This window comes from Streptomyces sp. NPDC033270, from assembly GCF_055576575.1.
Genome location: NZ_JBVIRA010000006.1, coordinates 204,593 through 262,263 on the forward strand (window position 1 = coordinate 204,593; position 57,671 = coordinate 262,263).

Annotated in this window: 31 protein-coding genes and 1 pseudogene (1 of these 32 cut by a window edge); 7 read left to right on the top strand and 25 right to left on the bottom strand. The window is 71.8% G+C overall.

Annotation, left to right across the window (positions count from 1 at the left end; genetic code table 11):
* Positions 1-212 precede the first annotated feature (212 nt).
* Positions 213-2,345, top strand: a complete 2,133-nt coding sequence (locus ACZ5XZ_RS12480; RefSeq protein ID WP_468976969.1) for a hypothetical protein — start codon at positions 213-215, stop codon at positions 2,343-2,345.
* A gap of 6 nt (positions 2,346-2,351) precedes the next feature.
* Here the strand turns inward: ACZ5XZ_RS12480 and ACZ5XZ_RS12485 are convergent, their stop codons facing one another.
* The 22 genes from ACZ5XZ_RS12485 to ACZ5XZ_RS12590 all read right to left on the bottom strand — a co-directional run bounded on the left by ACZ5XZ_RS12485 (position 2,352) and on the right by ACZ5XZ_RS12590 (position 44,680).
* Positions 2,352-4,568, bottom strand: a complete 2,217-nt coding sequence (locus ACZ5XZ_RS12485; RefSeq protein WP_468976970.1) for an SUKH-4 family immunity protein — start codon at positions 4,566-4,568, stop codon at positions 2,352-2,354.
* A 58-nt stretch (positions 4,569-4,626) separates the two neighbouring features.
* Positions 4,627-4,899, bottom strand: a complete 273-nt coding sequence (locus ACZ5XZ_RS12490; protein ID WP_468976971.1) for a DUF6406 domain-containing protein — start codon at positions 4,897-4,899, stop codon at positions 4,627-4,629.
* Positions 4,896-12,311, bottom strand: coding sequence for a toxin glutamine deamidase domain-containing protein (locus ACZ5XZ_RS12495; protein WP_468977053.1), 7,416 nt, complete (start codon positions 12,309-12,311; stop codon positions 4,896-4,898). Before ACZ5XZ_RS12495 ends, ACZ5XZ_RS12490 begins: the two co-directional genes overlap by 4 nt.
* 288 nt (positions 12,312-12,599) lie before the next feature.
* Positions 12,600-12,911, bottom strand: a complete 312-nt coding sequence (locus ACZ5XZ_RS12500) for a hypothetical protein (RefSeq protein ID WP_468976972.1) — start codon at positions 12,909-12,911, stop codon at positions 12,600-12,602.
* Between the two features lie 96 nt (positions 12,912-13,007).
* The gene (locus ACZ5XZ_RS12505) at positions 13,008-13,478 is read right to left on the bottom strand and encodes a hypothetical protein (protein WP_468976974.1); all 471 of its coding nucleotides are present in this window, start codon (positions 13,476-13,478) and stop codon (positions 13,008-13,010) included.
* Between the two features lie 355 nt (positions 13,479-13,833).
* Complete coding sequence (locus ACZ5XZ_RS12510) at positions 13,834-14,265, bottom strand: hypothetical protein (RefSeq protein ID WP_468976975.1); 432 nt, start codon at positions 14,263-14,265, stop codon at positions 13,834-13,836.
* A gap of 235 nt (positions 14,266-14,500) precedes the next feature.
* Complete coding sequence (locus ACZ5XZ_RS12515; RefSeq protein ID WP_468976978.1) at positions 14,501-15,631, bottom strand: acyl-CoA dehydrogenase family protein; 1,131 nt, start codon at positions 15,629-15,631, stop codon at positions 14,501-14,503.
* A 171-nt stretch (positions 15,632-15,802) separates the two neighbouring features.
* On the bottom strand, positions 15,803-22,570 hold the full coding sequence (locus ACZ5XZ_RS12520; RefSeq protein ID WP_468976981.1) for an amino acid adenylation domain-containing protein: 6,768 nt from the start codon (positions 22,568-22,570) through the stop codon (positions 15,803-15,805).
* A gap of 25 nt (positions 22,571-22,595) precedes the next feature.
* Positions 22,596-31,754 carry a type I polyketide synthase gene (locus tag ACZ5XZ_RS12525; RefSeq protein ID WP_468976983.1) on the bottom strand — a complete coding sequence of 3,053 codons (9,159 nt, stop codon included), beginning with the start codon at positions 31,752-31,754 and terminating at the stop codon, positions 22,596-22,598.
* Between the two features lie 120 nt (positions 31,755-31,874).
* Positions 31,875-32,171 carry a putative quinol monooxygenase gene (locus ACZ5XZ_RS12530; RefSeq protein WP_468976985.1) on the bottom strand — a complete coding sequence of 99 codons (297 nt, stop codon included), beginning with the start codon at positions 32,169-32,171 and terminating at the stop codon, positions 31,875-31,877.
* Positions 32,172-32,201: 30 nt separating this feature from the next.
* Positions 32,202-33,140 carry an NAD-dependent epimerase/dehydratase family protein gene (locus ACZ5XZ_RS12535; RefSeq protein ID WP_468976986.1) on the bottom strand — a complete coding sequence of 313 codons (939 nt, stop codon included), beginning with the start codon at positions 33,138-33,140 and terminating at the stop codon, positions 32,202-32,204.
* Positions 33,133-34,380, bottom strand: coding sequence for an MFS transporter (locus ACZ5XZ_RS12540; protein WP_468976989.1), 1,248 nt, complete (start codon positions 34,378-34,380; stop codon positions 33,133-33,135). Before ACZ5XZ_RS12540 ends, ACZ5XZ_RS12535 begins: the two co-directional genes overlap by 8 nt.
* Positions 34,377-35,672 carry an amidohydrolase family protein gene (locus ACZ5XZ_RS12545; protein WP_468976991.1) on the bottom strand — a complete coding sequence of 432 codons (1,296 nt, stop codon included), beginning with the start codon at positions 35,670-35,672 and terminating at the stop codon, positions 34,377-34,379. The genes ACZ5XZ_RS12540 and ACZ5XZ_RS12545 overlap by 4 nt, the downstream gene beginning before the upstream one ends.
* A complete protein-coding gene (locus tag ACZ5XZ_RS12550) occupies positions 35,669-36,931 on the bottom strand; it encodes an ATP-grasp domain-containing protein (RefSeq protein ID WP_468976993.1) in 1,263 nt (420 codons plus the stop codon). The genes ACZ5XZ_RS12545 and ACZ5XZ_RS12550 overlap by 4 nt, the downstream gene beginning before the upstream one ends.
* A gap of 56 nt (positions 36,932-36,987) precedes the next feature.
* Complete coding sequence (locus ACZ5XZ_RS12555) at positions 36,988-37,935, bottom strand: transketolase family protein (protein WP_468976995.1); 948 nt, start codon at positions 37,933-37,935, stop codon at positions 36,988-36,990.
* Complete coding sequence (locus tag ACZ5XZ_RS12560) at positions 37,932-38,750, bottom strand: thiamine pyrophosphate-dependent enzyme (protein ID WP_468976997.1); 819 nt, start codon at positions 38,748-38,750, stop codon at positions 37,932-37,934. Before ACZ5XZ_RS12560 ends, ACZ5XZ_RS12555 begins: the two co-directional genes overlap by 4 nt.
* Positions 38,747-40,603 carry a M20/M25/M40 family metallo-hydrolase gene (locus tag ACZ5XZ_RS12565; protein ID WP_468976999.1) on the bottom strand — a complete coding sequence of 619 codons (1,857 nt, stop codon included), beginning with the start codon at positions 40,601-40,603 and terminating at the stop codon, positions 38,747-38,749. Before ACZ5XZ_RS12565 ends, ACZ5XZ_RS12560 begins: the two co-directional genes overlap by 4 nt.
* Positions 40,600-41,667: an N-acetyl-gamma-glutamyl-phosphate reductase gene (gene argC, locus ACZ5XZ_RS12570; RefSeq protein ID WP_468977001.1), complete on the bottom strand. Its 1,068-nt coding sequence runs from the start codon at positions 41,665-41,667 to the stop codon at positions 40,600-40,602. The genes ACZ5XZ_RS12565 and argC overlap by 4 nt, the downstream gene beginning before the upstream one ends.
* Positions 41,660-42,979 (bottom strand): DegT/DnrJ/EryC1/StrS aminotransferase family protein, encoded by a 1,320-nt coding sequence (locus tag ACZ5XZ_RS12575; protein ID WP_468977003.1) that lies wholly within the window; start codon positions 42,977-42,979, stop codon positions 41,660-41,662. The genes argC and ACZ5XZ_RS12575 overlap by 8 nt, the downstream gene beginning before the upstream one ends.
* Entirely contained in the window at positions 42,976-43,605 is a 630-nt protein-coding gene (locus ACZ5XZ_RS12580) for a DegT/DnrJ/EryC1/StrS family aminotransferase (protein WP_468977005.1), read from the bottom strand. The genes ACZ5XZ_RS12575 and ACZ5XZ_RS12580 overlap by 4 nt, the downstream gene beginning before the upstream one ends.
* A gap of 14 nt (positions 43,606-43,619) precedes the next feature.
* Positions 43,620-44,489, bottom strand: coding sequence for a RimK family alpha-L-glutamate ligase (locus tag ACZ5XZ_RS12585; RefSeq protein WP_468977008.1), 870 nt, complete (start codon positions 44,487-44,489; stop codon positions 43,620-43,622).
* Positions 44,486-44,680 carry a lysine biosynthesis protein LysW gene (locus ACZ5XZ_RS12590; RefSeq protein ID WP_393487600.1) on the bottom strand — a complete coding sequence of 65 codons (195 nt, stop codon included), beginning with the start codon at positions 44,678-44,680 and terminating at the stop codon, positions 44,486-44,488. The genes ACZ5XZ_RS12585 and ACZ5XZ_RS12590 overlap by 4 nt, the downstream gene beginning before the upstream one ends.
* A 273-nt stretch (positions 44,681-44,953) precedes the next feature.
* Between ACZ5XZ_RS12590 and ACZ5XZ_RS12595 the strand changes: the two genes are divergently transcribed.
* Positions 44,954-48,016, top strand: a complete 3,063-nt coding sequence (locus ACZ5XZ_RS12595; protein ID WP_468977011.1) for an AfsR/SARP family transcriptional regulator — start codon at positions 44,954-44,956, stop codon at positions 48,014-48,016.
* Positions 48,017-48,041: 25 nt separating this feature from the next.
* Here ACZ5XZ_RS12595 and ACZ5XZ_RS12600 read toward each other — a convergent pair whose 3' ends face one another.
* Entirely contained in the window at positions 48,042-48,194 is a 153-nt protein-coding gene (locus ACZ5XZ_RS12600) for a hypothetical protein (protein ID WP_468977013.1), read from the bottom strand.
* A 296-nt stretch (positions 48,195-48,490) separates the two neighbouring features.
* Between ACZ5XZ_RS12600 and ACZ5XZ_RS12605 the strand changes: the two are divergent.
* Together ACZ5XZ_RS12605 and ACZ5XZ_RS12610 are read left to right on the top strand one after the other, a co-directional pair.
* Positions 48,491-48,711, top strand: a pseudogene (locus ACZ5XZ_RS12605) (RNA-guided endonuclease TnpB family protein); the annotation flags it as partial.
* A gap of 193 nt (positions 48,712-48,904) precedes the next feature.
* Complete coding sequence (locus ACZ5XZ_RS12610) at positions 48,905-49,378, top strand: carboxymuconolactone decarboxylase family protein (RefSeq protein ID WP_468977016.1); 474 nt, start codon at positions 48,905-48,907, stop codon at positions 49,376-49,378.
* 114 nt (positions 49,379-49,492) lie between these two features.
* Here the strand turns inward: ACZ5XZ_RS12610 and ACZ5XZ_RS12615 are convergent, their stop codons facing one another.
* Together ACZ5XZ_RS12615 and ACZ5XZ_RS12620 are read right to left on the bottom strand one after the other, a co-directional pair.
* A complete protein-coding gene (locus ACZ5XZ_RS12615) occupies positions 49,493-51,016 on the bottom strand; it encodes a hypothetical protein (protein ID WP_468977019.1) in 1,524 nt (507 codons plus the stop codon).
* Between the two features lie 117 nt (positions 51,017-51,133).
* The gene (locus ACZ5XZ_RS12620) at positions 51,134-54,775 is read right to left on the bottom strand and encodes a BTAD domain-containing putative transcriptional regulator (protein WP_468977020.1); all 3,642 of its coding nucleotides are present in this window, start codon (positions 54,773-54,775) and stop codon (positions 51,134-51,136) included.
* Between the two features lie 369 nt (positions 54,776-55,144).
* On the opposite strand from ACZ5XZ_RS12620, the gene fabD reads away from it, so the two are divergent.
* From fabD to asnB, 3 genes are all read left to right on the top strand, one after another.
* Positions 55,145-56,698, top strand: a complete 1,554-nt coding sequence (gene fabD / locus ACZ5XZ_RS12625) for an ACP S-malonyltransferase (RefSeq protein ID WP_468977022.1) — start codon at positions 55,145-55,147, stop codon at positions 56,696-56,698.
* Between the two features lie 83 nt (positions 56,699-56,781).
* On the top strand, positions 56,782-57,033 hold the full coding sequence (locus ACZ5XZ_RS12630) for an acyl carrier protein (protein WP_468977024.1): 252 nt from the start codon (positions 56,782-56,784) through the stop codon (positions 57,031-57,033).
* Positions 57,034-57,037: 4 nt separating this feature from the next.
* A protein-coding gene (gene asnB / locus ACZ5XZ_RS12635) for an asparagine synthase (glutamine-hydrolyzing) (protein WP_468977025.1) crosses the window boundary here: on the top strand, positions 57,038-57,671 show its beginning. It continues 1,337 nt past the right edge of the window; only the first 634 of its 1,971 coding nucleotides appear in the window; the start codon lies at positions 57,038-57,040; its stop codon lies off the right edge, out of view.

Sequence of the window (57,671 nt, forward strand, 5' to 3'; positions counted from 1 at the left end):
CGCAAGCGGGGAAGGGGGGGGGGGTGAGAAGCGAAATGAGACCTTCCCACCCCCCCCCCCCCCCCCCCCCCCCCCCCCCCCCCCCCCCCCCCCCCCCCCCCCCCCCCCCCCCCCCCCCCCCCCCCCCCCCTCTTCGCTCTCGCGTCGAGGTGTCGGCATACCAGCCAAGACGGGGCCGCTAACAGTCAAGACGGGGAAGGGAGTACCGGACCATGGGCCGGCGCTACGACGTGGACGGATACACCGCCGAGTTGGACGACGACTTCCAGGTCGTCTACCGCAATCCACGCGGCAAGAAGCTTCAGCAGGCACCCGACCGACTCGCGGACAGCGAAGGCGTACGCCGGCTGTACCGGCTGCGGCGGGCGCTGACCGGGCACCGCAGGCACGCGCGCGTGCAGGCCGAAGCCTGGGCCACCGCAGGCACGCGCGTGCCCATGGCCCTCGCCGCGTCCGACCCCGTATGGCGCGAGGCACTCGACGAGGCCGGCGTCGAGCCGGTGGCCGACCCGCCCGCACCGGATGTCGACGAGGCGGCGCTGATCGCGCGGGCATACGCCCACCCCGACGGCTACACCATGACGCTCCTCCTGAGGGCCTCCTTCGCACGCCACTGGGACGCGCTCTTGGCGTCGCAGGAGGACTGGGCGCTCACGGACACGTTCGCGACCGGCATCCGGGTTCCGGGAGACGGCGAACTCACTTTTCCCGAGCGGCTGATGGCGGCGCACCCCGGCCGGGAGCAGGAGGCCCTGGAGGCGGCCTACGCCTTCGGCTGGAGCCTTTGGGGCAGCCCGTTTCTCCACAAGTCCATCCTGGACGGCGACTTGGACCACCTGGCCGCGACGGCACCCAGGTTCCTCCCCGCGTTCCTCGACGAACTCGCCGACATGTGCCTGAAAGCGGGCGGAAAGCACAAGGAGCACGCCGCCGGGTACTTCACGCGCGCCAGGAACGCCGAACGCGAGCACCACACCAAGCCCGACGAGCGATGGCTCGACGCCCGATACGCCACCTTCGCGGACCATGGAGCGCTGGCCATCGGGGCACTACGTGCGCGTGCCAAGGAACTGGCTCCCCGGGGCGCGGTGGTCTCGCCGGAGCAACTCCGGCGATTCCGCGACGTACTGGTGCGACTCGTCCACACGCCCCACGACCTGTATCCGGGCATGGCCGCGGATCTGCGCAAGGTGGCCCGGGCGGCGGGCGCGAATCCCGAGTCCGAAGTGGCCGCACTGCTCGCGGACATCGTGCCGAGGGTCGGGCTGTGCGCGGGTGACACGGACACGTTCTGGGTCGACGCCCTGAAGGGGAAGGCCCTGGATCTGCTGGTCGAGCGACGCCCGGAAACGGTGTACGACGTACTGCGGCTGACCCCCGACGACGCGAACAGCACGGAGGGCTGGCTGTCGCTGCTCCGACGAAGCGGTGCCCTGGCCCTGTTGACGGGCGAGCGCCCGGGGCTCCCCGCCGGAGAGGCGGCCCGCCTGCTGCACGACTGCCTGGCGAGCGAACCCACTTGGCGTGCGCGTAATGACGAGCTGTACGACCTGGCGGTGCGCCTCGCCCCACGCCTGGCGGCCGACGCCGTTCCGGTGCGCCTGCCCTATCCCGCGCCCGACCGCAGGCGGGCTCCCATCCCGCTCGACCTGGCGGACGAACTCCTCGAACACGGGGTGCCGTTGGCCGACCCGCCGCCGAAACTGGGCAGCCCGGGCGCCGCCCACATGCTCGTCCACCGGCGCCCGCACCTGACCCGGCTGCTCGCCGACCCCCGCTTCGCCCGCGAACTACGCATCGCGCTCAACGCCGAACTCGAACTGGAAGGGCTGCCGGAGGCGGGGGTGTCATACCACCGTCACTATCGCCCGCACCGGGACGCGGAACTCAACAGCTGGCGCAGCACCCCGGGCATCTGCCGTACGCCCCTGGGCCGTGAGGTGCTGTGCGCATGGCTGAACCGCCAACGCGAACGCCTGCGCGCAGGCCTCGACCTGAACGGGCTGGTGCATGTGCTCGCCCCCTTCGTGCACATCGGCGGGGTCGTCGACGAGCTGCTCAAGGACGAGGCGGCGGCACGGGAGTTCGCGTCCGTGGACGTGGTCGCGCTGGTCCTGGCCGACCTTCCGACCGAGGCCGACCGGCCGGCGATCGAAGAGCTGATGGCCACGATGCGACCTGAGGACCTGATCGGCACCAGGCCCATGCCGGGCTTGCGCTCACGGATCGACGAGACCTTGCCCGACCTGCCCGAGGTGCAGGTCGGCCAGGCATGGAAGGCGCTCCAGACGGGGGTCAACTGCCAGGAGGGACTGAGGCGCCTTGTCGCCCGCCTCTCCGACTGAACGGCGTCACTCGTTGTGGAGTACGTACGACCAGGCGGGCTGCTCACCGCACGTTTCGTCGACTTCGGCCAGCGCTCCCAGGACCCAATAGGGGATCTGCCCTCGCTCGGAATGGGCCGGGGGCAGAAGACTCCGCGTACGCAGCCCGGTGACCCACAGCGCGACCATGGTGAGGAAATCTTCGAGGCTGTGCGCGGCGGGAAGGCCGGCGAGGTGATCCTGGCCCGGCTTCGTGGGAACGCGCAGGACGTGTCCGGTGGGCCCGTCGATGACGAGCTTGCCGCCCATCCACTTGCCGATCTGGAAGAAGGGCCCGCTTTCGGGGACGGGCTCGATTCCCTCGGGCCAGGAGGGCAGTTCGTCGAGAATGCCGATCTCCCAGTTGCCGTACGGAAAGAGCCCCATGGCCCCTTCGTTCATGTAGGGCAGCCCGAATTCCAGGAGAAGTTCGCGGGTCGCCGGGTGGGTGAGCCGATCCGGGAAATCCTCGACCTCGATGGGGTAGATCGCGTCCTCGCCGAACAGGGTGACGACGTCCTCGTGACTCGGGGCCGGCGCGTCGCTCGGACTTCCCGCGCCCGCGTCCGTGTAATCCCAGCTCAGGGGTTGCTGCCGGGCACCGAAGTCGGAGATGTCCACACCGTCCGCAGGCCGGATGGCGATCAGCCCCGAGTCGCCCCCGAAAACGACGACGTCACCCACGGTCAATGGCGCGCAAGGCAGTACAAAATCCTGCTCGCTTCGCCGGGGGGACGACGAGCCGAACAGTTCTCGGGCGAGAGCGGGCGAAGTGGAGGAGCCGTCCGTGGGTGACGCGGGCCAGGTGAGATCCGCACGATGCTCCTGCGGGATCTCGTCGTTTTCCCAAGGGCCTGCGACACGGTCTCCCGTCTCCACGTCCCAGATCGAAACATACGGCTGCTGTGCTCCGTCCACCGTCCGCTGCTGCAAACCGGCAATGGCGGGTCGCCCCTGCCAGCGCACCTCCGCCAGCGCGGCGAATCTCCCGGCCCACAGATAGTGCGCGTGACAGCCACCCGGCGGCCGCCAATGGGCCCACTTGGCCTGCCAGGGCAGTGACACAGAAGAGGAGGCGACCGCTGACGCGAACTCGAGATCGCCGCGCGAAAGCGCCATCAAGTGCAGCCACGAAGCCCACTCCGTCTGATGCCGCGGGGTGACGCCCCAGCCCCACAGATGAATCGCGTCGGCGGCGGCCGTGTTTCCGGGGATGAGGAACGTGATGCTTCGGGCCGCATCCATGAGCGCCGTTTGCGGCAGATTGTCGACGACATGTCCGTCCCGAAGAACTTCGTCGTACGTTCCCGCCTGCACGGCGTGCATGGCGAGCCCAGTGGCCGCGTACAGGCCGACGGCACCGTGCTTGGCCCACCCCTCGGGGTGGCGAAAACCCGAAGCCGAGCGCATCAGCCAGGAAACCACATGCCCATTGACGCGGGAGAGTTCGGGAGATTCGATATCCCGACGCAAGATCTCGGCCAGGCCCTCGTCGACAAAGGAAACTCCGAGAGGTCCGAGCCGAAGAATTCCGGACCCCTCCCTCGCGAATTCAGCGAGTTCGTCTTCGGATGCCGCTTCACCGGTCAGTGCGGTGACAAGTCGGGCCCAGACCGGGACGGGTACGAAGCGGGGCTCGGCCAGTGCCAACGCCCGCACGGCAACGGACTCTGTTATCGCCGGCAGAGACTCGACGGCCGCCGCGGACAGCCGAAACACCGCCCGGGGATCAACGCGGGCCGGCAGCAACTCGGGAACCACATGGACCAGCACGGCCAACTTGCCACGCGCCAGCCACGGAAGGGTCCGGGTCACCAACCGCTCGGGCTCGTACGACCGCCGCGTCGGCCCGGCACGATGGGCGTTGACGACCAGCAGCAACCGCTCCTCGGGCCATGAGCCGAGCGCGAAGCGCCAGTCGTCCCGCTTGTCCGCGGACAGATCGACTCCGAGCGCCGTGAGGGCCTGCTGCATGACCTGCTCGGCGGTGAGCCCGGTGGCGTCGACGACCACACTGCCGGGCACGTGCTCGTGTGTCTCCCGCATGACGGCCGAGGCGTCATGGCCGCCCGAAGCGACAAGAAAGGCCACTTGGCCGCCGAGTCCACCCTCACGCCACCATGCGCCGACGCGACCGGCGACCTCTTCCTCGGGGATTCCGGGGATTCCGGGGATTCCGGGGGTGTCGGTGGTTGGCTCGGGCATGGTCCTCCTCAGTTGCGCGATGACTCCTCGACCCTACGCGCGGTGGGCGGTGGCGGAATCAGGCCGGGGCCGCCGCGACGCGGCGCAGCTCCACGGTCCAGTCGTCCTCGCTCGGCCAACCCGTCAAGTCGGCGAGCTGCCATGTCTCGTCGCCCACGGGGAAGGTCTCACCGATGCGGACGGTGTGATCCTGCTCCTCGGTGGCGACGGTCGCGATCCGAACCCTGACCGAGGCGTCGGACTCCCTGTAGATGTCCATCACTGCGAAGCGAGCGTTCTCGGTACTTCGCTGAATCCCGTGCCAGAGACGAATCGTGTCGGCATTACTCACTTCTCATCCTCCAAAGACGCGTACTGGTTGCTGCAGTATTTCATGAACTCCTTGATGGTCAGCGGCTGGGGATGCTTCGAGTTGTGCGGATTGCGCAACTGAATCAGGCCCTTGTCGTCGACCGAGACGATCTCGTAGGCGTGTGAACTCAGGAGGTCCTTCTCCATCTTGTTCTCCACACCCGTGCCCTTGGGGCGAGTGCCGATAACGACCGGTCTGCCGCTTTCCGTGAGCTCTCGCAGGTGGGCCAGAATTTGCTTTTCCGGGCTGCGGCCGTGCATATCGTACTGCGTCGGGAATTCGTGGTTCTCCGACGTACGTCCGGTGAGCTGGGCGAGCAGCTCGGCACGGTCGCCCGATGTGGAGCCCTGGGTGATGCGGGAGTATCCCGTCAGCAGGTTGCCGTCGAAGTCCTTGTGGGCGGGGAACTGCGACTCGTGCTCGCGCTTCTTGTCGTCCCAGAATTGGTCCAGGCCCGCGATGGCCTTCTCCATGATCGCCGGCCAGGCCACGCCCGTGTCGTTGGCGTTGGCGTAAGCGGTGGTGTTGGGGAATTCGCTGTACACGGGCACGTCCGGGGTGACGCGCACGGTCAGGATGCGGCCGGTCGGAGCCTGGTTGCCGTAGTTGTTGCGCCGCACCTCGTGGAAACGGACCTCGTAATTGCCGTCCTCCGTCTCCCGGATCATGTCCTGGAGGAGATCCGGGTACCTGCTCGCGATGGCGCCCAAGGTGGCGATGATGCCGCAGTCGCCGATGGCACCCTGCTGCGTCTGCTCACGCGACGGAGGCCCGTCGAACAGCGGCACGCGCGTCCCGTCGGGCCGGTCCAGCGGAGTGCCGTAACGGTCGGGCTGGAACTCCGCCGGCTTCTTGTGGTTGCCGAAGCGCGGCTGGTCCACCTCAGTGGTGATCTCGGTGGGCTCGGCCGGACCGGACTGGGTCAGTGACTGCCAGAGCTGCTTGAACCGGCCTCGCTTTTCCGGCTGGTTGTCCGAGGTGGGAGACCCCTCACGAGGCTCGTCGGCGGATGGGTTCGGGGCGCCGGCCTGCTCGGCCGCCCCCGTGGCGGCGGTGGTGGGTCGCGGGGCCCCTCCCGCGCCCGCGAGTGCGCTCTCCGTCGGCGGAACGTCGCGGTTCGAGCGCTGTGAGTCCGCCGGTGCGGGTGTTCGGTTGCCGGCAGTCCCGTTGCCAGCAGCCCCGTTGTCCGCAGTCCCGTTGTCCACAGGGGAGTTGGCGCTCGCGGGGTCTGCCGAAGGTGTGCGCTCGCCATCGGTCGGGTTGGTGGTCGGCGTGCCGGCGGAGTCCACCGGGGGGCGGTGGTCTGTGCCTGCGGGGTCGGTGGGGGGACGGCGGTCTGTGCCTGCGGGGTCGGCCGGGGGCCTGCGGTCTGTGCCTGCCGGGTCCGACGGGGGTGTGCGGTGGGGGTCCGTGGGATGGGACGGGCCCGACTGAGGCGCCTGGGTGGGCGGTGTGTTCTGGTCGTGCGTTGGCCCCGGCGGTGTGTTCTGGCCCGGATTCGCCAGCGTCTGTGCCAATTCGTTGACGAAGTTCAGGTGTTGCTGAATCTCCGCGTCCTGGACCTGCTGACTCGGCGTGCGGTACTTGCCGAGCGCAGTCCTGATTTGAGACTCGGTCCTGCCTTCCGCGCGCAGTCTGTCCCGCTCGGCCGCCTTGAGCTTCTTGAGGTCCGGGTCCGCTCGATAGGTCGTGCTGTAGTAGACGGGAACACCGTCCATCGCCTGGGAATCGTTGATTGTCCTGGAGCAGTTGGCGTGGCCGGTGGGATGACCGGATTTGGTGTTGGGCAGGCCACAAGGCTCACGTTCGGTGTAGAGGCCCTTGACCTCGACTTTGGCCTGCTCCCGAGCTTCGCGATTCTCGTTGAGCTGGTCGATCCAATTGAGGATGTGGGACTCGGAGTGCATCGGGTCGGCGCCGTCCACGGCAGGGGGAACCGACGAATCGACGATGTAGTGACTTTCCTTGGTGTCCGGGTCGAAAACTTCCACGACCGCGTAGTTCTTGCCGGAGAAGTCGGGCGAATTGCCATCCGTCTCCTCAAGCAGCCGCTTGAGGTCCTCCACATCCCGAAGGTTCGTCCCGTCCGGGTGCGAGGCGAGTTCACGTCGCCAGGGAGCCGCTGATTCGTGGAACTTTCCGTTGTTGTACGCGTCGTTGTTCGCGGCCGGGTCAGGGTTCACACCAACGGCGTTGTTGGCATGGAAGGACTGGCTGATGCGGGCCAGCGTGGCGATCGCGGCGTACCGCTGGCCGTCGTTCATCTGCGACCACGCGGGATCAAGATGCTGCCGGAGATCACTGTCGGTGAAGTTTGTCGACGGCATCGGAACATTCCGGTGCGCCGCCATCGCGGCCTTGTGGGCGGCATCAGCCTGGGGGAGAGCCTGCTGGGCATGGGCGAGCCGCTGCTCCGCCGCCGCCCGCTTGGCCTGAGCCGCCTGCTTCGCGTCGTCGGTCTTGGCTTTCCGCTCCGCGGTCGCCGCCCTGGTCCGCTCTGCCTTGGCGTCGGCGACTTCCTTCAGCGCCCTGTCATAGTCCTGCCTGGCTTCACGTACCTGCTGCGCCGACTCCGCGTGCGCCTGGCGGCGATCGATGGATTCCCGCAGAACGTCGGCCAGGGGCACCCGGGGCGGGTCGCCTTGCGGCTGCGCCCACTGCCGCATCTGCGCCTGGACCGGGTCCAGACCGATCCGATGGACGTCGTGCGCGTCTCGAAGGTCGCCCTGTGCGGTGTCCGGAGGAAGGTTCGCATGCGAATCGGTCCGTCCTTCCGGGTCGGGAAGGCTCTGGTTGCGCCGTTCGCGAGTGCCTTCCGCGCTGGGGTCGTTGGACCCGGGGGTCGAACCGGCCGGGCGCTGGGGCGAGGTGTGGTCGGTAGCGACAGGTGTGGTCTGGCTCTGGCTCTGGCTCTGGTTCTGCGTGGTGGGTTGGTTGGTGGTCGCGATGGGGCGACGGTTGGCGTCCAACGGGATCGCGAAGACGCCGTTGTTGCCGCTGTGCAGCGGGGTGGTGCTGTGCTGGCCCGTCTGCGGGTCGGCGTAGACGATCTGGCCGTTGTGGTTGACCACGTTCCAGGCGTGGGCACGGCCGTCGGCGTTCTGGGTGATGATCACGGCCTGTGAGCCGTGGCCCTCGTTGAGGAGGGCGGTCTCCAGGTTGTTGTACGCGTCGCGGCCGTCGCCGAAGTCGTCGAACTCGGCACCCAGGGCGTTCTCGATACGGTCGCGGCCGTTGGGCTCGGGAGTGTCGGCGGGGGTGCCGTCCGCATTCGGGCTGCGGCGGGCGGCGACCGTGGGGTTGCCCGCGTACGACTCGACGAACGCCAGTGATCCGTCGGGGCAGTTGACGTCGCGACCGGACTCGTCGGGGTTCTGGCCGCGCAGATCGTCGACCCAGGTGCCCTCGCGAGGGTCAGGGGCCTGCTGGAACGAGCCGTCCTCGTTGCGCGGGAATCGCTCTTGCTGCGCACGGTTGTCGGCGTCGGTGGGGTCGTCGTAGCCATCCGGCGGACCGGAGGGGCGCGTGGTGGTGGACGGGAAGACCGGTTCCCTCGACTCCGGTTGCTGGTCGGTGTCGTCGGTGTCGTCGGTGTCCTGGGCGTCCTGGGCGTCCTGCGTGTCCTGGGTGTCCTGGGAATCCTGAGGGGCTTGAGAATCCTGCGTGTCCTGCGAGTCCCGCGGGTCCTGTGCGTTGTCGGGCTGCGGGCCGTCCTGGTCCGTCGGGTCCGAGTCCTGGGTCGCTTCCGAGTCCCGGCCCGGGGTGGAGTCTGTGTCCGGGGCGGTCTCGGATACCCGGTCCGGATTGGACTCCTGGGTGGTGTTCGTGTCCGGAGAGGTGTCCTGGTTCTGCGGTGATGGCGTCTCCGGGGTCGGCGTCGTCTCCGGGGTCGGCGTCGTTTCGGGGGCCGGTGTCGCCTCCGGCGTTGTGGAGGACTCCGGGGTCGTCGACGGTGGCGCTGTGTCGGTGCTGCCGTCGTTCGCGTTCTGCTCGGCGGTCGAGTCGTCGTTGTCGGAGGACGCCTCGTCAGTGGACGGCGAGGTGCGGGAAGGTCCGTCCGACTGACCGTCCGACTGGGCGTCGGGGGTCGACTGATCCGTCGACGAGTCGGGTCCCGGGCTGTTGTCGGTGTCCGGAGTGTTCTGGGTGGACGGCTGAGGCGTCGACGGGGTCAGGAAGTATGGAGTGATCGGATTCCGATTGGCGTCCAGCGGGGTGTAGAAGACCTCTTGGGCGCCCAAGTGAATCGGATTTTCGCTGACGACGCCTGTTTGCGCGTCGACGAACAGAACCTGGCCGTTGTGGTTCACCGCGGCGAAGGCATGGCCGCCACCGCCGGGCCAGTTGACGCCGATCACGGCTGCCGAGCCATGCCCGGCCTGCGACAGCTCGTAGGCGATACGTGCGTACGGGTTGGGATGGTCCTTGCCCGCGTACGTGCTGGGGGCGCCGGCCCAACGTGCCTGGTTGTCGACCGAGTCGCGCTCCGCCGAGAAGGTGTTCAGGCTGCCGTCCGCATTGAGGTCCAAGGTGCGCGGGGCGGACACCGTCGGGCGGCCGAACCATGTCTCGAGGAACGAGCGGGTGCAGTCGGCGCAGTTGTTGGACCGGCCGGGCACCCCGACGCCGCCGTCGTTCTGCAGACTGGCCCAGTTTCCTTGCCGCGGGTCCGCGTACACCTGCGGGGTGCCGTCGGGGTTCCTCGGGTGGGCGTTCTCGAGGTCCTGCTGATGGGCGGGGTCGGGTGTGGTCAGGCCCTCGAACGGGATGTTCAGGTCGTTACGGATGTCCGAGAGGTTGTCTGCCTGGGCCGGAGGCGGAGGCGCAGTGGGCTGCTGGGTGGTGCTGTCGTCAGCGGGGGGCTGGTTCTGATCGGGCGTCTGGTCGGTGGCGTCCGGCTGCTGACTGTCCGGCTGTTGGTTGTTCGGTGCCGGCATCCCCTGGTCGTTCGGCGTGGAAGTGGGGGACTCGACCGGTGACTGCTGGTCCGTCGGACGGTTCGTCGGCTGCTCGCCGCGGGGCGGCGTGGTCGGGCGGCTCGGTGTCTCGCTGCGGGGGGTCGAGGTGCGCGGCGGCGATGCGGGACGGTTCTGCTGGGTGTCCCGCGACGGCGTCGTGGGCCTGGTGCTCGGCTGTTCCGTACGCGGTGTCGTGGCGCTGGGCGTGGTGGCCCGCGGCCTCGTCGTCGTGGGGTTGCCGGCCGCCGGCGCCTGCGTCGGCATGGGGCCGGCCGCCGGTGGTGGCATGGCACCCGGGGGCGACGTTGAGGGCGTCGCGGACGACGGGGACGCCTGCTGCGGGATGCCCGCCTCACCGTGCTGCGTACCGGGGGTCGGGGGCGCCGCCGTGGCGACGTTGCCCATGAGGCCCATGTTGTCGTCGTCCGGGTCTTGCTGGGTCGGCGTTGACGGTGTCGGCGCGTGGCCCTGACCAGGGCTGGGGTGTGCGGTGGGTGTGTGGCCGGGCATGGCGCCGCTCGGCATGGAGACGCGGCCGCTGCCCTGGTTCTGGTTGTCGTTGTTGTTGCCGTCGTGGGAGTCGCCCGGCGTGGGGCCCTGGGCCGGTGCGGGCATGGAGGTGACCGAGTCGCGGTCGACCTGGTGCACGGCCGGTTCGGGGCGGGAGTTGTCGGGGGCCGGGGCCGGTGCGGCCTCGGGGCGGTCTGTCTCCGGCGGCGGGGACGGCATGGGCGCGGGCTCGGTGGTGCGCGGGTCCGGGATGGACGCGCCCTGCTCCGGGGTGTGGGCGCCGACGCCTTCCGGGTGGCTCGGGCGAGCGCTGTCCGCAGTGGTGTCCGGCGCCGGGGAGCCATCGACATCCGGCGTGCTGCCCGGGCCCTGGATGGGCGAGGAGTTCGAGGGCATGGACGGCTCGTTGCCCGGTGCCGTGCTCGGCGGGGCGTCCGGTGTGCTGTCCGGACGGGCGGAGTCAGGGGCGGTGTCGGGGGCCGGTCCGCCCTCGACGTCCGGCCTCGTCGTGGTGGGCGGCGTGGACGAGTCCGGAGACGAGTCGGGGGTGGACGGATCGGGGGTGGACGAGTCGGGGGTGGACGAGTCGTCGCCCGGAGAACGACCGACGCTCTCGTTGTAGGCCTGGGTGCCCACGTCGAAAGGGCTGGGCGAGTCGGAGCCACGGCTTGGTGAGGGGGAGGACGACGAGGGGCTCGACGAGTCCGGGCTGCCGGTGCTATCCGTGCTGCTGTGGGACGGCGTACTGGAGGAAGAGGAGGGCGAACTCGAAGCCGACGGGCCATCGGACGACGAGGACGGGCTCGACGACGAGGACGGGCTCGACGAAGAGCTGTCCGAATCGCTCGACGGAGACGAGGGCGACGGACCGCCGATATCCGGTGCCCTGCGCCCGGAGTCGCCGCTGCTCGAACTCGGCGAACTACTGGAACTCGGCGAACTGCTGGAACTCGGCGAACTGCTGGAACTCGGGGAGTTGCTCGACGAACTGCTGTCGTTCGATGGCGAGTTGGACGCGTTGGACGAGCTGGGCGAGTTCGACGAATTGGAGGAGCTGGGGGAGTTGTCGGACGAACTGCTGTCGTTGGACGAACTGCTATCGCTGGACGACGAGTTGTTGTTCGACGACGGATCGTTGGAGTTCGACGAGCTGTCGTTGCCGGAGTCCGACGAGCCGTCGCCGCCGTCGTGTCCGCTGTTGGTCAGTCCGTTGCGGGCACCATGGCCCGCGCGGGAACCGGCGCCGTCGCGCAGGGACTCACCGAAGGTGGAACCGGAATTCTTCAGGGCCTCCTTGCCCTCTTCGTAACCCTTCTTGGCGGTGCGGCCCAGGTCGTAGCCCGACTGCTTGCCGAAGTTCTGCTCGACGGTCTGGGCGACCAGGTCGGAGACCATGGCTTCCAGAGCGGAGACAAAGGGTTCCTTGGCGGTCTCCAACACCGCCTGCAAGATCTGTTGGGCTATCTCCTTGAGGAGTTTGCGCAGGATCATCCGCGTGGCGGCGGCCGCGCCCATCGCGCCGAGTTCGGACAGACCCAGGGTGAATGGAGCGGCGGCCTGGGCCGCGGCGATCTCGATCGCCAGGATGACCAACTGGGCGATCACCGCCACTTTCAGCCCGATGATGAGCATCGCCGCGGCGTCCATGCATATGGCGATCAGCTCGGCGCCCTGGCGGGCGTCGTCGAAGTAGCCCGAGCCGCCGGCGAACTTCTCCCAGGTCTTGTTGAAGCCCTCGATGGAGTCGCCGGCGTTCTCGGCGAGGACGTTGCCGGCGGCGGTCATGCCACGGGCCTGGAGGCTCTCCACATCAGCGGCGAACTGGCGCCAGGTGTTGGCGCACTCCATCATCTTGTCTTCGTTGCCTGTGGGCCATTCGAAGCCACACATCTCGAGAACCCACTCAAGTGCGTTCGGCAGCATCAAAGCCACGACGAAGACCCCCGTTATCGCCCATGTAGTTCGTGTTGTCCCGGCCCTGTGGGCCGACCGACCGCATCCGCCTCACCGCCGGCGGAAGGGCCCCCTGCTTCTCTGCTGCTGCCGAAGGCGCCAATCGGAGCCTCGTGACTGCTCAGCCGGCTTGCGTCGGCACAGAGCCATGCCCATGCCAGAGCCTACCCAACGGCTCTTCTGATCCCTGAACTCTGGTGTGTCACAGTGCTGTAGCAGCCATCCGGCCCAAAGCCGTCCAGCCCTCAGGCGGCCGCCCTAGCCATTGGACCGGCGCAGGCTGCGGTACAGCTCGATCGCGGAGTCCGGCGGAAAGTTGGGGACATAGGTGACGGCTCCGTCGCTTTTGGAGATCACCATGTGACTGCCACCCAACGGCGCCTGAGTGCCGGGCGGCGGCGGGGGCATGACGGCGTGGACGAGGAAGCCGATGTCGAACTCCGTCACGTACAACGGCGCCGGGTTTCCTTCCAGATCCAGTACTTCGAATCGGGCGCGAGCGGCGGCCAGCGCCTCTTCGGCAGTGGTGGGGATGGGCGCTACCGGTTCCGGCGCGTCGGGGTGCGACACGGACTCTCTCCTGTCAGTGAAGGGGCGGCTGTGGGGCAGGCGGGGTCATGCGGTGGGACTCGGGCTTGGTGCGGGGCAGTCGGCGGGCGGGCCGTGTCACTTGCTCACGGACTTCAGAATCCGCACCTCGCCGCCGAACTGGTTCTCCGGCTTCTGCTCCTTGACCAGAGCGTCGTTGAAGTCCTCGTTCTCCTCGTGGTTCTTCGCCATCCGCTCCAACGCCTTGCCGATTTCGTTGAGCTTGGTGGCCAGGTGATCCATCGAGTCCGTCATGCCGTCGCGCAGGCCTTCGTAGACCACGCCGAACTTCTCGCCGAGCTCGTCGTCACCCCACGGTGGGGTGCCTTCCTTGTCGCTGAAGGTGGTCAGCCCCTTCCAGGCGTCCTGGACGACACTCGAGAACGTCGTCTCCTTCGGCGCTGCGCCTCCGCCGCCGCCACCGTCACCCTGCGCGGCCAGGCCGTTCTTCAGCTTGGCGGTCGCCTGGTAGAAATCCCTGCCGATCTCGGAGAAGCTCTTCCCCTCGGCCTTCAGCGTCTGCGGATTGCTCTTGAACCCGTCGCCCATGACTGCGCCCCCGTTCACCAACCGGCGTCATCGCGATGCCGGTTCACGTCCGTTTCATGTCGGTGCCAGCGTACCCAGAGTCACTGACAAGCCCTCAACCCCTGGGTTTCACAGTGCTTTCCCGGGAGCGTCCGGCCGATACACCTTCCGAGACACAGTAATCGCCGTGTTCGGGGTGGCCGACGTCGCACTCGCGCACCCGCAACGGCGTCTGGGTGCCGTCAGGCCCGGTGGTCACCGAAGAAGGGGCGGGCCATTTCGAGGGCCTCCCCGTCGTTAGCCGGTAGGCGGTGCGCCGGCGAGACGGCCCGGGCCTCCGTGGACACGGGCCCTTGGTCCGTATCCGGCTCCGGGCTCAACCCCGGTGTCCACCCCGTCCCCGCTTCTTCGGGCCCGTGACCAGGTTGGTCGAAGGACCGTCGCGCTCGGCGCGCTCCTTCTGCTCGTCCTCGTCCCGCTTGCGCTCCCACTGCTCGCGCTTCTCGCGCTCGGCCTCGCGGTCCGCCATGGTCTGCGACTCGGCGGCGCGGCGGATCTCGGTCATGCGGTCGCCCAGTGCGTCCATGTAGCGTTCGTTCTTGATGGCCTCGGTCATTCCCATCCGTCCCGACAGGATGCCCTGGGCCATCTCCTGGAGCGGGCCGTTCACATTGGGGTTGTCGGACAGAGTGCGCAGCGCCTTGTGGAGGCTGTGAGCCTGCTCCGGGTCCTGCGCGACGTCCATCAACTCGGAGTCGTCGATCTCCCGCTCGCCCGGCCCCGGCCCGCTTCCCCGCCTGTTGGTCATGAGAACCCCCTTCGAGCCCACAGGGCCCTTCGCGCACGCGGAACGCGGCTTTCGCACTCGCGACAGCCTGCTACAACCGTTGACGAGCTTATCCAGCCGACCGTTTGGACCATCGCCCCGGGCGCATCCGCGCACGGCTCGTGCCGTCACCGCCTCAGCGTCGGGTGCTGGGGGAGCTGGGGATCGGCTGAGAGACCTGCGGCGCCGTGTGCGGCCTGTCGGTCGTCGATCGGCATCAGAGGTGGAGTGACGCGGCGGTGCCCCCGAGGCGCAGGGTGCCGACTGCGTCGAGGATCTTCTGCGAGGAGGCGACATGGCGGCTCGCGGTGATGAGGTCGCGCAGGCACCGGTCGAGCGGGGTGCGTTCGGTGTAGACCGCGGTCGAGCCCACGGCGTCGTACAGGAGTTGGACCGCCTCCCGGCAGGCCCGGTGCGCGAACTGGCGGGCCAGTGCGGCCGTGCCGCGTTCGGGTGCCAGGCCCGCGGCCTGTGCGGACCAGACGTCCTCCAGCGTGGAGTACACGTAGGCGTCCGCCGCGCCGATCAGTGACTCGGCGTGCGCGAGGTCGGCCGGGACGCCCGGCCAGGGCAGCGCGGGATGCCGGGCGGTGAGGAGCTCCCTGGCGGCGTTCAGCGCGAGCCTGCCGATGCCCAGCGGCACACCCGCCATCTTGAGGGCCAGGTTGTCGGCGCGCAGGTGGAGCGGTTCCTGGCGGGTGCCGGACGGCACGAGCTCGAACGTGTGGCGTGCGGGGACGAACAGGTCGGCGACCTCGAAGTCGTGGGAGCCGGTGCCGCGCAGCCCGGTGGTGTGCCAGCTGTCGAGGACCCGTGCGTGTGCGGCGTCGAAGACGGCGATTCTCGGGGGGCCTTCCGGGGTCTGGAACCCGGCCATCACGCGATCGGCGTGGGTGATCCCGCTGCCGTAGGTCCAGCGGCCCGACAGCAGGTATCCGCCGCCTTGCCGGACCGCCCGCCCGGTCGGCGGCAGCACTGTCGTGGTGATCAGGTCCGGGTCCGGGAACAGCTCGGCGAACACCTCCGGGGGCAGCGAGACCACGGCCAGTGCGGCGTTCAGCGCGACGGCGGCGCACCAGGCGACCGAGGCGTCCCCCTCGGCCAGCAGATCGACGGCCCGGGTGAGTTCCGGCGCGGTCATCTCGACACCGCCCAGCGCCGGTGGCAGGGCGGCGCGCAGCAGCCCGGTGGCCTTCAGGCCGTCGAGGACGTCACCGGGAATCCGGCCCAGCCGCTCGATCTGCGGCGAGTGGGCCGGGAGGCCCGAGGCGTACGTCCGTACGCGGTCCAGGACCGATGCGGCGGTCAGGGCGCTCTCGGCCCGGGTCGGCAGGTCCATGGTGGTCATCGGGTCCTCCTGGGGCGGCTGCTTCGGCTCTTCGGCGGATGCGGCGGGTGCGGCAGGTTCGGCTGCTTCGGCTCTTCGGCGGATGCGGCGGGTGCGGCAGGTTCGGCTGCTTCGGCTCTTCGGCGGATGCGGCAGGTGCGGTGGGTTCGGCGGGGGTTGCGTTCGTTCCGGTCACAGGTCGTCCAGGGACTTGCCGAGCTCGGCTGCCAGCGTCTGGAGGTTCGGGGGGCGCATGACGCTGTAGTGGTCGCCGGGCACGTCGACGCTCTCGGCCCCGTCGCCGAGGAGGTCCAGCCACTGCCGGGTGGTCGCGGCGGTGGCCCCGTCCATGGCCCGCAGGAGCCGGACCCTGCCCCGGTACGCGGTGGGCTCGTGGTCGGCCAGCGCGCGGCTGAGGTGCAGGAAACGGCCGGCGAGCCGTTCCAGGGTGGCGGCGTCGATCTCGTCCGGCAGGACGGCGGCGTGCCGGGCCCGCGTGAGCAGTTCCTCGATCGGGGACCGGCCGGGCGTGGGCTCGAACTCGGCCGGCCAGGGGCTGTAGTTGCTTCCCGCCAGCCCGGCCAGGTCGCGGGCGAACCGGGCCAGCAGCGCCGCGTCGGAGGCGGGTTCGGCACGGCCGGGCGGTTCGAGCAGGTCCACGGCCGCGACGAGCTCGACCGTCCTCCCTCGTCCGGCGAGCAGGCGGGCGATCTCCAGGGCGATCACGCCGCCCATGGACCAGCCGCCGAGCCGGTACGGCCCGTCCGGGAACCGTTCGGTGATCGCGTCGGCGTAGTGCGCGGCCAGCTCGGCCACGGTCCGCGGCGCAGGTTCGAGGTCGGGGTACTGGAGGGCGTGGAACGGCTGGTCGTCGTCCAGGAGGGCGGCGAGGCCGGCGTAGCAGAGCACGTCGCCGCCGACGGGGTGGACGAAGACCAAGGGTGGCCGGGTCCCGGCGCCTTGGACCGTGACCAGGGCGGCCCGGCCCTCGTCGCCGGGCTGATCGCGCAGCGCCTCGGCGAGCGACTCCACGGTCGGCCGGGCGAGCAGCGTGGCCACCGGCAGCGACCGGCCGGTGCGCTGCCGGATCCGGGCCATCATCCGTACCGCGAGCATCGAGTCGCCACCGAGGTCGAAGAAGTTCGCGGTGACACCGACGGGCCCGACGGCGGGCTCGAAGAACTCGGCCCAGATCTCGGCGAGGAGCCGTTCGGTCGCGTCGCGCGGTGCGATCGCCTCTCCGGAGCGGGGGGCCGCCTCGTCGGGCGACGGCAGGAGGGTGCGGTCCACCTTGCCGTTGGCGGTCAGCGGCAGTTCGTCCAGGAGGACGATGCGGGCGGGCACCATGTAGCCGGGCAGTTCCCGGCCGAGCGCCTCGCGCAGTTCGTCCTCGGAGGTTTCGGAGGTGCCGGACACGGCGTATCCGACGAGCCGTCGGGGGCCGCCCCGCTCGCCCTCGGCCACCGCGACCGCCGCGCGGACGTCCGGCCGGCGCAGCAGCGCCGCCTCGACCTCGCCGAGCTCGATCCGATGCCCCTGGATCTTGACCTGGAAGTCCGCGCGCCCCAGGAACTCGATGTCGCCGTCCGGCAGGTAACGGCCGAGGTCGCCGGTCCGGTAGAGCCGCTCTCCCGTCACCGGGTGGCGCAGGAACGCCGCGCGGGTCTTCGCGTCGTCGCCGAGGTAGCCGCGGGCCAGGCCGGCACCGGCGATGTACAGGTCGCCGGGGACCCAGGTCGGGCGCGGCCGCAACGCCTCGTCCAGCACATGGAAACGTTGGTTCTGCATCGGCCGGCCGTACGGGATGCTCGTCCAGTCCGGGTCCACGCGGGTGATCGGGTACTGGATCGACCAGATGGACGCCTCGGTCGCGCCGCCCAGGCTCCGGATCCGCGCGTTCGGCAGGGTCGCGGCGATGGCTCCGGGGAGGGTGACGGGGATCCAGTCACCGCTCATCATGACCACGCGCAGCGACGGCGGGCCGCCGAGGGCCCGCACATGTGCGACGAACATGTCCATCAGCGCGGGGACGCTGTTCCAGATCGTCACGCGGTGCCGGTTCACCAGTTCCAGCCAGGCGGCCGGTTCGCGCTGCGCCGAGGCGTCGGGCAGGACCAGGGCGCCGCCGGCCGAGAGCAGCCCGAACACGTCGTAGACCGACAGGTCGAAGTGGAGCGCGGACAGGGCCAGGACGCGGTCGCGTGCGGTCACGCCGTACCGGTCGTTGATGTCCTGGATCGTGTTGACCGCGCCGGTGTGCTCGATCATCACGCCCTTCGGGATCCCGGTGGACCCCGAGGTGAAGATGACGTACGCGAGAGCGTCGGGCCTGGCCGGGGAGGGCGGCAGGGGGCCGTTCGCGCCGGTGTCCGCCGGCTCGGTGTCGACGTGCAGTGAGCGGGTCGTCTCCGGCAGGTCGAGCCCGTCCGCGACCGCCGACCGGGTCAGCACCAGCTCGATACCGGCGGTCTCCATGATCATCCGGAGTCGGCGGCCGGGCATGGCGGCGTCGAGTGGCACATAGGCGGCACCGGCCTTGAGGATGCCCAGCGCCGCGACGACCTGCTCCCAGCTCTTGTCCATCACGATGCCGACGACCGCGCCCGGGCCCGCGCCGCGGTCGATCAGCCACCGGGCGATCCGGTCGGAGCGGCGGTCCAACTCGCCGTAGCTGAGGGTCCGTTCGGTGGTGATGACGGCGGGCGCGTCCGGCCGGGACTTGACCTGCCGAAGGAAGGCGTCGTGCAGCAGCTCGGCGGGGACGGGGGCGTCCGTGGCGTTGACCGCCTTGCGCACCTCCAGGTCCGCCACCGGCGCGAGCACGGACGGCGGACGGCGCCACGCCCCCTCGCCGCACAGGTCCCGCACCAGGTCCAGGTAGGCGTCCCACATCCCGTCGACGACACCGGCGGGGAACATCTCCTCCACCACGTCCCAGTTGAGGACCAGTTCGCCGGCCTCCTCCAGGGCCTGGTGGTCCAGCCACACCTGCGGTGTCCGTACCGAGCTGGACGCCAGCCGGCCGGAGGCGCCGAGCGTGGTCAGTGCCGTGAGCGCGCCGCGCTCGCCGTCGCCCTGCCCCGAGAAGCCGATCGTGCTGGTGAAGACCACCGGCATGCTCGCCAGACCGGTCCCGCCCCGGGTGCGGTTGAGTTCGCGCAGCACCTCGACGCCGGTGACGTGCCCATGGTCGAGGTCGGTCAGCAACTGGTCCTGCAGCCGCATGGCGCCCGAGGCGAAGGCTTCGGCGGGGGCGGCGTCGACTTCCAGCAGGGTGGTCGCGCTGAGGTTTCCGACGACCCTGCCGACGTCCTCGTGCAGCGGCCGTCGGTTGAACACCAGCAGGTTGAGCGTGAAGCGCGGCGCGGCGCTCCAGGCGGCGAGGACCTGCGCATACGCGGCGCACAGGGCGGCCGAGGGCGACAGGCCCGCCGCGGCGGCGTGGTCCTTGAAGCCCCGCCATGCCCCGGGCTCGATCCGGGCCGTGCGGTGGGTGAACACCGGCCGCCGCGGCGCGGGTCCCGGCCGCAGCGGCAGCTGGGGCGCGGGCGGGAGGGAGGCGACGCGTGCCTGCCAGTAGGCGAGCGACTTCTCGCGCCGTACGGCGTCCGTCCCGGCGGCGGCGAGCACGTAGTCGCGGTAGGTGACGGCCGGGGCGGGCGCCGCGGGCGTCCCGGAGCGATAGGCCTCGGCCCACTCCCGGAACAGCAGACCGGAGCTGCGGCCGTCGATGATCAGCGCGTCGAAGTTGAGGTGCAGCCGGGTCGTGCGCGCGTCGAGCAGGGTCGCCCGGACGTCGAACAGCGGCCAGACCTCGGTGTCGAAGACCTGGTGCCGCATCTCCTCGTGGATCGCCGCCAGGCGGCGGGCCCGTTCGGCGTCGTCGCACGCCCGCAGGTCGACCGTGGCGATCCGGTAGTCGGGGACCTCGGCGAGCACCCGCTGGTGCCCGTCCCCGGACACCACCGCGCGGAGCATGTCGTGCCGGTCGACGAGGTGCCGGAAGGAGGTGGCGAGCCGGTCGAGGTCGGTCTCCTCGACGTCGACCTCGACGAGGAAGGAGGTGGAGACGTTGCCGAGCTCGAAGGCGTCGGTCCGGCCGACCAGATAGGCCTGCTGGAGGTCGGTGAGCGGGAACGGCTCGTGGCGGGCCGCCGGGTCGGCGACCAGCGCCATCCCGTCCCCGGGCTCCTCGGTGCGGTCCGCGCCGCCGGCGCGGGCCGCCTGGACGGTGCGGGTGATCTCGGTGACGCTCCGGCCGTCCAGCAGGTCGCGCAGCGGCAGGTCCACGCCGAGCCGCCGGGCGAGGGTCTGGCGGATGTCCATCGCGATCAGCGAGTCGATGCCCAGGCTCCGCAGCGGCAGGTCCAGGTCGTCGCCGGTGACGGCCGCGCCGCGCGCCCGGCCGACGATGCCGGCCACCAGCTCGGCGGCGTTCCCACTCTCGGGCGCGGCGGGCCCCGCCGTTTCGGGCCCGGCGGCACCCTGCTTCGTTTCGGATGTGCCGGGTACCGCCTCCAGGCGTACGCCGTCGGCGAGCGCCACCGGCGTACCGTCGGCGTCGACCAGCCGTACCTGCGCCAGCAGTTGACCGCGGTGAGCCGGTGGCTGCGCGCTGCGGGGGCCGCCCGTCCAGAGCCAGTAGCGCTCGCGCTGGAACGGGTATCCGGGCAGCGACGCGGGCGGCCCGGCGGGCTCGCCGTGCACGCGCGTCCAGTCGATCCCGACGCCTCGGGTGTAGAGCGCGCCGAGGCCGTCGAGGAGCGTGCGCCGGGCGTCGCCGCCCTCCTGCCCTTCGCACAGCGACGGCAGGAAGACGGTGTGCTCGGCCGCCCGGACCTGGTCGAGGAGCGGCGAGGCGGATCCGATCTCCACGAAGGTCCGGTGTCCGTCGCGCAGCAGCGCGGCGACCGCGTCGGTGAACCGCTCCGGCTCGGCGGCGTCCACCGGAGTCCGGGCCGCCGCCCGCAGCGCGTCCGCCAGGCTCATCGCGCCCGAGACGCACGCGGCCGCCGGCTCGCCGATGCCGTGGCCGAGGACGGCGGCGGGCTCCACGCCCCACGACCGCCACAGCTCGGCGAGCGCGTACGCGACGGCGAACGGCGCGGGCCCCGCGCCGCCGGACGGCTCGGCGCACTGGCCCAGGGCGCGGCGGAACTCCGGCTCGGCCGCGGCCAGTTCGGCGGCCGCGTCGGCGTACCGTCCCTCCAGGCGGCCGGTGAACAGGAACACCGGGCCCCGGCTCGTCTCCGCGGTCCGCGCGCCGACGCGGACGCCGGGCGGCGGCTCCTCGTCCGGCCGCGTCCGGGTGAGCAGGTCCCGCAGCTCGGCGCGGGAGGACGCGACGGCCGTGAGCCGGTGCGTGAAGTGCGCCCGCCCGAGGCTCGTGGTCCGGCAGATCGACGCGAGCGAATCGCCGTCGGCCTGCTCGGCGTCGTCGGCGGCTCCTTCGGCGAGCAGGTCGGCGTAGCGCGCGGTGAGTTCGGCGAGCGCGGCCGGGGTCTTGGCCGACAGGGTCAGCAGGCGTGGCCCGTCCTGCTCGGCGGGCGGGAACCCCTCGCCGGGCGGCGCCCCTTCGGGGACGACCGGGGCCTCTTCGATGATCACGTGGGCGTTGGTGCCGCTGATGCCCTGCGAGGACACCGCACCGCGTCTCGGCCCTGAGGTCTCGGGCCATGGGGTCTCCTCGACGACGAGCTCGACCGCGCCCGACGACCAGTCGACGTGCGGGGTGGGCTCGTCCACGTACAAGGTGGCGGGGAGCCTGCCGTGCCGCATCGACAGCACCGTCTTGATGACCCCCGCGACACCCGCCGCCGCTTGGGAGTGCCCGATGTTTGACTTCAGCGAGCCGAGCCGCAACGGCCGGTCCCGATCACGCCCGTAGGCGGCCAGCAGGGCGCGCGCCTCGATCGGGTCGCCGAGCGGGGTGCCGGTGCTGCTCGCCTCCACCACCTGGACGTCACCGGGCGACAGCCGCGCGTCCTTCAACGCCTGGCGGACGACCCGCTGTTGCGCGGACCCGCTCGGTGCGGTGAAGCCGTTGCTGGTGCCGTCCTGGTTCACCGCGCTGCCGCGCACCACGGCCAGCACCCGGTGGCCGAGCCGTCTGGCGTCCGACAGCCGTTCCACCAGCAGCACGCCCACGCCCTCGGAGAACCCGCTGCCCGCGGCGGCGGCCGAGAACGGGCGGCACCGGCCGTCCGGGGACAGGCCCTGCATGCGGGTGAACTCGGTGAACAACTGCGGTGTGGCCATGATCGTCGCGCCGCCCGCCAGCGCCATCGTGCACTCGCCGCTGCGCAGCGACTGGATGGCCAGGTGCAGCGCGACCAGCGAGGACGAGCAGGCCGTCTCCACGGTGATGGCCGGGCCGCGCAGGCCGAGCGTGTAGGAGATCCGGCCGGACGCGACGCCGCCCGCCGTCCCGGTCGTCAGGAAACCCTCGGCCTCCTCGGGCACGTCGCCGCACCCCAGCCCGTAGTCGTTGCAGGACAGCCCGGTGAACACGCCGGTCTCGGTGTCGCGCACCGACTCCGGGTCGATCCCGGCGTCCTCGAAGGCCCGCCAGGCGGTCTCCAGCAGCAGCCGTTGCTGCGGGTCCATGGCCAGGGCCTCGCGCGGACTGATACCGAAGAAGCCCGCGTCGAAGTCCGCCGCGTCGTAGAGGAAGCCGCCGGAGCCCGTCGCGCTTCGGCCGCCGTTCCCCGGGTCGTGCAGTGTGTCGTCCCAGCCCCGGTCACGGGGGAACGCGCCGACGGTCTCCCCACCGGAGGCCAGCAGCCGCCACAGGGCGGCGGGCGAGTCGACACCGCCCGGATACCGGCACGCCATACCGACGATCGCGATCGGCTCGCGGTCACCCTCCTCCAGCTCACGCAGGCGCTCGCGTGCCTGGTGCAGGTCGACGGTGAGGCGCTTGAGGTATCCGAGCAGCTTCTCGTGTGATGCTGATCCCATGACGGATCGGTCCTCCGTAGGCGGGTCAGGAGCCGGAGAGCTCTCGGTCGATGAAGTCGAGCAGTTCCTCGGCGGTCGCGGCTTCGACGAGCGCCGCCACGTCCGCCCCGAGGTCCCCGGAGGCCTCCTCCGAAGCAGCCGGGGCGGCCGGTGCCTCCTCGGGCGGCAGGAGTTCGCTGTCCAGGACGGCGACGAGTTCGGGCAGCGTCGGCGCCTCGAACAGCAGGGTGAGGGGGAGCCTGAGGTCCGTCGCCGTGCTGAGGCGGTTGCGGAACTCGACGGAGGTGAGCGAGTCGAACCCGAGCTCGCCGAACGGCCTGTCGTCCAAGATCGCCTCGGGCCGGGAGCCCAGGACGGCGGCCATGTGGGTCCGGATCAGGTCGGCCAGGATCCCGGCGCGTTCACCGGCGGCCAGGCCGGTCAGCTCGTCCCGCAGCGGCCGGTGCCGGTGTTCGGGGACGTTCCCGGGCCGGCCCGGGCCGGCGGCCGCCACGACCTCGCGAAGGACCGGCGGAAGGTGCGTTCCCAGAGCGCGCAGGGCCTCGCGGTCGAGCCGGGCGGGCGCCAGCACGGCGTGCGGTGACGGCAGCGCCGCCTCCAGCAGGGCCAGGCCGTGGGCGGGAGCCATCGCCACCAACCCGGCCCGGGCGAAGCGGGCGCGGTCGGCGGCGGTGAGGGCGCCGAGCATGCCGTCCGGGTCGTCCCACAGGCCCCAGGCCAGCGCGAGGGCGGGCAGGCCCTGCGCGCGGCGGTGCCGGGCGAGCGCGTCGAGGAACGCGTTGGCGGCGGTGTAGCCGCCCTGCCCGGCACCGCCGAGCGTCCCCATGATCGAGGACACCAGGACGAACGCGGTGAGCGGGTGGCCCGCGGTCAGCTCGTGCAGATGCCAGGCCCCGTCGGCCTTGACGCGCATCACCCGGTCGATCTGTTCGGGTGTGAGCGAGGCGATCGGCGCGTCGTCCACCACGCCCGCGGCATGGATCACGGCGGTCAGCGGGTGCCGGTCGGGGACGGCTTCGATCATCGCGGCGACGGCGTCCCGGTCGGCGACGTCCACGGCCGCGAACCCCACCTCGGCGCCGAGCCCGTTCAGATCGGACGCCAGCTCGGCCGCTCCGGGCGCGTCGCCGCCGCGGCGTCCGGCCAACAGGAGCCGTCGTGCGCCGTGTTCGGCCACCAGGTGCCGGGCGAGGGCCCGGCCGATCGCACCGGTCCCGCCGGTGATCAGGACGGTTCCGCCCGGGTCGAGGACCGGTGGGACGGTGAGCACCACCTTGCCGATGTGGGTGCCCTGGCGCAGCAGCCCGAAGGCTTCGGGTGCCCGCCGGACGTCCATGTCGGTGACCGCGGGCCAGGTGAACGCGCCCTCGGCGAACAGCCCGACGGCTCGGTTCAGGAGGCGGGCGAGGTGCTCGGGCGGCAACTGCAGGAGGCTGCACGGCTGGTAGCGCGCACCGGGGTGCGCGGCGGCCACCTCGGCCGGATCGCGCGGGTCGGTCCTGCACAGTTCGACCAGGAGCCCGCCGGGACGCAGCAGCCGCAGCGACTCGTCGAGGAGGTCGCCGGTCAGCGAGTTCAGGACGAGGGCCATGCGCCGGCCACCCGCGCCGAAGCGTTCGCCGAATCCGGGCTCGCGGGACGAGGCGAGATGGTCGTCGTCGACGCCGAGGGCACGCAGTGCGGGCCACTTGAGGGGACTCGCGGTCGCGTAGACCTCCGCGCCCAGGTGCCGGGCCAGTTGGACGGCGGCCATGCCGACGCCGCCCGCCCCGGCATGGATCAGAACGGGGTCGCCCGCGCTCACGCCTCCCAGCTCGATCAGCGCGTGCAGGGCGGTCAGGTGGGCGACCGGCACGGCGGCGGCCCGGGTGAACGACCAGCCGTCGGGAATCCGGACGACGGTGCGGTGGTCGGCGTGGGCCACCGAGCCGAACGCGGCGGAGAACAGGCCCATCACCCGGTCGCCGGTGGCCAGGCCGGTGACGCCGGGCCCGGTCGCGGTGACCACGCCCGCGCCTTCCAGGCCGAGCGGGCCGGGGTCACCGGGGTGCATGTCGAGCGCGCCCAGGACGTCGTGGAAGGTGAGCCCGGCGGCGCGCACCGCGATCCGGACCTGGCCGGGGCCGGGTTCGGCGGCGGCCTCGGGGCAGGGCCGGACCTCCAGGGCGGCGAGGGTGCCGCGTTCGGCGATGTCGAGGCGCCAGGCAGGCGCGTCTTCGGGAAGCCGGAGCGCGGGGTCACCCACCGCGGAGACGAGCCGGGGCACCAGGACGGCGCCGCCACGGACCGCCACCTGGTTCTCGTCCGACGCCAGTGCCGCGGCCACGGCCTCGATGGTCTCGGGCTCGGCGGCGTCAGGGGCGAGGTCGACCAGCGCGAACCGGCCCGGGTGCTCGACCTGCGCGGTCCGCACCAGCCCCCAGACCGCCGCCTGCGCGAGGTCGCGGACACGCTCGCCGGGCCGGGCGGCGACGGCCCCACGGGTGACGAGGACCAGGCGGGTTCCGGCGAGCCGGTCCTCGGCCGGCCATCGGCCGAGCACCTCCCGGGTCCGGTGGACCGCGTTCCTGGCCGCCGTCGCCGGGTCGGTGGTTCCGTACTCGCCGGCCGGGCAGGCGACGACCGCGTGTTCGGGCGGGGCGGCCGCCGCGAGCAGCGCGTCCAGGTCGAGGGTGTCCCACGGGACGGGCACCTGCCCGGTCGGCGATCCGGCCGCCGGCCCGGGCAGCGGTTCCCAGCCCAGCGCGAACAGGGAGTCGCGCGCCACGGCGGCGGGATCGGCCGGGCGGCCCGCCGCGACCGGGCACAGTTCCAGCGACTCGACCAGGCCCGCCGGGTCTCCCGAGGCGTCGAGCAGGGTCAGGGGGAGACCTCCGTCCACGGCGGGCGCCGCGTGCACCCGCAGGGACGTACGGCCGCCCGTACCGAAGAGGGACACTCCGCGCCAGCGCAGCGGCTGCACGCACTGCCCCGCGCGGCCCACGGTGTCGGCGATCAGACCGTGCAGGGACGCGTCGAGCAGGGCGGGGTGCAGGTGGTAGGCCCCGGCGTGCGCGGCCTCCGGCTCGGGCAGGAGCGCTTCGGAGAACTGCTCGCCGTCGCGTCGCCAGGCGGCCCGCAGTCCCTGGAACACCGGCCCGTGCTCGTACCCCCGCAGGCCGAGGTCCTCGTACACGCGGGCCGGCGGTACCGGCGTCGCGTCGGCCGGCGGCCAGTGCAGGGGGACCGGTGCCGTGGCGGTGTCGGGGCCGAGGGTTCCGGTGGCGTGCTCGATCCACTCCCCGCCGGTCGCCCGGCCCGATATCCGGCAGGTCCGCAGCCCGGTGGCGTCCTCGCCCGCCACCCGGACGCGCAGGTCGACGGCGCCGTCGTGCGGGAGTTCCATGAGCGTGGAGACGGTCAGTTCCTCGATACGCGCCGTCCCGGCCTGCGCGCCCGCGTGCAGTGCCAGCTCCACCAACGCGGTGCCCGGCACGACGATCGTCCCTGAGAGGGCGTGGTCGGCCAGCCAAGGGTGGGTGCGGGTCGACAGCCGCCCGGTGAACACCGTCTCTCCGTCGCCGAGTTCGACGGCCGCGCCGAGCAGGGGGTGGTCGGCCGGGGCCTGGCCGAGGTCGGCCGCGCCGGACGTCCCGGCCGTGCCCGTGAGCCAGTGGCGACGACGTTGGAAGGGGTAGGTGGGCAGGTCGACATGGCCGGCGGCCGTCCCGGTGAGCCGTTCCCACGAGATCGGCAGGCCCTGGACGTATGCCTCGGCGGCGGAGGTGAGGAACCGGCGCAGGCCACCGTCGTCGCGGCGCAGCGAGCCGGTCACGATCCCGTCGGCCCCGGCCTCCTCCAGGATCTGGCCGATGCCGCCGACCAGGACCGGGTGCGGGCCGACCTCGACGAACGTGGTGTGGCCGGACGCGATGAGCGCTTCGACGGCCTCCTGGAAGCGCACGGTGTGCCGCAGGTTCCGGTACCAGTAGGACGCGTCGAGCTCCCCGCCCTCCTGCCAGTCGGCGGTGACCGAGGACATCAGCGCGATCTCGCCGGTGCGCGGCGCCAGCGGCGCCAGCTCGGCCAGGAGCTTGTCGCGGATCGGTTCGACCGCCGGACAGTGTGAGGCGTAGGCCGCCGGGATCACGCGGGCGTTGACGCCCTCGGCCTGGTAGGTCTCGACCAGCGCGGCGATCGCGTCCGGGGCTCCGGCCACGGCGGTGGTGGCCGGCCCGTTGACCGCGGCGATGCTCAGCGTGCCGAGTCGTTCCCGGATCCGCTCCGCGGGCAGCGGGATCACGGCCATCGCCCCCTCGCCCATCAGGTCGACGGCCAGGCTGCTGCGCAACGCGATGGCGCGGGCGCCGTCGTCGAGCGAGAGCGCCCCGGCCACGACGGCGGCGGCGATCTCGCCCTGGGAGTGGCCGACCACGGCGTCCGGGACGACCCCGGCCGACCGCCACAGCTCGGCCAGCGACACCATCACGGCCCACAGCGCGGGCTGCACGACATCGATCCGGTCGAGCAGGCCGGGCGCGCCGTCCAGCACGTCGGCCAGCGACCAGTCGACGTACGGCGCGAGCGCCCGCTCGCACGCGGCCAGGCGGGCGGCGAAGACGGGGCTCTCGGCGGCGAGTTCCGATGCCATGCCCCGCCACTGGCCGCCCTGTCCGGGGAAGACCAGAACGGTTCGGCCGGGCTCGGCCGCGCGGCCGGTGACGACGCCGGGAGCCTCCTCGGCGCGGGCCAGCGCGTCCAGGGCCCGGTCGGCCTCCTGCCGGTCCCGGGCGATCACCACGGCGCGCTCGTCGAGGGAGGTCCTGGCGGTCAGGGCCGGTGCCGCGCCGACCGGGTCGAGCGGCGCGGCGGCCAGCGTCCGGGCCTGCTCCCGCAGCGCGTCGGGGGTCCGGGCCGACAGGACGACCGGCACCACGGGCGGCCGCACCGGCTCTTCGGCAGGTTCGGCCCCGGCAGGCGGCTGGGCCAGAATCACATGCGCGTTGGTGCCGCTGATCCCGAACGAGGAGACGCCGCCGCGCCGGGGCCCGCCGGTGTCCGGCCAGGGACGGGCCCGGTCGAGCAGGGCCACCGACCCGGCCGCCCAGTCGACGTGCGGGGACGGCTCGTCGACGTGCAGCGTGGCGGGCAGGGTCGCGTTCCCGATGGCCTGGACCATCTTGATGACGCCGCCGACGCCCGCCGCCGCCTGCGCATGTCCGATGTTGGATTTGAGGGACCCCAGCCACAGCGGCCGCTCCCGGTCACGTCCGTAGGCGGCCAGCAGGGCGCCTGCCTCGATCGGGTCGCCGAGGGCGGTGCCGGTCCCGTGCGCCTCCACGGCGTCGACCTGGTGCGGTGCGAGCCCGGCATCGGCGAGCGCGTCCGCGATGACGCGCTGCTGGGCGACGCCGCTGGGCGCGGACAGCCCGTTGGAGGCGCCGTCGGAGTTGACGGCGCTTCCGGCGACGACCGCGAGGACACGGTGGCCGTGGCGGCGGGCGTCCGAGAGCCGTTCGACCACGAGCATGCCGGCGCCCTCGGCCCACCCGGTGCCGTCCGCCCGGGCGGAGAAGGCCTTGCAGCGGCCGTCGGCGGCCAGCACCCGCTGGCGGGACAGCTCGACGAACATGCCGGGGGTCGCCATGACCGTGACCCCGCCGGCCAGGGCGAGCGAGCACTCACCGGCCCGCACCGCCCGCACCGCCTGGTGCAGCGCGACCAGCGACGCCGAGCACGCGGTGTCCACGGTCAACGCGGGCCCGTTCAGGCCGAGTACATAGGCGATCCGCCCGGAGATCACGCTCGCGCCGGTGCCGGTCAGCAGATGTCCCGCGACGCCGGGCCCGGCCGCTTCCATGCTCGGCCCGTAGCCGGAGTGCATCGCCCCGGCGAACACGCCGGTCCGGCTGCCCTCCAGCGTCGCGGGGTCGATCCCGGCGCGCTCCAGCGCCTCCCATGCGACTTCCAGGAGGAGCCGTTGCTGCGGGTCCATGGCGAGCGCTTCGCGCGGGCTGATCCCGAAGAACTCCGCGTCGAAGTCCGTCACTTCGCGTACGAAGCCACCCTGGCGGACGTACGAGGTCCCGATCCGGTCCGGGTCCGGGTGGTGGAGCGCGGCCAGGTCCCAGCCGCGGTCGTCGGGGAAGTCGCCGATGGCGTCGGTTCCGGTGTCGACCAGGCGCCACAGATCATCGGGCGAGCGCACCCCGCCGGGGAACCGGCAGGCCATGCCGACGATGACCACGGGGTCGTCGGCGTCGTGGTCGTCATCGGCGGCCGCCCGCTCCCGCACGACCACCGGGGAACCACCGGTGGACGCGTCCGCTGTCAGCTCACCGATCGCGGTGGCCAGGGCGGCCGGGCTCGGGTGGTCGTACAGGAGGGTGCTTGCCAGATTCAGCCCCGTCGCGGTCGACAGCCGGTCGCGCAGTTCGAGCGTCAGGGCCGAGTCCAGGCCCAGTTCCCGGAACGTCAGGCCGGGCCGGACGTCGCCGGCCGACCCGGCGCCCAGTACGACGGCCGTGAGGCTCCGGACCAGCTCAAGGGCCGATCGCGGGTCCACGGCCGGTGCCGGGGTCGCGTCGGGCACCTCTTCGGTGGCCCCGGGCATCCCGGACGGCCAGTAGGAGCGGCGTTGGAACGGGTAGGTCGGCAGGTCGACCAGCGGCGCCGAACCGGGCAGCAGCGCGGACCAGTCCACCGCGACGCCCCGCACGAAGGCCTCGGCCGCCGCGGTGAGGAACCGGTGACGGTCCCCGTGGCCGCGCCGGAGCGTGCTCAGCGCGGCGCCGTCCCCGCCGTGCAGGTCGATCGCCTGCCGGATGGCCGTCGCCAGCACCGGATGCGGGCTGACCTCCAGGAACGTCGAGTGGCCCGCGTTCAGCAGTCCCTCGACGGCCGGTCCGAACCGCACCGGCTCGCGCAGGTTGCGGAACCAGTACCCGGGGTCCAGGTCCGCGGTGTCGATCGGTTCGGCGGTGACGGTCGAGTGGAACGGCACCCCGGTGGAGCGCGGGACGATCCCGGCGAAGGCGGTGCGCAGGTCCTCCCGCAACTCCTCGACCTCCGCGCTGTGCGAGGCGTAGTCGACCGGAACCCGCCGGGTCCGCACCTCGCGCCCGTAGTGGGCGGTCAGCGCGTCGAGCGCGGCGACCGGACCCGCGACCACCGTGTGCGTGGGGCCGTTGACCGCCGCGACCGACAGCGAAGCCGCCACCGTCGCGAGGTCCCGCCCCACCCGTTCGGCCGGGAGTTCCACCGACAGCAACCCGCCACGGCCCGCGATCCGCTTCAGCACCCGGCCGCGCAGGGCCACGAGCCGGGCGCCGTCCTGGAGCGACAGGGCGCCCACGGCGGTGGCGGCGGCGATCTCGCCCTGCGAGTGGGCCACCACGGCGGCGGGCTCCACCCCGGCCGAGCGCCACAGCGCGGCCAGCGACACCATCACCGCCCACAGCGCGGGCTGGATCACCTCGTCGCCCTCCAGCGGCGGCGCACCGGGGACACCGCGCAGGACATCGAGCAACGACCAGTCCACGTACGGGCGGAGAGCGTCGGCGCACTCACCGATCCGGCCGGCGAAGACCGGGAAGGATTCGATCAGCTCCGCTGCCATGCCCGCCCACTGCGAGCCCTGGCCGGGGAAGACGAAGACCGGCCGGACCGGCGGCCCCTCGTGGCGGCCCTCCACCACGGCCGCCGACGGCTGCCCGGCCGCTCGTGCCCCCAGTCCGGCGAGGAAGCCGTCCCGGCCGTCGGCGACGACGACGGCGCGCTGGGCGAACGTGGTGCGGGTGACGGCCAGCGACCGGCCCACCGAGGCCACGCCGAGTCCCGGGCGCGCCTCCACATGGGCGCGCAGCCGTTCGGCCTGGTCGCGCAGTGCGGATGCGTCACGCCCGGACAGGACCCAGGGCAGCGTCCCGGCGCGGCCTTCGCCGCCGGCCCGCTTCGCCCCCGGCCAGTCCGAGAGGATCAGGTGGCAGTTGGTGCCGCCGATCCCGAACGAGCTGACTCCCGCCACCAGCGGCCCCTCCGGCGACGGCCAGGGGCGGGTCTGGGTGTTCACCCGCAGATGCAGCTCGTCGAGCGGGATGCGCTCACCGGGCTCGGAGTGGTTCAGGCTGGGAACGAGTTCGCGTGCGCCGACGCACAGGACGGTCTTGATGAACCCGGCGATCCCGGCCGCGCCCTCCAGATGACCGATGTTCGTCTTCACCGATCCGACCAGAAGCGGGGCGTCCTTCGGGCGGGCCGAGCCCAACGCCGCACCGAGCGCCGCGGCCTCGACCGGGTCGCCGACCCGGGTGCCCGTCCCGTGCAGTTCGACGTACCGGACCTCGCCCGGCTCGACGCCCGCGTCGGCGCAGGCCGCGAGGAGCACCCGCTCCTGCGACGCACGGCCCGGCGTCGGCAGCGTCTCGGTCGCGCCGTCGTTGTTCAGGGCACTGCCGCGGATCACGGCATGGATGCGGTCGCCGTCCCGGACGGCGGCTTCGAGGAGCTTGAGGACGACGACCCCGCCGCCCTCGCCCCGGACGTAGCCGTTCGCGCGGGCGTCGAAGGTGAAGCAGCGTCCGTCCGCCGACAGTGCCCCGGCCCGCTCCAGGGCCAGGGTGCTCTGCGGCGCGAGGATCAGGTTCACACCACCGGCCAGGGCCAGGTCGCAGGCACCGTCCCGCAGGCTCGCGCACGCCAGGTGCACGGCGGTCAGCGACGACGACTGCCCGGTGTCCACCACCAGACTCGGACCGTTCAGGCCGAGCGCGTAGGAGATCCGGTTGGCGATCACACCCCGCTGCACCCCGGTCAGCGTGTGCCCGGTCACCGCGTCGGGCCCCAGGCCGTGCAGCAGTGTCGCGAAGTCGTCGGCGATCGCCCCCAGGTACACGCCCGTCCGGCTGCCCGCAAGGTCGCCCGGCAGGGTCCTGGCGTTCTCCAGTGCCTCCCAGGCCAGTTCGAGGGCCAGCCGCTGCTGCGGGTCCATGGCCACGGCCTCTCGCCGTGAGATACCGAAGAACTCGGGATCGAACCCGTCCACCCGATCGAGGAAACCGCCGCGCGCCGGACCCCGGCCGCGCCGATCGGTGATCGCGTCACCGCCGCCGCGCAGCAGCCGCCAGTACGCGTCGGGCCCGTCCGCCTGCGGGAACCGGCAGCCGATCCCGACGACCGCGACGGCGCGTGAAGGGAGACCACGCATGCCATGGCCAGCACAATCCATCGTTGAAGCACCCCAGTGTTCTTGCCGAATCGGCGGGTCACGCGGCGGGGTGTGGAGCCGTTGGCGAAGACGGTCCACACCCCGTTGCCCTGTCGTCTGCTACTGCGCGCTGCTCACCGGACTGCTCGGGTGCACCTCGCGTTCGATGCGCGGCATGATCTCCTGGAGGTAGATCTTCTGGATGGCGTCGCCGGAGCCGTGGGCCTCCCAGTGCGCGCGGCTCGCCCAGCGCTCGACGAGGACGAAGCGCCCCTGGTCGTCCTGCGAGTGGTACGCCTCCCAGTTGACGCAGCCGTCCTCGGCGAGACACAGGGGGCGCATCCGGGCCAGGGCATCGGCCACCGGCGCGATGTCGTCGGACTCGGGGACGTGGACGATGACGATGAGGTCGAACATCACTGCTCCTTGGCGTGGAGGGGAGCCGGCTCAGCCGGCGAGGGCGTTACGGGCGACCGTGGGCAGCCACTGGGCGATCGGGGTGAAGTGGTAGCCGAGGGCCGCCGCCCGGTCGCTGGACATACCGAAGTCCGACGGGCAGGAGAACGGGGACAGGTCGGGGTCGCCGGAGGGGTCCTCCTTCTCGATCACGTCGGCCGTGAGTCCGGTCGCGCTCTCCACCGCGGCGCAGACGTCATAGACGTCGGCGGTGTCCGGAGACGCGACGTTGACCGTTCCGGTGGCGTCGGAGGAGGCCGCCCAGGCGAGGAAGCCGGCGGCCTCGTCGGCCCGTACCAGTGAGGTCCGACCCGGGGCCGTGTGGGCGACGACGGGCTGCCCGGCCCTGATGTGGTCGAGGTGGAACTGCAGACGGCCGGTGAAGTCGCCCTCCGCGGCCAGGACATGCGCGACCCGGGCCAGCAGCACCGGCGCCTTCGCGCGGCGGGTCAGCGCGGCTTCGGCCTGGCGCTTTCCCTCGCCGTAGTGGGCGTCCAGGTAGCCGGGTGTGTACCAGGGCAGGCCGGTGTCGAAGTCGTAGTCCGCCGGGTCGAGTTCCTCTTCGCGGGCCCGGGCACTGAGCTGTGGGGCCGGGAACCGCCAGCGGAAGGTGTCCTTGTTGTACACCTCGATGGTGCTGGTCATGACGAGCTTCCCGGCCCGTTCGCCGAATGCCTCGCACGCCTCCACGGCGGCGTTCGGCGTGTAGCACATCTGATGGACCACCGCGTCGAACCGTTGCCCCGCCACCGCGGTGGTCAGCTCTCCGGGGACGTTGACGTCGGCGCGCAGCCGCCGCACCGCGTCGCCGAAGGAGTCGGGGGTCTGCCCGCGATTGACGAGGGTGACCCGGTGCCCGTCGTCCAGCAGTTGTCGGACCAGTACCTTGCCGAAGTACCGGGTGCCCCCGATGACGCAGATGTCAGACATTCTCCCTCACCTTCTCTTCGTTCCCCGTGCCTTCTGTGTCCTCGGTCCCCGGAGATTCCTCGGCCGCGCCGGAGTTCCGGCCGCTCAGGCAGATGAGTGCACAGCCCGCCGCCAGCAGGGCCGCGACGTACCAGTTGCCACCCGCCACATCGAGGGAGCGCGACAGGTCGAACAGGACCCCCGCGGCCAGGGAGCCGACCATGTTCCCCGCGCTGCGGAAGAAGTGCATCGCGCCCATGGCCTTGGCCAGCCGGTGCTCGGGCACTCTGCGGGCGATCCAGAGGTCGAACGACGGCACGAAGAGGATCTCTCCGAGCACCACCGTCAGACAGCCGACCACCACCCAGGGGGCGGTGCGGCCGGCCCCGAAGGCGACGAACGCGGTGGTCATTCCGGCCAGGCCGACGGCCATCACCGCCCCCGGGCTGAACCGCTTGTCGAACAGCTTGAACAGCGGGTACTGGAGCACCAGGATGCTGAGACCGGTGATCCAGAACGGCGCGGACGGCGCCCACCCCGGGACGTATGCCGCCATGTGCAGGGGGATACCGACCACAAAGCCCAGGGACAGGAACCAGAACGCGGCGGACAGCAGGAAGTAGCGGGTGGCGCCGCGTACCTCGATGCCCTTGAACGCGGTCAGGCTGAACAGCGGAGCGCGCCCGCCCGTGGCGCCCGGCGCACGCTCGAAACCCTCTCGGGGAATCAGTGCCGAGGTGATCAGGCAGAAGCCGATGAAGAACGCGAACACCACCGAGAACAGGGTCCGCAGCTCCACGTGCGCCAGTACCGCGCCCAGCAACGCGCCCCCGAAGAGGCCGACCTGCCCCGCCATCTGGAACGCGGAGAACGCCTTGGGCCGTTCCTCCTCGGGAAAGGAGACCAGGACGTTCTTCAGCCCGGGGAAGGAAACCCCTGAGCCGAAGCCGATGAAGAACGCGAGCACGCTGTACGCGAGCACGCCGTCGGTGAACCCCATGAGCCCGAGGGCCACGGCTTCCAGCGCCGTACCGAGGAACACGCCCCCGCGGACACCGGCGCGTGCCGCGATCCCTTCGTAGCAGAAGGTGGCGAGCAGCCGGCCGACGTACGTCATACACATGACCACGCCCGCCCAGAACCCGCTGTCGGTCCCGCCGAGGGTGGCGACGAGTACGGGGAACCAGATGTAACTCCCCGTATTGGCCAGGAGGATGCCGCCGACCACACCGATGAGTGCGCGCTTGCGTTGCCTGATCACCGCTCCTCCTTCCGGTCCGTGTCCGCGGCCCGCAGCTCGGCGATGGTGCGCACGACGGCCTGCCGGTCGATCGGCACGCCCCGGACGACGGTGCTCAGCGGGAGGGCGGACAGCGGCCGGCCCGGAGCGTGCAGGTTGTAGGTGGCGGCCGCGCCGGCGCTCAGCGGATGGTCGCCGTGGGTGTCGCCGCTCAGCTCGTCGAAGTAGCGGCGGCCCCCGATCGTCGCCTGGTGCCGCAACGGCCCCTCGAGCGAGGCGTCCTCGCCGCGCAGCAGGTCGAGTTCGCTCAGGAGGGAGTAGCCGTGGTACGCGCCGGTGTTGCCCGAGTCGGTACCGATCAGCAACGCGCCCTCGCGGAGGGTGGCCAGGGCGTTGCGGCGCATGTCGGCCAGCGCTGCCGTGCGGGTCTCCTGGCAGCCGTACTCGATGCCGTAGGGCTTCTCGATGCCCTGGGCGAACTCCAGGTTGCGGAGGTCCTGGGTCTCGGCGAAGCCCTCGCGCCCGTACTCGGCCCGGAACTCCTCGCCCGTCAGGATCATGGTGCGCAGGCCGGCCAGGGTGGAGACGAACCGGGCACCCTCGAACTCCTTCCAGTCGGCCGCGTCGAGCGTCCGGTCCCGCACGGTGTGGGCGAAGAGGCGGAAGCCGCACTCGTAGGCCCAGCGGGTCTCCTGGAGGGTGTTGCAGTCGATGACGGCGGTGATGCCGCGCTCCGCGGCGATCCGGGCGGTGAACTCCAGCACCCGCCGGGACAGCCGGGAGAACTTCACCGGGCTGCCCGGCTGTTCGGTGCCGTCCGTGAACATCACCTTGAGGAAGGTGCCGCCGCGTTCGACGTTGGAACGTATCGCGTGTTCGAGATCGGTCTCGGTGGCGATCATGTGCACCGGGGCCGGGAACTCGACGCCGTGGCCGGTGAGGCCGGCGGCGTTCGTCATCGCGGTGACCGCGTAACCGCAGTGCACCAGCTCCGGGTAGGGCAGCGCCGATTCCGCGCGGCCCCACTCCCAGGCCTCCTCGACCAGCGGGAAGCCGAACATGTCGACGACGTGCGTGACTCCGCTGTACAGGTACTGCAGCGCGACGATACGGGGGTCTTCCAGCGAGTCGTCGAAGTTGGCGGGAAGTCCCACATGGGCGTGGGTCTCGACGAGGCCCGGCCACAGCTCGGGCGTGGCGAGGTCGTCGGCCTTCCGCTCGGCGACGGGCCGGATGCGGGAGAAGTGCCCGTCCTCGACGGTGACGTCGAAGACCGCCGTCGGGTCCAGCTCCGGAATCGCGACGCGCATCATCGGGCGACCTGCACGGAAATGGTGAACTCGATGTCGTCCAGGGCCGCCTTGACCCGCCCGGCCGCCTCGTCCCGGTCCTGACCGGTGAAGATGAGGTGGCCGAGCCAGTCGAAGTTGCTCTTCGACAGGCGCGACACGCGACGGCCCGGCTTGGCGTACGCGAGGGCCTCGACGAAGCCCGGGGCGTCCTTGATCCGGTCGAAGCCGATGGAGACCAGCTCGCCCTCGACGGGGGAGCCGAACCAGTGGCCGCTGGCGATGACGTCGCCGGGGATCGGCAGCTCGGGACGCTCGCCGAGGGCCTGGCGGATCACCTCCAGGTAGGCGTTGACGCCGCTGGAGAGCTCCATCAGCTGCGGCACGATGCCGCCCGTGAGCCGGCCGTTGACCTCGCACAGCACCGGGCCGTCCGCGGCGAGGAAGTACTCGGCGTGGATGAATCCGAAGTCGATGCCGAGGCCCTTGAGGACCTTCTCGTTCATCGCGTACAGCTCGTCCTGCAGCGGGTGGCCGCGGAAGTAGGTCAGGCCCATCTCGATGAAGTACGGGAAGCCGCTCAGATTGCGGTCCGTGATGCCGAGGTTGACGATCTCGCCGCCCTGGAGCACACAGGCCTCGACGGAGACCAGCTCGCCCTCGACGAACTCCTCGACCACGATGTCCGGGATGCGGGTGACTCCGCGCCCGTAGTCGGCGACCGACGCCAGCTCCGCGAGGTACGCGGCGAGCTCCTCCTCGTCGCGGAGCAGCAGTACGTGCAGGCTCGCGGTGCCGTCGGAGGGCTTCACCACGCACGGGAAGCCGATCTCCCGGACCGCGGCCTCCATGGCGTCGCCGGACGTGGGCTCGGCGACGTGCACGAACCGCGGCTGACGCACGTCGGTGTCCCGCAGGGCGAGCCGGGTGCGGTGCTTGTGGCGGGCGTTGAGGGCCGCGTCGACGCTCATGCCCGGCAGGCCCAGGGAGCGGGCCACCGACGCCGCGTGCACCGTGTGGTACTCGCTGTAGGTCATGACGCCGTGCACCGGCTTCGCCGCGTGCACCTCCTTGGCGAGCCGCTCCAGCTCGTCGATGGAGAACACCTTCGCGCTCTTGATCACCTCGCACCGGGGGTGCGCGAACGCGGCCTCGGCCAGCGGCGAGGCGCCCAGGTAGAAGTCGGGGTCGGCGGAGACGAAGGTCACGTCGTGCCCGAGCTCCAGGGCGTTGGCGATGCCGGCGATGCCGTTCGGGTTGCATTCGATCATGAGGATATGCATGGGAGATTCCTTGTCTTCAAGGGGTTTCGGGGTGATTGCAGAGAGACGGGAGAGGGTCAGCGGGCGCGGCCGCCCGCGGGTAGCGGACCCGAGGCGCCGGTGCGCAGCCGGGCCACCGCGGAGCGCACGGCGGGCAGATCGAAGCCGAGGCGGGCCATGACCTCGTGGTGGTCGCCGCCCTCGGAGGGCCAGTCGTGGCCCGCGTTCACACCCACCACCTCGCACCGGGGCAGCAGCAGCGCGAGCGCTTCGGCCACGCCGCCCTGACCGCGGTGTTCCTCGACGACGACGAACCGGGTGTGCCGGTCTGCCAGTTCCGCGGCCGCGCCGGCGAGGTGCTCGTGGTCCAGATAGGTCAGGTGTGCGTGGGAGACCCCGGTGGCGGCGCGGGCGGCCAGCGACAGGCGGGTGCCCTCCTCGCCCACCGACACCAGGCAGACGTCATCGGGGTCCGCCTGGAACTCCCAGTTGACCAGGGGCGGTTCGCCGCCGGGCAGGTCGAGCGACTCGTACGCGGCGTTGCGGCCCGTGCGGATGTAGTGCGGCCTGCCGCTGCGCGCCGCGGACCGTACGACCGCACGCATCTCGGCCTCGCCGTAGGGAGCCGCGATGGTCACGCCGGGAACGCTGCGGAGCACCGCGAGGTCCTCCAGGCAGTGGTGGGTGGTGCCGAACCAGGCACCGGACACACCCGCGTACGGTGCCACGACGGTGACCCCGGCGTTCAGGTAGCCCAGCGTCAGCTTCAGGCTCTCCGCGGCCCGCAGCGCCGCGAAGGGGGCGAAGGTACTGACGAACGGCTTGTAGCCGCCGGCGGCCAGTCCCGCTGCCATGTCGACCATGGCGCCCTCGGCGATACCCACGTTGAAGAACCGGTCGGGGTGCGCGGTCTGGAAGGGATGGTTCTTGCCACCCAGGTCCGCCTCCAGGCAGACGAGCAGGGCGTCCTCGGCGGCGAGGGCGGTCAGCTCGTCGCGGTAGGCGTCACGGCCGGAGAGAGTCATCGGATCGCTCGCTTCCACTTCGCGGCCCGCGCGCTGTCGATGGTCACGTAGTGAGAACCCGCCTTGCCTTCCACGGCCGGCACTCCCTTGCCCTTGACGGTGTGGGCGACGACGGCGAGCGGGCGGCGGGCCGCCGACCGGTCCCCGGCGAACAGCTCGGTCAGGGCGGCCGGATCGTGCCCGTCGACCTCCGCGACCTCGAACCCGAAGGCGGCGAACCGCTCGGTGAGACCGGGCAGCGGCGAGATGTCCGCGACCAGCCCGTCGTTCTGCCCGCCGTTGCGGTCCACGACCAGCACGAAGTTGCCCAGTTCCTGCGCCGCGGCCACCTGGCAGGTCTCCCAGACCAGCCCCTCCTGGAGCTCACCGTCACCCGCGACGGCGATGCCCAGGCCGCTCTGTCCGCCGATCCGGCGGGCCAGGGCCCAGCCCGCCGCGTACGGCACGCCGTGACCGAGGCTCCCGGTGGGGAACCGGACGCCGGGCACCTTGGGGCCCGGATGGCCGGTGTAGGGCCGGCCCGCCCGGCCGTACAGCGGCGCGGGGTTCTCCGGCAGCACGCCGCTGACGTGCAGCGCGGCATACAGGCCCGCGGCGGCGTGCCCCTTGCTCAGCACGACCTCCGTGCCGTCCGCGGCCGAAGCCCGGTGCAGGGCGGCGATCAGGATGTCGAGCACCGACAGGCTGCCGCCCAGATGGCAGCCGCGCTCGGACGCCGCCATGTCGACGACCAGCCGCCGGGCCTTGAGGGCTCGTTCGGCCAGGGTCGAGGCGAGGACCTCGGCGTCGGTGGGACCGTCGAGCACGGCAGTCATCGGCCGCTCCCTTCCGCAAGGGCGAACCAGCGGTTCACCGCGTCGGCGAGCAGCGCCCGGGCGGCGCGGTACTCCTCGCCGCCGATCCGCTCCTCGTCGGTGTGGTCGAGGGCGGAGTCGCCCGGCCCGTACGCCACCATCGGCACGTCGTGCCAGGTGGTCGCCAGGGTGTTCATGTCCGACGTCCCCTTCTTCACCACGAAGCGGGGCTTGAGCCCGGCCTCGGCGAAGGCTCGGGTGAACGCCTTGGCCAGGGGGCCCGAGCGGCCACCCTTGTGACCCGGGGTGGCGCGCAGCGCCTCGATGTCGACACCGTCACCGGCGTGCCGGAGCGCGGCGGTGCGCAGCGCCTCCAGATCGGCCCCCGGCGGCACCCGGAAGTTGAGGATTCCGTGCGCCAGGTTGCGCTCCGCTCCGGGCTCGCACCGGATGTCGATGACCGCGCTGAGCGCCTCGGGCGCGTGGTCGAGCACCGACGCGCGGATCTCGGCCAGGGCGCGGGTCAGGCGGTCCGGGGCGGACACCGCGTCCTGGCCGGCCGAGTGACCGGTGGGCACCGAGGCGGTCACCGCCAGTTTGAAGAGCCCGAAGTAACCGAGGGTCAGCTTCCCCGAGCCGCTGGGCTCGCCGATGACGACCGCGTCGGCGGGGTAGTGGTCCCGTACGTGGAACGCCCCCTTCGAGGAGGAGATCTCCTCCTCGACCGCGCCGACCACGACCAGTTGGCCGTCCTCGGGTATCGCCGCGTCCGTCAGCACCTCCAGGAAGGCGGCGAGGCTGCCCTTGGCGTCGACGCTGCCGCGCCCCCACAGCTCACCGTCGCGCCACTCGGCGGGCCAATGGTGCGGGACGGTGTCGAGGTGGCCCAGGAGCAGCAGCCGGCGGGAACCGGTACCCCGGGTCGCGACGAGGTTGCCCGCCGGGTCGATGCGGGCCTCGATGCCCCGCTCGCGGCACCACTCGGCGAGACAGGAGGCGAGTTCCGCCTCGTCGCCGGAGACCGAGGGCACACAGACCGCGCGGGTGAGCAGGGCGAGGTCGTCGGCGGGCTCCCTGGTGCGCCAGAACCGGGTCCAGCCGGAGGCCTCGCCCATGGTGTGCGGGCCGGTGATCGCCACGTCGGCGCCGCTGTCCTGCAGGGCGATTTCGGCCGCGCGCACCTTCTGGCGCATCCGCCCGCCGGCGTACCGCGCCCCGTCGCCCGGGTAGGCGTCGCGCAGCGTCGAGTCCGGGGCGTCCGGGTCGGTCAGCAGTCCCGCGGTGCCGGTGACCAGCCGGAGGTGGTCGGCGTCCAGGGCGACCGCGAGCACCGCGGCCAGTACGTCGGCGTCCACGTTCAGTGCAGCGCCGCCGTCCCGGTCCGCGACCGGTGGGGACAGGCAGACCACGTCGTACGCGTCGAGCAGGGCGTTCAGCGCCTCGGTGTCGGCCTCGGCGGGTACTCCCGCCCGGTGGTCACGGATCACGACGGGGCGGTCCTCGGCCGACAGCGCCTTCAGCGGGCGGTTGGCCCGGCCGACGACCAGGCCGCCCCGCGCGGCGACGGCCGTGAACACCCTCAGGCCCGCAGCCCGCAGGCCGCGTTCCACGGCGGGCAGAGTGACCCGCTCGTAGGCGTCGACGAGGTGGTCCATCTCCTCGGGAGGGCAGTAGCGCACCACGTCGCCGTTGGTCAGCCGGAGCGTGGGGACCGGGCGGTCGATCGCCGCGTAGTGGCGTTCGATGCCCGTGGCCCCGCCCGCTACCAGGAGCACCCGGGCGCCGCGGGCGGCCACGTCGGCGATCTCCTTGTGGATGGCCTCGCGGTCGAGCGTCGCACTGCCGACCTTGATGACATACAGCGGCCGGGTCATGGCGACACCGCCGTGATCGGCAGCCCGGCCGCCTCGTCGAAGCCGTGGATGAGGTTCATGGCCTGGATGGCCTGGCCCGCCGCGCCCTTGATCAGGTTGTCGAGGGCGGCCACCGTGACGCACTGACCGTCGCGGACGGCTACCGCCACCTCGGCGACGTTGGAGCCGGTGACGGCCTTGAGCATGGGGAAGTCCTGCGGCGCCTTGGGCGCCGGGCGGACCCGCACGAACTGCCTGCCGACATACGCCTTGGCGTAGGCGCGCTTGACGTCGAGGGGGGTGACTCCGGACCGCAGCTCGGAGTAGGCGCTCACCATGATGCCGCGCGAGACGTCCATGCTGTGCGTGGAGAACCGCAGATCGACCGCGGCGCCCGTGAAGTCGGCGAGGGCCTGCTGGACCTCCGGCGCGTGCCGGTGGCCGTGCAGCTTGTGCACCCGGAAGTTGCCACTGCGCTCCGCCGGCTGCTCGCCGCTTCCGCGGCCGCCCCCGGTGGACCCGGTCTTGGCGTCGACCACCACCCGGTCGGCGACCAGCGGTTCGGCGCCGGCGAACAGCGGGTACAGGGCGTAGACCGTGGTGACGGCCATGCACCCGGGCAGGCTGACGAACCGGCTGGTGGGGATGCCGGGGCTCAACTCCGGTACGTAGTAGGCGAAATCCTCCAGCGGCGGGTGGGCCGCGGTCCTCGGGTAGTGCCTGCCGACCTCTTTGTCGTCGCGCAGCCGGAAGTCGCCGCCCAGGTTCAACACGCGCTTGGCCCGGTCGGCGACCAGCGGCAGCTGCTCGGGCAGTGCGCCGGTGGGCAGGCAGCCGAAGGCGACATCGACGGTGTCGGCGTCCGCGAGCTCGGCCAGCGGCCGGAACGTGAGGCCGGACGCCTTGGGGTGGTTGCGCAGCCAGGGGTGGCTGCTGCCGACGGCCGTGCCCGCGGCGCGCTCCGCAGAGAGGAACGCGAGTTCCACGTGCGGGTGCTCCAGGAGCAGCCGGATCACCTCGCCGCCGGTGTAGCCGCTGGCGCCGAGGACGGCGACGCGGATCTTCTCGTGCACGGCGTCAGCCAAGGCGGGCCGCCTTGTCGTAGGGACGGCTGTAGTCGCGGGTCTCGACGAGCTTGCGAATGGCGTCGGGGCGGCGGGCGACCTTCCGGAAGGCGTCGGCGTAGCGCAGGATCCGCTCGTACTCCACCGGGGAGCGCAGCTCGCGGCAGAGGACGAGGGTGCTGTCGAGCATGCCGAGGGTGACCGGGAAGTCCTCGGGACGGTGGTCGCGCACGGCGCCGGGGTTGAGCGTGAACGGGTAGCCGTTTCCGAAGCCGTCCCGGTGCTGGAAGGGCAGGTGGCACGGGATCGGGGTGTTCTGCCACTCGCGGGCCGGGACGCCCTCGGCGACCAGGAGCTCGTGCACCGCCTCCTTGACCGCGAACACCGGTATGTCGCCCAGGCCCACGGCCTCGGGGTGCAGGGTGGTGCGGTACATGTTGTACGCGTGGACGTGCCCGCCGGGTACGTGCGGCGGGGTGAACAGGCCGGTCCCGCTCAGCGCCTCGCCGAGCAGCGCGGCGTTGCGTGCCCGGATCTCGTCGTAGTACGGCAGCCGCTTGAGCTGGCTGGCGCCGAAGGCCGCCGCGACCCACGACATGCCGTAGTCGATGCCGTGCCGCTCCAGGTAGGCCAGGGCCCGGTCGTAGCTCTCCTCGGCGGCGAAGAACGCGATGCCGCCCTCGCCGCCGAGCGGGAAGTTCTTGTCGGCCATCAGGCTCTGGCCCGCGGCATCTCCGATGGAGCCGGCCACCTGCTCACCGACCTTCGCGGAATGGGCGTGCGAGGCGTCCTCGACCAGGGCGATGCCGTGCCGGTCGGCGAGGGTGCGCAGGGCCGACACATCGGCGGGCAGCCCGTGCACGTGCACCGGCATCAGCGCGCGGGTGCGGTCGGTGATCGCGGCGGCCGCGGCCTGGGGGTCCATGCAGTAGGTGACGGGGTCGATGTCGACGAACACGGGGATCGCGTGCGCGGCGACGACGGCCTGCGCGGTCGCGATGAAGGTGAACGCCGGCACGATGACCTCGTCGCCGGGCTGTACGCCGGCGCCCACGAGGGCCATGTGCAGACTGGAGGTGCCGCTGGCCGTGGGCAGTGCGTACGCCGCACCGACGTAGGAGCGGTAGGCCTCGGCGAAGTCGGCGACGACCTTCTCGGGCGCCTGCCGCTGGGCGAGCATGAGGTTGAAGACGTCTTCCTTGGTGATGACCGGGAAGAGGGTGCGACGCGACGCCTTGGGAATCAGGGCCTCGCCGCCCAGGGCGGCGAGTTCGGCGTCGAGTTCGGCGGGGTCGGGCAGGGGCAGCGGGGCTGCCGGGAAATCAGTGATCATGAGCGTGCTCCGGTGGGAGTGGCGGGACGTGCCGCCTGGGTCAGGGCCATCCGCACGCAGGCGGCCACGAGGGGGCTGAGCCGGTAGTTGAACTGGACCCCGGGCACCAGGGAGGCGTCGGCCTCCTCCTGCGTCCACATCGTGCGCAGGTCGTAGGCGCCGAAGATCTTCAGTCGCTCGGCACGGGCCCAGACCCGTTCGTCGTCGGTGAGGACGGCGGCGGCCGGCCCGAAGCCGAGTCCGGTGAGGTCCACGACGAGGGCGGGGGCGGTGGCGGCCCCGGTGAGCTCGCCCAGCTGATCGGCGTTCGCCGAACCCAGCGACACGTAGTCGTACGCGGCCGGCCCCCGATCCCCGGCACTGACGCCGAGCCAGCGCAGGAAGCGGCCGGTCGCCGCGTCCGGCTCGGGGACGGTGACGGTGTCGCCGTGCCCGATGCCCTGGCCGGCGAGCGCCGCGTGGATGGCGGCGGTACGGCTGTTGACGAGCACGGCTCGTGCGCGTCCGGTCTGCTTGGTCAGCAGTCGTTCAAGGCCGGGCAGTTCCCGGTCGCTCTTCTCGATGCTCATGACCACGCCCGTGGTGAGGACGCGGGCGAGCACCGTTGCGGTGTCGAACAGTTCCATGGGTCTTCTCCGTGTCACACGGCTGAGGCCGTGAGGGTCTCCGCCACGTAGGCGGCGAGGTGGCCGGCCACGTTCACTCCGTGCTGGGCGGAGGAACGGGCGAATTCGGGATTGGCGTTCACTTCGAGCACGAGCAGTTCGCCCGTGGACCGGTCCTCGACCAGGTCCACCCCGTAGAAGCCGGGTCCGAGGGCGTCGACGGCCTGGCCGCAGAGCTTCTCCATCTCCGCGGTGAGCTCGACGCGCCGGACCTCGGCGCCCAGGTGGGTGTTGGTGCGCCAGTCGTCCGACACCCGCTGGATGGCCACCACCGGGGTCCGCCCGACGACCACCACCCGCAGATCGTGGCCGGGCTTGTCGATGTACTCCTGCACGACGACGGGGAACTGCTTTCCCATGGCATCGGCGGACTCGCGGCCCGCGGCCCACGCCTCCACGCAGTCGGGATGGGTCATCTTGCTGACGCCCCGTCCCCAGGAACCGCTGACCGGCTTGACCACGGCGGGCATGCCCATCTCGGCGACGGTCCGACGGACCTGGTCGAGGCTGAAGGCGTGTCGGGTCTCAGGGTGCGGAATCCCGTGCTGTGCGAAGAGCAACGACTGCAGGCCCTTGTCGTTGCACGTCTCGATCGCTGCCGCGCGGTTGAGGGTGGGGACTCCGGCGTGTTCCAGGCGGTGGGAGACGCTGATCGCCTCCCGGTGGGAAAGGTTCCTGATCAGGGCGAGAGCGGGCGGGCCGGGGTGGCCCGCCACGATCTCGGCCAGATCCTCCATGAGCAGCGGTCGCGCTGTCAGGCCCTGGTCACGCAGTGCGCCGAGGAGGAGCTTCTCCTCCGGGCGCAGCATCGTGACCGAGAGCAGGACCTGGTCGGAGGTGGTCACTCGCCCCAGTCCTCTTCCACCTCAGGGGCGAGGTCCAGGCGTATGCCCGCCGCGGACTTCTCGACGACCTCGTGCTCCTGGCCGCAGGCCCCGCACTCGGTGATCTCACCCTTCTCCCAGTCCTCGCGCACCTGGAATTCGGTGTCGCATACGAGACAGCTGGCGACAGTGGTCGCAAGTGCCATGGTCATGACTCCTTTGTAAATCGCGTCGCACGATGTGCCGACGCCGTTACGTGCGCAGGGATTTCGATCCGAGCGCATTCCGCTCCGCCGCCTCCGGCACCGGTCGGATGCCTCGGGAGGCGCGGAGGAGCGCCACTTTCGGTGGCTGCAAGGAGCCTGCCTGGCGGTGATACCACTCACCTACCGGTCCCGTACCGCGCGCTGCGGTAGTCCCCTCGAACTGGTATTTTCCAGGCAGCACATGGGGGGTGCACTGTGACAACAAGAGAAAATCGCGGATTGCGATTCAACGTTCTCGGATCCCTGGAATGCCTGGCCGACGGGCATCGGATCAAGCTCGGCGGGCCGCTTCAGGAACGCATTCTGACGTCCCTGCTACTGGAGTCCGGGCGGACGGTGCCCATCGAGCGCCTCATCGAGACGGCTTGGGGGGAAGCCGGACCCGATACCGCCAAGCAGCAGGTCCGCAAAGCCATAGCCGACCTTCGGCGGCGCATACCCGATGGTCCGGCGCTGATCGTGACCGAGGACGCGGGGTACCGCGTGTCCGTGGAGCCGCTCCAGGTCGACCTGCACCTCTTCTCGCGCCATGTCCAGCGGGCCACGTCCGACCGCTCCGACGGGGAGTTCGGTGCGGCGGCCGGGGAGCTGCGCAAGGCCCTGGCGCTGTGGCGGGGCCCGGTGCTGAACGGGACGGGCGGGCCGGTCCTCGACGCGGCGTCCACCGTCCTGGAGGAACGGCGACTGGCCGCGGTGGAGGAGCTCTTCGCGCTCAGGCTCCAGCTGGGCGAGGACAGCGACATCGTCAGCGAGATACGCGAGTTCGCCGACGCCTACCCGCTGCGCGAGGGCCTGCGCGCCCAGCTGATGCTCGCTCTGTACCGTGCCGGCCGGCAGGCCGAGGCGCTCCACGAGTACACCGCCGTACGGGACCTGCTGGCGGAAGAGCTCGGCATCAGCCCCTGCCCGGACCTGGCCGGCCTGTTCGAGAAGATCCTGCGGGCCAGCCCCGAACTGGACACGCCCTCGCCCGCGCCTTCGGCCCCTTCCCTCCGGCCGTCCGACGGAGCGCGGGCCGCCGAGAACGCCCCGTGCACCCTGCCCTATGAATTACCGGACTTCACCGGCCGTCACCTGGAACTCGGGTACCTGCTCGATCGGGGACAGGCGGGCGAAGGGGTGCGGATCGTTGCCGTCGACGGGATGGGCGGCGCCGGCAAGACCACCCTCATCGTGCGTGCGGCCCACCGCTTGGCCGCCTCGTATCCGGACGGGCAGCTCTACATCGATCTGCGCGGCTTCACCCCGGGGGAACGCCCCCTCGCGCCCGAGGAGGCGGCGCGCATACTGCTGCGCGCCCTGGGAACTCCCAACAGCGCCGTCCCCGATGACACCGAAAGCCGTTTCGCGATGTGGCAGGCCGCCTCGGCCTCGCGCAGACTGCTCCTCGTCCTCGACAACGCGGCCGAGGCCGCTCAGATACGCCCGCTCCTGCCCGTCACGCGCGAGTGCCTGGTCCTGGTGGCCAGCCGCTGCCGACTGCTCGACCTCGACGGGGCCCACTGGATATCCCTGGGAACGCTGCCGCCGCAGGACAGCGCGGCGCTGCTCACCCGCACTCTCGGCGAGGAACGCGTGGCCGCCGACCCTGAAGCCGCCAAGTCACTGGCCACTCTCTGCGGGCACCTGCCGCTCGCCCTGCGCATCGCCACGGCCAGGCTCCACAACCGCCCCCGCTGGACGCTGCAGTACTTCGTCGACCGGCTCCGCGAGGAGGACGCCCTGCTCACGGAGCTCCGCTCCACCGAGCGCAGCGTCGCCACGACCATCCAGCTCTCCTACGAGGCCCTGGGCGAGGAGCACCGCCGGGCGTTCATGCTCCTGGGAGTACACCCCGGGCCGAACTTCGATCCCCATGCGGCCGCGGCTCTGACGAACATGACGCCCAAAGACGCGGAGCAAATGCTCGAAGACCTGCTCGACTCGCAACTACTGCAGCAGTACGAGGCAGGGCGGTACTCCTTCCACGACCTCATCCGCAGCTTTGCCCGCAGCCTCTGGGACGATTCCGTGAGGCACGAGAAGGACATCGCGGTAGGCCGGCTGCTGAACTACTACCTGGGTGCCACCAACGAGGCGTGCCGGATCCTGTTCCCCGGACTGCGCCAGTGTGCGTCCGCTCCGCCCGGCAACGCGCCGGGGCTGCCCGCGTTCCGCGACGCACAGACCGCCCGCCGGTGGTACGACCGGGAGAGCAGGGCCCTTCAGGCCACCGTCCGGCTGGGACAGAAACACGACTTCCACCGCCTGGCCAGCTACCTGGCCAGAAACACGGTGCTCCACCTGCATGCGCAGGGAGCCATCCAGGACTTCCGGGAGCTGGCCGAGGTCGCGGTGGCCGTGGCCCGCCGGGCGGCGGACACCCAGGCCCTGTGCCTGAGCCTGGCCAACCTGGCCTCGGCCCACCAGATACTCGGAGAGTTCCGGTTGGCGGCACAGGCCGCGGAGGAGGGTCTGCGGGTGGCCCGGTCGCACGGGGATCCCGTCAGCGAGGCGGCCTTCCTCGACCTGCTCGGCTGGGCACACATCGTGCTCGGCAGCCTCTCCGAGGGATACGACCTGCTGTTGCGGGGAATCGCGCTGCACCGCGAGTTCGGAACCCTCAGACGGGAATCCATCGCGCTGTGCAATCTCAGCACCCTGCACCTGTGGCAGGGCCGGACCATGGAAGCGGTCGCCGCCGCCGAACGGGCCGTCATGCTCTGCCGGGAAGTCGGGGAGCGGGAGCACGAGGTGGCCGCCCTCAACGACCTGGTCATCGCGCACCTGGACGGAGGCGACGACGCATCGGCACAGCGGTACCTCGAACGGGCCCTGGCACTGGGCGAGGACTCCGTGATGCCCAGGAACCGGGCGATGTCCCTGGCTCTGCGCGCCGTTCTCCACCAGCGGAACGGACAGGGCGACGAGGTGATGACGTACATCGATCAAGCACTCGCGCTCGTCGGCCCTCTGGGTACGGTGACCTGGCAGTGCGAGGTCGAGAACATCGCGGGACTGGTCCACCAGCGCGGAGGGGACCACGAGAGGGCACTCGGCCTGCACCGAAGTGCCCATCAGAGGGCACTGAGCATCGGATACCGCATGGGTATGGCGCACGGACTGCACGGTATGGCCAAGGCCGAGCAGTCGCTGGGACAGCAGGACGTCGCCCGGGAGCACCTGCACAGCGCCGAGGAACTGTTCGCCGCCATGAACATCCCCCGGGCCGTCCTGGGCTCGCCTGGCCGTGCGCCTGTGTGCTGCACTCTTGGCTCCTTTTGCTGCAGCACACAGGCGTAGGGCAGGGGTCAGTAACCCGGACCCCTCATCGGAGGCTGGAACCCGGCCCCTCATTGGTGGCCAGAATGTGCACACCCTTCCCGGTCCCGTCGGCCTCGAAGTGGTGCACCGTCACTCCGGTCCCGAAGGCAACGGCCAAGGCGACAATGCCGATCAGGCCGGCCAGCTTGCTGCGCATGTTTCCCCCTAGATATGCATGATCCTCGCGGATGGAACAGATCGTGCCGGAACGACAGTCCGTTTCTGTTCCGTCCGGATACCAGCGCCACCACCCGGCCCGGGGACCTCGGGGTGTTCACCGGGAACCTCCGATTCCTCCCCGGCCTTCAGGCCGGGGAGGAATCGGACTCCTGCGGAGCAGGGCAGGAAGAGCCGATCGCCGTCAGGGTGATCGGGCGTCCACCATCCCCGCAGGTGAGGGACACCGTAAAGATCAGGGGTCAACTGTCAGTCTTCCCAGGTGGGTTGATGCTCATGACGACGGAAGTGAAGACGGAGGAGGCCGGGCACGCCCGGTACACCTACCGGCTTCGCCTGCCGTCCACCGCGCGGGCCGCTCTCGAAGCCGAGAAGCGCGTCAGGTGACGCCGTGGCTGCGTGAGGGTTCCTCGGTCCCTCAGCAGCAGCTCGTACGGGATTTCGCGAAGTCGCGGGCGAAGGCGCTGAAGGACATCAAGGCCAGGTTGCCGATGCGGTGCTCACCGAGGCGTTGCGCGACGTCGCCTTCGCCCTGGCTCCCGTCCCCGGGGTCGTCGCACTGAGCAGGTCCACGGCTCCCGAGCGTGACGGCGAGGCGGTGGAGACGCGCGTCACACTCGTTCGTGTCACATCGTGCCGGGCGGCTCCGTCATAGGGGTGTAGCCAACGACAACGGCCAAGGAGCACACCATGGAAGCCCGTTTGAACCTCTTCGCCAGCCCGGCCGCGGGCAAGCTGATCAAGCACTTCGGCGCGGCAGGCAAGGTGCTCTCGGACTCGGCACTGCCGGCCGCGACGCAGGAACTGGTGAAGATCCGCGCGAGCCAGATCAACGGCTGCGGATTCTGCCTCGACATGCACACCAAGGAGGCGGCCGCCGCCGGTGAGACCTCGACGCGCCTCAATCTGGTCGCGGCGTGGCGGGAGGCCACGGTCTTCACCGAGGCCGAGCGCGCGGCGCTGGAGCTGGCGGAGCAGGGCACCCGCATCGCCGACGCGGCCGGCGGGGTGACCGACGAGGCCTGGGCGAACGCCGCCAAGCACTACGACGAGGAGCAGCTCATGGCCCTGGTGTCCCTGATCGCCCTCATCAACGCCTACAACCGGATGAACGTCATCGTCCAGCAGCCCGCCGGCGACTACCAGCCCGGCCAGTTCGGATAACCCGGATCGTAGAGCGTCCGGACAGCGACAGCGCGTGGCCGGGAAGGCCGCCGCCGGCGGACGTCCCGCGCCGCCGGCGGCCCCGCCCTCCGGGCCGCCGTGCGCGGCAGGGCGCTACTCGTCCTCGTCGAAGACGCCGTCCAGTTCCTCCAGCGCCTCCTGGGTGCGCTCGGCGAGGTGGTGGGGGCACAGCCAGACGTCGGGGGTGAGGCCGTCGTCGGGTGCGGGGGACTCGCCCGGTGCGTGGAGGTGGTCGAGGAGGGACGGCAGCCGGTCGCCGGTGTCGGGGTGGGTCCCGCCGTGCGGGCACTCGGCGTCGAGCGGCGAAGTGTCCACGGTGCGCAAGGCGTCGCGCAGTTCCGTCCCCGCGTTGTAGGGGACGTCGTAGGGGTCTTCCGCGTACCAGAGCATCACCAGCAGCAGTACGGCCCGTTCCCGCGGATCGGCGCTCTCGTCGCGCAGGTAGCGGCGGGCCGCCCACACCGCGAGGTCGTCCACGTCGATGGACGGGTCCTCCTCGTCCAGCAAGCGGGCCAGCCGGTCGAGGGCGAGGCGTCCGTCCGCGCCCAGGCACTCCTCGTCGAGGTGGTCCGTATCCCTGGGGGCGAACAACTCCTCATAGCCCTCGCGCAGTTCGTCGAGCGCCGCGTCGGCGAGGGAGTGCAGGAAGGCGGGACACAGCCAGCCCCGGAGGAGGTCGTTCCGGCGGCCGCCGGCCCCGGCCAGCTCCGCGCGTCCGCCGGGGCTGCGCAGGTAGAAGCCGAACTGCGCCGCACCGGCGGGGTCGGGGTGCGCCTCGGGGTGCTCGGCGGGGGTATGGGCGCAGGTGCTGCCCGCGAGCTGGGCGAGCACCTTCTCCAGGCCCTCGATCATGTCGTCGAGGGCTTCGGGAGCGGTGATACGGCCCGAGACCGCATACCACTGACTGGCGTGCATGGCCGCGACATAGCCGGCCTGGACGCCCTTGGACGGGTGGTCGGGCAGCGAGAGCGCCAGGCGGGACAGGTCCAGGGCGGGGTCGCCATAGGGGTGGTCGCAGAGCGTGGAGGAGAGCCACCGGAGGGCGTCGGCGTCCCGGCGCGGGATGACGGGCGGGATGGCGGGCGAGATGCCCGCTGTGTCCGTCATGCCCGTCGTACGGAAGGGAGCCAGGACATCGGCGGTGATCCGGGCGCAGGCCGCGACGTTCGTCGGGCACCACCAGGCGTCGTCGTGCTCGGCGTCGGAGTCGGGGCCGGTGCCGGCCGTCTCTGCCCGTCCGAGGGTCGCGAAGGCGCCGAGTTCCGGGACCAGGATGCCGACCTCATCGTCGTCGATGCGGTCGAGCGCGGTCCGGAACGGGTGCGTCTCATGCGCGCAGCCGCGCCCGCCGAGCGCGCGGTCGGCGGCGAGCAGCGCCTCCACGACACGGCCCGCCACCCCCTCGCCCGGCTGCCACGCCACGTAGGACGCCATCGACACCAGCCCGAACGTCCACAGCGGCGCCCGTTCCCCACCGGGGTCGGCGGCCAGCCGGCGCGCGCAGTCCACGACGAGCGGGTCCGCGTCGGCGCGCTGGGACCAGGGGCCTACGCCGCCCCAGGCCGCGATCAGTTCGTCGGGCGGGAGCGAGCGGTGGGCTCCGGAGTTATCGATCATGCTGATGACGACGACGGAGCGGCCGCGCCAGTTCCCGCGCGGCCAGCGGAAACCGGGGCCTCCGGCGTGCCCGACCGGCCGGCCGCGGGGAGGCCGTACCGGTACGGGCGTCGTCGTTCACCCCGCCGCCACCGCCTCCGCCGCGCCGCGGCCCAGGAGGTCGTGGAGGAGGCGGGTGGCGGGGAGTTCCGGGTGGAGGTAGACGTGTTCGCCGCGGCGGCCGATGGCTGCGAGGAGGGCGTGGAAGGTGGTCTTGGCGTCCTCCGTTCGTCCGGCCCGGTGCTGGGCCTGGCCGAGGAGGCCCAGGTGGAGGGGGCGGCGCAGGTGGGTTCGGGAGTTGCGGAGTTCGGCGAGGGCGGAGTGCATCAGGGCGAGGCCGTCCTCCCGTCCGGAGCAGGTCAGGCCCCAGCCCTCCAGCATGCCGAGCATCGCCTTCCAGTAGAGCAGCCCGTGCTCGTCCGCCACCCGGACTCCCTCGGCGCCGGAGGAGCGGGCCGTCTCGGCGTCGCCTTCCCAGGCCGCCACGACCGCGTCCACGTAGAGGGCGAAGGAGCGGTCGGAGGGCCGGCTGTCGTCCTCGGTGAGGCGCAGCAGCTCGCGGCGGCGTGCCGTGGCGGTCTCCCGGTCGCCCATGAGCCAGTGGGTGAAGGTGTTGTAGGAGCGGCAGGAGACGCGCGGGTCGTGCTGGAAGGTGCGGGCCAGCGAGTGGCCCTCGCGGGCGTAGCCGTCCGCCATGGCCACGCCGTGCTCCAGCTGGATGAGCGCCTGCCGCAGCTGGCCGCGGACGTGGAGGACGATGCCCTCGCCGTAGGCCGCGCCGAGCACCGCCACGGGCTGGCCGTCCCGGTCGGCGAGCTCCCGGAGCAGGCCGGAGTAGCGGCGTGAGGTGTCGTAGCGGCCGGTGACGAGGTCCGCCGCGCACAGGGCCCAGAGCACCGACGGGTCTTCGGGGGAGTGGGTGACCGAGTTGAGGGCCCGTCCGCGGGCGAGTGCCGTCTCGGCCTCGGCGTGGCCGTAGCCCCGGGTGGTGGCCAGCACCTGGCCGAGCTGGATGTGCAGCCGCTGGTCCAGGGACGCGGCCGAGGGGTCGCCGGGCGGCAGCAGGCCGACCAGGTGCACCGCGCGGCGCAGCCAGGTCTCCACCTGTTCGTAGGCGAGTTGCTGCTCGGCCTGCTCGGCGGCGCGCAGCAGCAGGGGAAGCGTTTCGGCAGTCGGCATGGCGCTCTTGGCGTGCCAGGCGTGGTGGGCGACCCGCTCGATCTCCTCGTCCGCCACCCGTCCGAGCCTGCGGGTGGTTATCCCCCCGGCGACCCTCGCGTGCAGCCGCTGCCGGTCCTCGCGGGTGAGCTCGTCGATGAGCGTCTCCTGCACCAGGGCGTGGGTGAAGTGCAGCCGTTCCGGGTGGTGGGGATCCTCGCCGAGCAGCCCGGCGCGGATCGCCGACTCCAGGGCCTCGGTGACCGGTTCGTTCTCGGTGGCGGTCAGGTCCAGCAGATCGGTGTCGATCTCGGTGCCGATGACGGCGCACAGCCGCAGCACGCACAGCACCGTCTCGGGCAGTGCGGCGAACCGCTGGTGCAGTGCCTCCCGGACGCCCGTGGGGACGCGGGTCAGCAGCACGTCCACCGCGTCGGGCCGCCGCAGGCTACGCGCGTCACCCAGGAGGGAGAGGAGCTGCATGACGAAGTACGGGTTGCCCTCGCTGCGCCGGTGCAGCACCTCGACGACCTCCGCGTCGACACCGGGGCCGGCCTGGGCGACGACGAGGGCGGCGACGGCGTGCCGGGACAGTCCGCCGAGCCGCAGGGTCTCGGTCCTGGGGCCGCGCAGGACCTCGGAGAGCATCCGGCGCAGCGTCGCGTCGGACTCGACCTCGTACTCGCGGGCGGTCAGGACGATGCCGATCGGGTGGCCCTGGCTGCGGCTGCTCAGCAGTCTGAGCAGGTCCAGCGAGGCGGTGTCGGCCCAGTGGAGGTCCTCCAGGAGCAGGACGAGCGGGCGCTGGGCGGCGAGGGCGAGCAGGACTTCGCAGACCGCGTCGTGGGTGAGGAACCGGGCCTGGCCCCAGTCGGATTCGGGGGCCGGTCCGCCGGGCCGGGACGCGCGCTCGGGCATCAGGGGGGCGAGCAGGGCGCCGAACGGCTTCGCCGCCTCGCGGAAGGCCTCCGGGCGGGTCGTGGACAGTCGCCTGAGGATCTGGGTCCACAGCCAGTAGGGCGGTACGCCCTCGTCCAGGAAGCAGTGGCTCCAGATCACCTCCAGCTCCGCACCGGCCCGGGCGGCGCCGGCCGCTTCCAGCCGGGGGACGAGTTCGAGCAGGAGCCGGGTCTTGCCGACGCCGGCGGGGCCGAGGACGCCGGCGACATGTCCGTGGCCGTCGACCGCGCACGTCGCCGCGGCCGTCAGGCGCTCTAACTCCTCGCTGCGGCCGGTGAACGGCGACTGGGTACGCGGTCCGTCGGGCACGGGCCCCGCGGCCTCCCGGCGCGCGCCGTTCTCCGGGGCCCGCGCGGCCGGTGCGCTCGCGGGCGAGTCCGCGGCGGCCGGCGGTGAGTCCGCGGCGGTCGTCGTCGGCCGGTGCGGGTGGTCGGACCTGGTGGTGGCACGCGTGGCCGCCGGGTCGTCGGTGGCGGCGCTGCCGCCGACCCGTTGCCGTGCTGTGGTCCCGGCGTCGGCCCGGGGGCCTTCTTTGTGGCCGGCCGCTGCTGCCGTGAAGGGCCCGCCCGGGGCCGCTGCCGTACTGCCGCCCCTACCGGACGCCTCGTTCTGTGCCGGTCGTTGCGGCTCCCGCACCGCGCGGACGGGTGGGTGGGCCTCGGCCCCGCGCGCGGCTTCGCCGCCGTCCGCCTTCGTGGCCGTGGTCGCCGCAGCCACCGGCGTGGTCCCGGCGGGATCGGGGCGACCGGGGCGTGGTGACGCGGTGGGCCCGCCCGTCCCCGGCTCCTGGCGCAGGATCGCGGTCCTGACCCGGCGGAGTTCGGCGGCCGTGCCCACCCCGAACTCCTCGTCCAGATGGGCGCGGGTCCGTTCGTACACTTCGAGCGCCTCGGCCTGCCGACCGAGCCGGGACAGGGCCGTCATCAGGTGGCCGACCAGGCGTTCTCGCGCCGGATGGCGACGTGCCTCGCGGTCGAGGCCCGCGGCGACCTCCTGGGCCTCCCCGAGGGCGAGCCGGGCCTCCGCGCAGGACTCCACGGCGGTGAGCCGGACGTGTTCGAGCCGCGAACTCTCGTCGCTGAGCGGGGGATGGCCGTCGAACTCCGCAAAGGGCGAGCCCCGCCACAGCGACAGGGCTGCCGCGAACCGGTCCCGCGCGGCGAGCGGGTCGCGCTGTTCCAGCAGTCGCCGCCCTTCGGCGACCAGGCGCTCGAAGCGGCAGCCGTCGATGTGTTCGGAGCCGAGTTCCAGGACGTAACCGTGCGCGCGGTGGCGCAGCACCGAGGGGCGGTCGGGCCCGCCGGCCGCCTGCAGTGCGCGGCGCAAGTGGGATACGTGGCTCTGGAGCGTGGCGACGGCCTGACGCGGCGGCTCTTCGCCCCACAGCTCCTCGATGAGCAGCTCGGTGGGTACCACGCGCCCCAGGCGTATCAGGAGCAGGGCGAGCAGGGCTCTGCGGCGTGGCGGGCCGAGGGGAAGGTCGTGGCCGTCGTGGCGCGCCGACATGGGGCCCAGAACGCTCAGCAGGAAGGGGGGCTCGTGCGACCCGACCTCGGGGGTCGGGGTGGTCGGGGCCGGGTTCGGTATGGGGGATGAAGGCATGTCGGTCCCAATCGTTCTCGCACGCGCGATCGTGCTGACAGGCGGGTGGCGCCGTGCGGCCGGTGCCCTCCCAAAAGGGAGCCTTGCATAGCGAACCGGGTGTTCCAAGATCATCTTGGCGGCCTGTAAGCAATTGGCAAGGTCTCTGCAGGAGTCCGGCAAGGATGGCGGAAAACCGCTACAGCGGACGGCAGGGATACGCCAGCGTCCTGACCAGGCCCCTGCAAGGGGGGTGTCGCAGGATGCCCGTCATCGGAGACCACCGCTGAACGGGGAGGCCATGAACCCGCCGGACGACTGCCCTGCCATCACCCGCGAACACTGTGCTGCGGGCCCGGCGTGAGGGCTTGTGCAGAGGGAACGCCCGCCGTGCTCTTCCCCGGCCAGGGCTCCCAGACCCGCGGCATGGGAGCCGGTCTCTTCGAGCGGTTCCCCGAACGGACCGCGCTCGCCTGCGACGTGCTCGGCTACGACCTTCCGCGGCTGTGCCTCGCGGACCCGGACGGGCGGCTCGACGACACGCGCTTCACCCAGCCCGCGCTCTACGTCGTAGGCGCCCTGGCCTACCAGGACTCGCTGGAGCGCGGCGAGCCCGAGGGCGGGTACCTGCTGGGCCACAGCCTGGGGGAGTACAACGCCCTGCACGCCGCCGGGGCCTTCGACTTCGAGACCGGACTGAAGCTCGTCGTCAAGCGGGGCGAGCTGATGGCCCGGGCCACGGACGGGGCCATGCTCGCCGTCGTGGGGCCGGACGCGGACGAGGTGCGGGCCTTCCTCACCGAGGAGGGCCTGTCGCGGCTCGACGTCGCCAACATCAACACCCCCGTGCAGACCGTGCTGTCCGGGGCCCTGGACGAGATCGAGCGCGCACACAGGACGCTCGACGCACGCGGGACCCGCGTCGCCCGGCTGAAGGTCTCGGCCGCCTTCCACTCGCGGTTCATGGCCGCCGCCCGCGACGAGTTCGCCGCCTTCCTCAAAGGCTTCCGGTTCGCCCCCCTGCGGGCCACGGTGATCGCCAACCTCACCGCGCGTCCGTACACCGACCAGGACGTCGCCACGACGCTGAGCGAGCAGATCAGCGGATCGGTGCGGTGGCTGGACAGCGTCCGCTACCTGCTGGCGCACACGAGTGCCGACCGCTGCCGTGAGGTGGGCGGGAAAGGAGTCCTCACCCGCATGGTCCGGCAGATCGACACCACCCCCGCCCACCGGACGCCGCAACCGCGGCCGCGGCCACGCCTGTTCTGCATCGCCTACGCCGGAGGCGACGAGCGCGCCTACGCGGGACTGGCCGCGTACTGCCCGGACGTCGACGTCGTGACGCTGGAGCGCCCCGGACGCGGCCGGCGCGCCTCCGAGCCGCTGCTGCGGGACCCCGACGCGATCGTCGACGACCTGCTCCGGCAGCTGCCGGACCGGCTCGACGCCCCGTACGCGCTCTACGGCCACAGCCTCGGCGCCCGGCTGGCGTTCCTGCTCTGCCGCCGGCTGCGCGCCGAGCGGCGGCCCGCACCGGCCCACCTGTTCGTCTCCGGGGAGTGCGGACCGGCGATCCCGAGCCGGGAGCGGCACACCTGGGAGCTGCCGACCGATGCCTTCTGGGAGCACCTCAGGCAGCTCGGCGGCATCCCGGAGGAGCTGTGGGAGCACCCCGACCTGATGGCGTACTACGAGCCGGTGATGCGGGCCGACTTCACCGCACTGGGCGCCTACCGGTACGAGGCGGCCCCGCCACTGGACGTGCCGGTCACCGCTATGACCGGCGAGGACGAGCACTTCACCCCGGCCGACCTGGAGGGCTGGCAACGGGAGAGCACCCGGCCCCTGACCACCCACCGGTTCCCCGGCGGCCACTTCTTCATCCGGTCCCAGTGGCCCGCGCTGGGCCGGCTCGTCAACGCCGGGTTCGCGGCCGCCTGACGCCGCCGCAGCAGGCATGAGTTCACGCGCGCCGGACACCGGCACGCGTCCCGAATCGACCATCGCGAGGGTGACGGACAGCCATGAAGCAGGAACTCAAGAAGCACATGGAAGAGCAGTTCATGTTCGAGTTCGACTCGGACATCACCGAGGACACCGACCTGTTCAAGGCGGGCATCCTCGACTCGTTCGGCTACCTCTCGCTGATGGGGCACATCGAGGAGAAGTACGGAGTGCCGCTCGGCGAGGAGATCCTCGGCAACGTCATGGTCTCGCTGTCCGGCATCGTCGCCTTCGTCGACGCCGCCCGCTCGCGGGCCGCCGGGAGCCGGTGACCCGATGTGCGGCATAGCCGGCTTCTACCAGAGCCCCCTGCCCCCGCAGGAGTACGAGACCCTCATCCACGGCATGCTCGCCCAGATCGAGCACCGCGGCCCCGACGAGGCGGGCTGCCTGCTCGACGACCGGCTGGCCATGGGCACGGTGCGGCTGAGCATCATCGACCCGGCCACCGGCTCGCAGCCGGTCGGCAGCGCCGACGGCCGCTACTGGCTGTGCTACAACGGCGAGCTGTACAACTACCGGGAGCTGCGTGAGCAGCTGACCGCCCTCGGCTTCGCCTTCCGCACCGAGTCCGACACCGAGGTCGTGCTGGCCGCCTGGGTCGCCTGGGGCCTGGACTGCCTGCCCCGCTTCAACGGCGCCTTCGCGTTCGCCCTCTACGACAGCGTCACCGGCGCCCTGCACCTGGTGCGCGACCGGTTCGGCAAGCGGCCCCTGTTCGTGGCGCGGCACCGCGGCGCCTGGCTGTTCGCCTCCGAGATGAAGGCGTTCCTGGCCTACCCGGACTTCCACTTCGCCTTCGACGAGGCGCAGCTGGCGTCGGTCTTCGCCACCTGGACCCCGCTGCCCGGCCAGAGCGGCTACCACGGGATCGAGCAGATCCCCATGGGCGAGTACCTGTCCGTGCGCG

What these genes read in the sequence shown, in the direction of transcription:
- ACZ5XZ_RS12480 (WP_468976969.1), top strand. Translation starts at nt 213, where the DNA reads ATGGGCCGGCGCTACGACGTGGACGGATACACCGCCGAGTTGGACGAC.
- ACZ5XZ_RS12485 (WP_468976970.1), bottom strand. Translation starts at nt 4,568, where the DNA reads ATGCCCGAGCCAACCACCGACACCCCCGGAATCCCCGGAATCCCCGGA.
- ACZ5XZ_RS12495 (WP_468977053.1), bottom strand. Translation starts at nt 12,311, where the DNA reads ATGCTGCCGAACGCACTTGAGTGGGTTCTCGAGATGTGTGGCTTCGAA.
- ACZ5XZ_RS12505 (WP_468976974.1), bottom strand. Translation starts at nt 13,478, where the DNA reads ATGGGCGACGGGTTCAAGAGCAATCCGCAGACGCTGAAGGCCGAGGGG.
- ACZ5XZ_RS12510 (WP_468976975.1), bottom strand. Translation starts at nt 14,265, where the DNA reads ATGACCAACAGGCGGGGAAGCGGGCCGGGGCCGGGCGAGCGGGAGATC.
- ACZ5XZ_RS12515 (WP_468976978.1), bottom strand. Translation starts at nt 15,631, where the DNA reads ATGACCACCATGGACCTGCCGACCCGGGCCGAGAGCGCCCTGACCGCC.
- ACZ5XZ_RS12520 (WP_468976981.1), bottom strand. Translation starts at nt 22,570, where the DNA reads ATGGGATCAGCATCACACGAGAAGCTGCTCGGATACCTCAAGCGCCTC.
- ACZ5XZ_RS12525 (WP_468976983.1), bottom strand. Translation starts at nt 31,754, where the DNA reads ATGCGTGGTCTCCCTTCACGCGCCGTCGCGGTCGTCGGGATCGGCTGC.
- ACZ5XZ_RS12530 (WP_468976985.1), bottom strand. Translation starts at nt 32,171, where the DNA reads ATGTTCGACCTCATCGTCATCGTCCACGTCCCCGAGTCCGACGACATC.
- ACZ5XZ_RS12535 (WP_468976986.1), bottom strand. Translation starts at nt 33,140, where the DNA reads ATGTCTGACATCTGCGTCATCGGGGGCACCCGGTACTTCGGCAAGGTA.
- ACZ5XZ_RS12545 (WP_468976991.1), bottom strand. Translation starts at nt 35,672, where the DNA reads ATGATGCGCGTCGCGATTCCGGAGCTGGACCCGACGGCGGTCTTCGAC.
- ACZ5XZ_RS12550 (WP_468976993.1), bottom strand. Translation starts at nt 36,931, where the DNA reads ATGCATATCCTCATGATCGAATGCAACCCGAACGGCATCGCCGGCATC.
- ACZ5XZ_RS12555 (WP_468976995.1), bottom strand. Translation starts at nt 37,935, where the DNA reads ATGACTCTCTCCGGCCGTGACGCCTACCGCGACGAGCTGACCGCCCTC.
- ACZ5XZ_RS12560 (WP_468976997.1), bottom strand. Translation starts at nt 38,750, where the DNA reads ATGACTGCCGTGCTCGACGGTCCCACCGACGCCGAGGTCCTCGCCTCG.
- ACZ5XZ_RS12565 (WP_468976999.1), bottom strand. Translation starts at nt 40,603, where the DNA reads ATGACCCGGCCGCTGTATGTCATCAAGGTCGGCAGTGCGACGCTCGAC.
- ACZ5XZ_RS12575 (WP_468977003.1), bottom strand. Translation starts at nt 42,979, where the DNA reads ATGATCACTGATTTCCCGGCAGCCCCGCTGCCCCTGCCCGACCCCGCC.
- ACZ5XZ_RS12580 (WP_468977005.1), bottom strand. Translation starts at nt 43,605, where the DNA reads ATGGAACTGTTCGACACCGCAACGGTGCTCGCCCGCGTCCTCACCACG.
- ACZ5XZ_RS12590 (WP_393487600.1), bottom strand. Translation starts at nt 44,680, where the DNA reads ATGACCATGGCACTTGCGACCACTGTCGCCAGCTGTCTCGTATGCGAC.
- ACZ5XZ_RS12600 (WP_468977013.1), bottom strand. Translation starts at nt 48,194, where the DNA reads ATGCGCAGCAAGCTGGCCGGCCTGATCGGCATTGTCGCCTTGGCCGTT.
- ACZ5XZ_RS12610 (WP_468977016.1), top strand. Translation starts at nt 48,905, where the DNA reads ATGGAAGCCCGTTTGAACCTCTTCGCCAGCCCGGCCGCGGGCAAGCTG.
- ACZ5XZ_RS12615 (WP_468977019.1), bottom strand. Translation starts at nt 51,016, where the DNA reads ATGATCGATAACTCCGGAGCCCACCGCTCGCTCCCGCCCGACGAACTG.
- ACZ5XZ_RS12620 (WP_468977020.1), bottom strand. Translation starts at nt 54,775, where the DNA reads ATGCCTTCATCCCCCATACCGAACCCGGCCCCGACCACCCCGACCCCC.
- ACZ5XZ_RS12630 (WP_468977024.1), top strand. Translation starts at nt 56,782, where the DNA reads ATGAAGCAGGAACTCAAGAAGCACATGGAAGAGCAGTTCATGTTCGAG.